The 43,488-nt window shown below is 71.3% G+C and carries 43 protein-coding genes and 1 riboswitch (1 of these 44 cut by a window edge); of the genes, 14 read left to right on the top strand and 29 right to left on the bottom strand.

Going from position 1 to position 43,488, the window contains the following annotated elements; genetic code table 11:
* On the bottom strand, nucleotides 1-872 hold an 872-nt coding region (locus ACZ6QQ_RS06215), incomplete at its 3' end, for an ornithine cyclodeaminase family protein (RefSeq protein ID WP_465874766.1).
* Between the two features lie 98 nt (nucleotides 873-970).
* Nucleotides 971-1,039: riboswitch (guanidine-III (ykkC-III) riboswitch) on the top strand.
* 7 nt (nucleotides 1,040-1,046) lie between these two features.
* Between ACZ6QQ_RS06215 and ACZ6QQ_RS06210 the strand changes: the two genes are divergently transcribed.
* A complete protein-coding gene (locus tag ACZ6QQ_RS06210; RefSeq protein ID WP_465874765.1) occupies nucleotides 1,047-1,316 on the top strand; it encodes a CBU_0592 family membrane protein in 270 nt (89 codons plus the stop codon).
* A 91-nt stretch (nucleotides 1,317-1,407) separates the two neighbouring features.
* On the opposite strand, the gene ACZ6QQ_RS06205 is transcribed toward ACZ6QQ_RS06210, so the two are convergent.
* Entirely contained in the window at nucleotides 1,408-3,909 is a 2,502-nt protein-coding gene (locus ACZ6QQ_RS06205) for an FtsK/SpoIIIE family DNA translocase (protein WP_465874764.1), read from the bottom strand.
* Between the two features lie 195 nt (nucleotides 3,910-4,104).
* On the opposite strand from ACZ6QQ_RS06205, the gene ACZ6QQ_RS06200 reads away from it, so the two are divergent.
* The 3 genes from ACZ6QQ_RS06200 (at nucleotide 4,105) to ACZ6QQ_RS06190 (ending at nucleotide 8,323) form a co-directional block, all read left to right on the top strand.
* Nucleotides 4,105-4,602, top strand: a complete 498-nt coding sequence (locus ACZ6QQ_RS06200; protein ID WP_465874763.1) for a type III secretion system chaperone family protein — start codon at nucleotides 4,105-4,107, stop codon at nucleotides 4,600-4,602.
* Between the two features lie 15 nt (nucleotides 4,603-4,617).
* Complete coding sequence (locus ACZ6QQ_RS06195; RefSeq protein ID WP_465874762.1) at nucleotides 4,618-6,477, top strand: HSP90 family protein; 1,860 nt, start codon at nucleotides 4,618-4,620, stop codon at nucleotides 6,475-6,477.
* A gap of 271 nt (nucleotides 6,478-6,748) precedes the next feature.
* A complete protein-coding gene (locus tag ACZ6QQ_RS06190; RefSeq protein ID WP_465874761.1) occupies nucleotides 6,749-8,323 on the top strand; it encodes a type III secretion system chaperone family protein in 1,575 nt (524 codons plus the stop codon).
* Between the two features lie 68 nt (nucleotides 8,324-8,391).
* Here ACZ6QQ_RS06190 and ACZ6QQ_RS06185 read toward each other — a convergent pair whose 3' ends face one another.
* The 4 genes from ACZ6QQ_RS06185 to ACZ6QQ_RS06170 form a co-directional block, all read right to left on the bottom strand.
* Nucleotides 8,392-8,772, bottom strand: a complete 381-nt coding sequence (locus tag ACZ6QQ_RS06185) for a DUF2784 domain-containing protein (RefSeq protein ID WP_465874760.1) — start codon at nucleotides 8,770-8,772, stop codon at nucleotides 8,392-8,394.
* Nucleotides 8,773-8,845: 73 nt separating this feature from the next.
* Entirely contained in the window at nucleotides 8,846-9,577 is a 732-nt protein-coding gene (locus ACZ6QQ_RS06180) for a TetR/AcrR family transcriptional regulator (protein ID WP_465874759.1), read from the bottom strand.
* A 12-nt stretch (nucleotides 9,578-9,589) separates the two neighbouring features.
* Nucleotides 9,590-10,987 (bottom strand): FAD-dependent oxidoreductase, encoded by a 1,398-nt coding sequence (locus tag ACZ6QQ_RS06175; protein ID WP_465874758.1) that lies wholly within the window; start codon nucleotides 10,985-10,987, stop codon nucleotides 9,590-9,592.
* 107 nt (nucleotides 10,988-11,094) lie between these two features.
* The gene (locus ACZ6QQ_RS06170) at nucleotides 11,095-11,736 is read right to left on the bottom strand and encodes a hypothetical protein (protein ID WP_465874757.1); all 642 of its coding nucleotides are present in this window, start codon (nucleotides 11,734-11,736) and stop codon (nucleotides 11,095-11,097) included.
* Between the two features lie 120 nt (nucleotides 11,737-11,856).
* On the opposite strand from ACZ6QQ_RS06170, the gene ACZ6QQ_RS06165 reads away from it, so the two are divergent.
* Entirely contained in the window at nucleotides 11,857-12,750 is an 894-nt protein-coding gene (locus ACZ6QQ_RS06165) for an aminoglycoside phosphotransferase family protein (protein ID WP_465874756.1), read from the top strand.
* A gap of 4 nt (nucleotides 12,751-12,754) precedes the next feature.
* Here the strand turns inward: ACZ6QQ_RS06165 and ACZ6QQ_RS06160 are convergent, their stop codons facing one another.
* The 3 genes from ACZ6QQ_RS06160 to ACZ6QQ_RS06150 all read right to left on the bottom strand — a co-directional run bounded on the left by ACZ6QQ_RS06160 (nucleotide 12,755) and on the right by ACZ6QQ_RS06150 (nucleotide 14,513).
* Nucleotides 12,755-13,582, bottom strand: coding sequence for a DUF72 domain-containing protein (locus ACZ6QQ_RS06160; RefSeq protein ID WP_465874755.1), 828 nt, complete (start codon nucleotides 13,580-13,582; stop codon nucleotides 12,755-12,757).
* A gap of 219 nt (nucleotides 13,583-13,801) precedes the next feature.
* Nucleotides 13,802-13,969: a hypothetical protein gene (locus ACZ6QQ_RS06155; RefSeq protein WP_465874754.1), complete on the bottom strand. Its 168-nt coding sequence runs from the start codon at nucleotides 13,967-13,969 to the stop codon at nucleotides 13,802-13,804.
* Between the two features lie 280 nt (nucleotides 13,970-14,249).
* Nucleotides 14,250-14,513 (bottom strand): hypothetical protein, encoded by a 264-nt coding sequence (locus ACZ6QQ_RS06150; RefSeq protein ID WP_465874753.1) that lies wholly within the window; start codon nucleotides 14,511-14,513, stop codon nucleotides 14,250-14,252.
* 279 nt (nucleotides 14,514-14,792) lie between these two features.
* Here ACZ6QQ_RS06150 and ACZ6QQ_RS06145 point away from each other — a divergent pair, with 279 nt between their 5' ends.
* The 5 genes from ACZ6QQ_RS06145 (at nucleotide 14,793) to ACZ6QQ_RS06125 (ending at nucleotide 17,840) form a co-directional block, all read left to right on the top strand.
* Entirely contained in the window at nucleotides 14,793-15,473 is a 681-nt protein-coding gene (locus ACZ6QQ_RS06145; RefSeq protein ID WP_465874752.1) for a hypothetical protein, read from the top strand.
* 103 nt (nucleotides 15,474-15,576) lie between these two features.
* On the top strand, nucleotides 15,577-16,146 hold the full coding sequence (locus ACZ6QQ_RS06140; protein ID WP_465874751.1) for an RNA polymerase sigma factor: 570 nt from the start codon (nucleotides 15,577-15,579) through the stop codon (nucleotides 16,144-16,146).
* A gap of 10 nt (nucleotides 16,147-16,156) precedes the next feature.
* The gene (locus ACZ6QQ_RS06135; RefSeq protein WP_465874750.1) at nucleotides 16,157-17,119 is read left to right on the top strand and encodes a CU044_5270 family protein; all 963 of its coding nucleotides are present in this window, start codon (nucleotides 16,157-16,159) and stop codon (nucleotides 17,117-17,119) included.
* Between the two features lie 140 nt (nucleotides 17,120-17,259).
* Nucleotides 17,260-17,586 (top strand): putative quinol monooxygenase, encoded by a 327-nt coding sequence (locus ACZ6QQ_RS06130; RefSeq protein WP_465874749.1) that lies wholly within the window; start codon nucleotides 17,260-17,262, stop codon nucleotides 17,584-17,586.
* A 131-nt stretch (nucleotides 17,587-17,717) separates the two neighbouring features.
* A complete protein-coding gene (locus tag ACZ6QQ_RS06125; RefSeq protein WP_465874748.1) occupies nucleotides 17,718-17,840 on the top strand; it encodes a hypothetical protein in 123 nt (40 codons plus the stop codon).
* 13 nt (nucleotides 17,841-17,853) lie between these two features.
* On the opposite strand, the gene ACZ6QQ_RS06120 is transcribed toward ACZ6QQ_RS06125, so the two are convergent.
* Nucleotides 17,854-18,261, bottom strand: a complete 408-nt coding sequence (locus ACZ6QQ_RS06120) for a cupin domain-containing protein (protein WP_465874747.1) — start codon at nucleotides 18,259-18,261, stop codon at nucleotides 17,854-17,856.
* Between the two features lie 59 nt (nucleotides 18,262-18,320).
* On the opposite strand from ACZ6QQ_RS06120, the gene ACZ6QQ_RS06115 reads away from it, so the two are divergent.
* Nucleotides 18,321-18,791 carry a MarR family winged helix-turn-helix transcriptional regulator gene (locus ACZ6QQ_RS06115; RefSeq protein ID WP_465874746.1) on the top strand — a complete coding sequence of 157 codons (471 nt, stop codon included), beginning with the start codon at nucleotides 18,321-18,323 and terminating at the stop codon, nucleotides 18,789-18,791.
* A 130-nt stretch (nucleotides 18,792-18,921) separates the two neighbouring features.
* Here the strand turns inward: ACZ6QQ_RS06115 and ACZ6QQ_RS06110 are convergent, their stop codons facing one another.
* The 5 genes from ACZ6QQ_RS06110 to ACZ6QQ_RS06090 all read right to left on the bottom strand — a co-directional run bounded on the left by ACZ6QQ_RS06110 (nucleotide 18,922) and on the right by ACZ6QQ_RS06090 (nucleotide 24,305).
* Nucleotides 18,922-20,613, bottom strand: coding sequence for a ribonuclease J (locus ACZ6QQ_RS06110; RefSeq protein ID WP_465874745.1), 1,692 nt, complete (start codon nucleotides 20,611-20,613; stop codon nucleotides 18,922-18,924).
* 82 nt (nucleotides 20,614-20,695) lie between these two features.
* On the bottom strand, nucleotides 20,696-21,622 hold the full coding sequence (gene dapA, locus ACZ6QQ_RS06105; protein WP_465874744.1) for a 4-hydroxy-tetrahydrodipicolinate synthase: 927 nt from the start codon (nucleotides 21,620-21,622) through the stop codon (nucleotides 20,696-20,698).
* Between the two features lie 46 nt (nucleotides 21,623-21,668).
* A complete protein-coding gene (gene thyX, locus ACZ6QQ_RS06100; RefSeq protein WP_465874743.1) occupies nucleotides 21,669-22,421 on the bottom strand; it encodes an FAD-dependent thymidylate synthase in 753 nt (250 codons plus the stop codon).
* A gap of 53 nt (nucleotides 22,422-22,474) precedes the next feature.
* Nucleotides 22,475-23,044 (bottom strand): DUF2752 domain-containing protein, encoded by a 570-nt coding sequence (locus tag ACZ6QQ_RS06095; protein WP_465874742.1) that lies wholly within the window; start codon nucleotides 23,042-23,044, stop codon nucleotides 22,475-22,477.
* A gap of 31 nt (nucleotides 23,045-23,075) precedes the next feature.
* Nucleotides 23,076-24,305 carry a winged helix-turn-helix domain-containing protein gene (locus ACZ6QQ_RS06090; protein WP_465874741.1) on the bottom strand — a complete coding sequence of 410 codons (1,230 nt, stop codon included), beginning with the start codon at nucleotides 24,303-24,305 and terminating at the stop codon, nucleotides 23,076-23,078.
* Nucleotides 24,306-24,411: 106 nt separating this feature from the next.
* On the opposite strand from ACZ6QQ_RS06090, the gene ACZ6QQ_RS06085 reads away from it, so the two are divergent.
* Nucleotides 24,412-24,966, top strand: a complete 555-nt coding sequence (locus ACZ6QQ_RS06085; protein WP_465874740.1) for a GNAT family N-acetyltransferase — start codon at nucleotides 24,412-24,414, stop codon at nucleotides 24,964-24,966.
* On the opposite strand, the gene ACZ6QQ_RS06080 is transcribed toward ACZ6QQ_RS06085, so the two are convergent.
* Nucleotides 24,892-26,238 carry a glycosyltransferase 87 family protein gene (locus tag ACZ6QQ_RS06080; RefSeq protein WP_465874739.1) on the bottom strand — a complete coding sequence of 449 codons (1,347 nt, stop codon included), beginning with the start codon at nucleotides 26,236-26,238 and terminating at the stop codon, nucleotides 24,892-24,894. The two genes, ACZ6QQ_RS06085 and ACZ6QQ_RS06080, sit on opposite strands and share 75 nt — an antisense overlap.
* Before the next feature lie 34 nt (nucleotides 26,239-26,272).
* Between ACZ6QQ_RS06080 and ACZ6QQ_RS06075 the strand changes: the two genes are divergently transcribed.
* Complete coding sequence (locus tag ACZ6QQ_RS06075) at nucleotides 26,273-26,875, top strand: GNAT family N-acetyltransferase (protein ID WP_465874738.1); 603 nt, start codon at nucleotides 26,273-26,275, stop codon at nucleotides 26,873-26,875.
* A 41-nt stretch (nucleotides 26,876-26,916) separates the two neighbouring features.
* Here the strand turns inward: ACZ6QQ_RS06075 and ACZ6QQ_RS06070 are convergent, their stop codons facing one another.
* The 4 genes from ACZ6QQ_RS06070 to ACZ6QQ_RS06055 form a co-directional block, all read right to left on the bottom strand.
* Complete coding sequence (locus ACZ6QQ_RS06070; RefSeq protein ID WP_465874737.1) at nucleotides 26,917-27,858, bottom strand: carbohydrate ABC transporter permease; 942 nt, start codon at nucleotides 27,856-27,858, stop codon at nucleotides 26,917-26,919.
* Nucleotide 27,859: 1 nt separating this feature from the next.
* On the bottom strand, nucleotides 27,860-28,951 hold the full coding sequence (locus ACZ6QQ_RS06065; protein WP_465874736.1) for a carbohydrate ABC transporter permease: 1,092 nt from the start codon (nucleotides 28,949-28,951) through the stop codon (nucleotides 27,860-27,862).
* An 80-nt stretch (nucleotides 28,952-29,031) separates the two neighbouring features.
* Nucleotides 29,032-30,279 (bottom strand): sugar ABC transporter substrate-binding protein, encoded by a 1,248-nt coding sequence (locus ACZ6QQ_RS06060; RefSeq protein WP_465874735.1) that lies wholly within the window; start codon nucleotides 30,277-30,279, stop codon nucleotides 29,032-29,034.
* Nucleotides 30,280-30,365: 86 nt separating this feature from the next.
* Nucleotides 30,366-31,379 carry a LacI family DNA-binding transcriptional regulator gene (locus ACZ6QQ_RS06055; protein ID WP_465874734.1) on the bottom strand — a complete coding sequence of 338 codons (1,014 nt, stop codon included), beginning with the start codon at nucleotides 31,377-31,379 and terminating at the stop codon, nucleotides 30,366-30,368.
* A gap of 146 nt (nucleotides 31,380-31,525) precedes the next feature.
* Here ACZ6QQ_RS06055 and ACZ6QQ_RS06050 point away from each other — a divergent pair, with 146 nt between their 5' ends.
* Nucleotides 31,526-33,700: an amylo-alpha-1,6-glucosidase gene (locus ACZ6QQ_RS06050; protein WP_465874733.1), complete on the top strand. Its 2,175-nt coding sequence runs from the start codon at nucleotides 31,526-31,528 to the stop codon at nucleotides 33,698-33,700.
* A gap of 181 nt (nucleotides 33,701-33,881) precedes the next feature.
* On the opposite strand, the gene dapB is transcribed toward ACZ6QQ_RS06050, so the two are convergent.
* The 9 genes from dapB to ACZ6QQ_RS06005 all read right to left on the bottom strand — a co-directional run.
* Nucleotides 33,882-34,643, bottom strand: a complete 762-nt coding sequence (gene dapB, locus ACZ6QQ_RS06045; RefSeq protein WP_465875028.1) for a 4-hydroxy-tetrahydrodipicolinate reductase — start codon at nucleotides 34,641-34,643, stop codon at nucleotides 33,882-33,884.
* Between the two features lie 100 nt (nucleotides 34,644-34,743).
* Complete coding sequence (locus ACZ6QQ_RS06040) at nucleotides 34,744-36,108, bottom strand: M16 family metallopeptidase (protein WP_465875027.1); 1,365 nt, start codon at nucleotides 36,106-36,108, stop codon at nucleotides 34,744-34,746.
* Between the two features lie 121 nt (nucleotides 36,109-36,229).
* Complete coding sequence (locus ACZ6QQ_RS06035; protein ID WP_465874732.1) at nucleotides 36,230-38,584, bottom strand: polyribonucleotide nucleotidyltransferase; 2,355 nt, start codon at nucleotides 38,582-38,584, stop codon at nucleotides 36,230-36,232.
* Between the two features lie 280 nt (nucleotides 38,585-38,864).
* On the bottom strand, nucleotides 38,865-39,134 hold the full coding sequence (gene rpsO, locus ACZ6QQ_RS06030; RefSeq protein ID WP_121159027.1) for a 30S ribosomal protein S15: 270 nt from the start codon (nucleotides 39,132-39,134) through the stop codon (nucleotides 38,865-38,867).
* Between the two features lie 146 nt (nucleotides 39,135-39,280).
* Complete coding sequence (locus ACZ6QQ_RS06025; protein ID WP_465874731.1) at nucleotides 39,281-40,225, bottom strand: bifunctional riboflavin kinase/FAD synthetase; 945 nt, start codon at nucleotides 40,223-40,225, stop codon at nucleotides 39,281-39,283.
* 65 nt (nucleotides 40,226-40,290) lie between these two features.
* Nucleotides 40,291-41,178: a tRNA pseudouridine(55) synthase TruB gene (gene truB, locus ACZ6QQ_RS06020; RefSeq protein ID WP_465874730.1), complete on the bottom strand. Its 888-nt coding sequence runs from the start codon at nucleotides 41,176-41,178 to the stop codon at nucleotides 40,291-40,293.
* Nucleotides 41,179-41,244: 66 nt separating this feature from the next.
* Nucleotides 41,245-42,576 carry an MATE family efflux transporter gene (locus ACZ6QQ_RS06015; protein ID WP_465874729.1) on the bottom strand — a complete coding sequence of 444 codons (1,332 nt, stop codon included), beginning with the start codon at nucleotides 42,574-42,576 and terminating at the stop codon, nucleotides 41,245-41,247.
* A 488-nt stretch (nucleotides 42,577-43,064) separates the two neighbouring features.
* Nucleotides 43,065-43,283 carry a DUF6186 family protein gene (locus tag ACZ6QQ_RS06010; protein ID WP_465874728.1) on the bottom strand — a complete coding sequence of 73 codons (219 nt, stop codon included), beginning with the start codon at nucleotides 43,281-43,283 and terminating at the stop codon, nucleotides 43,065-43,067.
* Nucleotides 43,280-43,488: the 3' portion of a hypothetical protein gene (locus tag ACZ6QQ_RS06005; protein WP_465874727.1), read on the bottom strand. 199 nt of this gene lie beyond the right edge of the window; only the last 209 of its 408 coding nucleotides appear in the window; the start codon falls outside the window, past its right edge — the gene reads right to left on this strand; its stop codon occupies nucleotides 43,280-43,282. Before ACZ6QQ_RS06005 ends, ACZ6QQ_RS06010 begins: the two co-directional genes overlap by 4 nt.

The raw sequence follows: 43,488 nt of genomic DNA, 5'->3' as shown, positions 1-43,488 counted from the left end.
GCACCGGCTACCCCTCCTGAGTGGGACCGGGCTCCGTGGTCGGCTTCCCCCCGCTCCCCCCCCCCCCCCCCCCCCCCCCCGCCGAGGTGGCGCAGCCGGTCGACGTACGGCGCGACGGCGGCGAGCATCGGCGGCCGGTAGTCCATCGCCTGCTCCACCGAGTCGGTGACCAGCACCTCCGCCAGGTCCAGCAGCTCCGGCCCGAACTCCGCCCGGCCCTGCTGCTTGAAGCCGACCACGTTCACGTGGGTGCCGGGGGCCAGCTCGGCCGGGTCGACCACCGGGGTCGGGCTGTCGGTGGCGAGCACCACCACGTCACGGTCCCGTACGGCCGCACCGGGGTTGCCCACCGCGTGCGCGGGTATGCCCAGTTCGGCCCGGACCCGGGCGGCGAACGCGTCCCGGACGGCCGGCGTACGGCAGTGGACGGTCACCTCGCGCAGCGGGCGTACCGCCGCGATCGCCCAGATCTGGGCCCAGGCCTGCCGGCCGGCACCGAGCACTCCCAGGGTGGCGGCGTCGGGGCGGGCGAGGGTGTCGACCGCCACCGCCCCGAGTGCCCCACTGGCCCGCGAGCCGATCTCCTCGCCGACCGCGATCGCCCGGATCCGGCCGGAGCCGGACTCGTGCAGCACGACGACCTGCTCGGCGCCCGCGTGGCCGAAGGTGTCGTAGGAGCGGAACCCGTACCACTCGTCGGCCAACTGCCCGGCGGCCGTGACCAGGCGTCCTCCGCGCAGGGCGGCGGACGCGCGCGGCGGCGCGACCAACCGCCCGGTGTACGCGGCCAGCAGCGCGGCGCGCATCGCGGCGACGGCGGTCGGACCGTCGAGCCGTTCGGCGACCTCGTCGTCGGTCAGTAGCAGGGTCATGGGGAAATCCTGATAGTTGAACCGGACTTGAGGTCAAGTCGACCGAGTGAGGTTTCCCACACACCGGTTCGGGGTCGGCCGCTGGCTAGACTGTGCCGCAGGTGGACGCTGTCGCGTACGCCCCGGACGAGCGCGTGCCGTACCCGGCCAGGCAAAGACGGCGCGCAGACGGTGATGACCACACTTGACCTGATCGAGGTCCTCGGTGCCCTGCTGATCCTGGCCGCGTTCGCCGCCAACCAGCTGCGCCGGATGGACCCGCACTCCGTCCGCTATCTCCTGCTCAACGTCGTCGGCGCCGGCATCCTCGCGGTGCTCGCCGCGACCCACCGCTCCTGGGGCTTCCTCCTGCTGGAGGGCACCTGGACCGTCGTCTCCCTCATCTCCCTCACCCAAACCCTCCGCCACCGCCCCACCCCCCGCCCCCACCCCGACCAATCCTGACCCCTCTTGTAGAGAAAGAGGCGCTATCCGACGCGCGATAGCCCCTCTTTCTCTACAACTGCGCGCGCCTGGGTGGGGGCGGGGCGGGGGGTTAGTTGGGGTCTTCGCCTTGGAGGGTGGAGAGGACGTCTTCGAGTTCGTCGGGTTTGATGAGGACGTCGCGGGCCTTGGAGCCCTCGGAGGGGCCGACCACGCCTCGGGTTTCCATCAGGTCCATCAGGCGGCCGGCCTTGGCGAAGCCGACCCGCAGCTTGCGCTGGAGCATCGAGGTGGAGCCGAACTGCGAGGTGACCACCAGCTCGATCGCCTGCACGAGGATGTCCAGGTCGTCGCCGATGTCCTCGTCGACCTTCTTCTTCGTGTCCTTCGCCGGGGCGAGCACGTCCGGCCGGAACTCCGGCTCCCGCTGGTCCTTGCAGAACTTCACGATGTCGCTGATCTCGGACTCGTTGACCCAGGCGCCCTGGATCCGGACCGGCTTGGAGGCGCCCATCGGCAGGAACAGCCCGTCGCCCCGGCCGATCAGCTTCTCCGCGCCGGGCTGGTCCAGGATGACCCGCGAGTCGGCCAGCGAGGAGGTGGCGAACGCCAACCGGGACGGCACGTTGGCCTTGATCAGGCCGGTGACCACGTCGACCGAGGGGCGCTGGGTGGCGAGCACCAGGTGGATGCCGGCGGCGCGGGCGAGCTGGGTGATCCGGACCACCGAGTCCTCGACGTCGCGCGGGGCGACCATCATCAGGTCGGCCAACTCGTCCACGATCACCAGCAGGTACGGGTACGGCCGGATCTCCCGCTCGCTGCCCGGTGGCGGCTTGATCTGACCGGCCCGGACCTTGCGGTTGTAGTCGTCGATGTGGCGTACCCCGGCGGCGGCGAGGTCGTCGTAGCGCATGTCCATCTCGCGGACCACCCAGTCCAGCGAGTCGGCCGCCTTCTTCGGGTTCGTCACGATCGGCGTGACCAGGTGCGGGATCCCCTCGTAGCTGGTCATCTCGACCCGCTTCGGGTCGATCAGCAGCAGCCGTACCTCGTCCGGGGTGGCCCGGCTCAGGATCGAGACCAGCAGCGAGTTCAGGCAGGACGACTTGCCCGCGCCGGTCGCCCCGGCGATCAGGATGTGCGGCATCTTGGCCAGGTTGGCCACCACGTAGCCGCCCTCGATGTCCTTGCCGAGCGCCACCAGCATCGGGTGGTGGTCGCTGCCGGCCGCCCGGGAGCGCAGGACGTCGCCGAGCGCCACGTCCTCCCGGTCACTGTTCGGGATCTCCACCCCGACCGCGCTCTTGCCCGGGATCGGGCTCAGGATCCGTACGTCGGGGGACTTCACCGCGTACGCGATGTTGCGGGAGAGCTGGGTGATCCGTTCCACCTTCACCCCGTGGCCGAGTTCCACCTCGTAGCGGGTGACGGTCGGGCCACGGGTGAAGCCGGTCACCGCGGCGTCCACGTCGAACTGGTCGAAAACGCCGGTGAGGGCGGCGATCACCTCGTCGTTGGCCTTGCTCCGGGTCTTCGGCGCGGTGCCGCTGCGCAGCAGGTTGGCCGGTGGCAGGACGTAGTCGCCGCCGAGGCCGGTGATGGCGAGCTGTTCGGCCCGGGTCGGCGGTGGCGAGTGCTCGGGCGGCTCGGCGGCCTTGCGGGTGGCGGGGACCTTCGCCGGTGGCCGGCGGGGCACCGGGACCGGCTCGTCGGGGAACTCCTCGGCGTCGTACCCGTCGGGGTCGCCGGTGGAGCCGACCCGGCTGCCGCCGCGTCGCCGGGTCGACCGGCGGCGGGCCGGCGGTTCCTCGTCGGGGTCGGCGTCGTCGATCTCGTCGGCGTCGTCGTCGGTACGGGTGCCGCCGCCCCGGCCGGTGATCGCCTCGGCGAACAGTCCCAACCGCTGCGGGACCTTGTTGATCGGTGTCGCGGTGACCACCAGCAGCCCGAACAGGACCAGCAGCACCAACAGCGGTACGGCCACCCAGGGCGTGAACGCGTCCTCCAGCAGCCGGCCGATGCCGGCGCCGATCAGCCCACCGGCGTAGTCCCGTTCCTGGTTGTTCACCGGCTGGTGGCCGATGTGCAGCAGCCCGCCGGTGCCCAGGAACAGCGCCGACCAACCGACCAGTCCCCGGCCCCGGTGCTCCGGATCGGTCGGCACCCGCATCAGCCGGATCGCGCCGATCAGCAGCAGCAGCGGCAGGACCACGGAGATCGCGCCGAGGAAGAGCCGGACGGTGTCGGCCAGCCGGGCGCCGAGCGGGCCGGCGGAGGAGAACCAGACCGCGACCGCGGTCAGGATGGACAGTCCGAGCATGAGCAGCCCGGCGCCGTCGCGGCGGTGCTCCGGGTCGAGGTCGCGGGCGGTGGCGGCCTGCCGGCCGGCGGCGCGGAACGCCCAGCCGACGCCGTGCGCCAGCCCCATCCACATCGTGTTGACCGCGCGACCGACGAAGACCGCCGGTGGGGTGCGGGCCGGTTTGCGGGCCGCCGCGCGGGTGCGGGCAGACTGCTGGGCACGCGTGGGTTGCCGGGTACGTGAAGCGGCGGCGCCGCGCGTGGACGACCCGCTTCGGCGCCGGTTCGCCTGAGGGGTACGGCCCGCCATAAGGTCACACGTTAGCCCTGCCGTCGCGGATATCCGCGCTTTTACCGGTCGTGTCCGCGCCCGGTCGTCTGTGATGACGCCGACGGTGCGGTCGAACGTGCCAGACGGTCCGGTGCGAACTATGCCGGGTCGCGTGATCCGCCTAACATCACGGGCAGACCAACCAGCCCATCTTGCCGTAATGGGGGACGTCGCATGTCATCGCCGGGTTTCCCGCACTCCCCGGATGAGCCGGGTTTCCCGCACTCCCCGGATGAGCCCGTCGGGGCCGGGCAGTTGCAGACGCTGCAACCGCTGACCAACGACCTCATCGCGGCGGTGTTGAGCGCCCGGGGCTTCTCCTTCTACACGGATGGCGACGGTGACCTGGTCGGCCGGTGGGACGACAACCTGATCTACTTCTTCCGGCTCGGCCCGGATGGCGAGCTGCTCCAGGTACGCACGATGGCGGCGACGACGTTCCCGATCGAGCGGGTGCCCGAGCTGTACGCGTTCTGCAACTCGTGGAACCACGACCGGTTGTGGCCCAAGGCGTTCGTGCACGTCAACGACGACGGCAGTGCCCGGGTCTGCGGCGAGGTGACGGCCGACCTGGCCCAGGGGGTGACGCTGCACCAGCTCGACCAGCTGATCAACTGCGGCATCTCGACCGGTTGCCAGCTCGCCGAGTCCGCCGCCGAACTGCGGCCCTGAGCGCGGGGATCCACCATGGAGCAACGGTTCCGGGTCGACCTGCGCGGTGTCGTCGACCTGCTCAGCCAGCACCTCTACAGCAGCCCCCGGGTCTACGCCCGCGAGCTGTTGCAGAACGCCGCCGACGCGATCACCGCCCGGCGGGCGCTCGGCCCGGACGCCGATCCGGCACCCGAACCGGGGCGGGTCGTGTTCGAGATCGACCCGGACGGCACGCTCCGGGTCCACGACAACGGTGTCGGGCTGACCGAGCCCGAGGTGCACACCTTCCTGGCCAGCGTCGGGCGTACCTCGAAACGCGACGAGCTGGGTTTCGCCCGGCAGGACTTCCTCGGCCAGTTCGGCATCGGTCTGCTCTCCTGCTTCATGGTCGCCGACACCATCGAGGTGGTCTCCCGATCGGTGACCGGCACCCCGGCGGTGCACTGGACCGGCCACGCCGACGGGCGGTACACCGTCGAGGTCGACGACGCGGCCCGACCGGCGGTTGGCACCACCGTGACCCTGCGGCCCCGACCCGGCGGCGCGCACTGGTTCGCGCCGGATCAGGTCGCGGACCTGGTCCGGGCGTACGGGCACCTGCTCGACGTCGAGGTGGTCCGGCACGCCCCGGACACCGCCGAGCTGCGGCTGACCGAACCGCAGGCGCCGTGGGAGGTCGGCCACGACGACCCGGAGGTACGCCGGAGCGCGCTGCTCGACTACGGGGCGGAACTACTCGGCAGCCGCCCGATGGACGTACTCGACCTGCGGGTGCCGGAGGCCGGCCTGGTCGGCATCGGCTTCGTCCTGCCGACCGCCGGTGCGGTCCAGCCGGGCGGGCACCGGGTCTACCTGAAACGGATGCTGCTCAGCGAGAACGCGGTCGGGTTGGTGCCGGAGTGGGCGTTCTTCGTCCGCTGCGTGGTGGACACCTCGGTGCTGCGGCCCACCGCCAGCCGGGAGGGGCTCTACGACGACGACCTGCTGTCGCGGGTGCAGGAGTCGCTCGGCGGGCAGATCCGGGACTGGCTGCTGGATCTGGCCGTGCACCACCCGGACCGGCTGGCCGCCTTCCTGCGGGTGCACCACCTGGGCGTGAAGGCGCTCGCCGTACGCGACGACGAGATGCTGCGCCTGGTCGACGCCGGGCTGCCGTTCGAGACCAGCCGGGGCACGATGACGCTGCGCGCGTTCCGGCGCGGCGGCGCCCCGGTGCTGCGGTACGCCGAGACGGTGGACGAGTTCCGCGCGCTGGCCGCGATCGCCAGCGCCGCCGGCACTCCCCTGATCAACGCCGGGTACGCGTACGACACCGAGATCCTGGAGCGGCTGCACCGGATCGACCGGTCGGTGACCGTACGGCGGTTGGATCCCGGTGAGCTGGCCGCCCGGTTGGAGCCGTTGCCGACCGAGCAGGAGGCGGGGCTGGCGACGTTCCTCGGGGTCGCCCGGGGCGTGCTGGCCGAGTTCGGGTGTGTGCCGCTGATCCGGCAGTTCGACCCGGTGACCGTACCGGCGTTGTACGTGGTCAGCCGGCGGGCGCACGAGCAGGAGTCGGTGACCCGGAACCTGGCCGAGGCCGACGAACTCTGGTCCGACGTGCTCTCCGCCTTCGCCGACGTGAAGATCGAGCACCGCCCGGAGCTCGTGTTCAACTGGCGGCACCCGCTGATCCGGCGGATCACCGCGGGCCCGCCCGGCGCCACCCTCCGGCACGGCATCGAGGCGCTGTACGGACAGGCGCTGCTCGCCGGCCACCACCCGCTGCGCGCGGTCGACACCGCCGCCCTGAACCGCTCCTTTCTCGCCCTGCTCGACCGCGCCTTCGCCGGCCCGCCGGCCGGCACCGGCGCGCTGCCCGCCGCGGATCCGCCCCCCGAGGAGATGTCATGACCGCCCGCCTCTCGTGCCGCGAGGACGCCGCATGAGCGAACGAAGTGAGCGAATCAGCAGGCTCAGTGCCAGGACGGCTCACGCTGCCGGTGAGCGAAGCGAGGCGGCGGCATGAGCGAACGAAGTGAGCGAATCAGCAGGCTCAGTGCCAGGACCGCTCATGCTGCCGGTGAGCGAAGCGAGGCGGCGGCATGAGCGAACGAAGTGAGCGAATCAGCAGGCTCAGTGCCAGGACCGCTCATGCTGCCGGTGAGCGAAGCGAGGCGGCGGCATGAGCGACCAGGATGAGTTGATCGAGGCGTTGGAGGACGCCCGGGACCTGCCGGACGGCGACGGGAAGATCGCCGAGTTGGAACGGATCGTCGCCCACGCCGACGCCGCCGGCAACGTACGGCTCGGTTTCGACGCCCGGTTCGCCGTGATCGACGCGTACAACAACCACACCGAGCGGTGGCGGATGCTACCTCCGTTCAGTTGGTGCCTGGCCGCCTTCGACCGTGACCCGTCGCTCTTCGACGACTGGGACGCGGAGATGCTGCGCTGGTACCACAAGTGGGCGATCGCGGCGCTGCGCAGCACCCCGAGGGTGGGGCTGGCGCAGACCCAGGCTGCCCTGGACGATCTCGAACGGCGTTTCCGGGCCGGCGGGCGCAGCCTCCAGGCGGTCTACAACCTGCGCTGCCGGGTCGCGGACCACCTGGGCGACGAGGCCGGGGCGCGGGAGTGGCTGGGCAGGTGGCGCTCGGCCCGCCGGGACGAGAACAGCGACTGCGCCGGGTGTGACCCGTCCCGCCAGGCCGAGCTGCTGGCCGGCTGGGGTGAGTGGGAGGAGGCGGTGAACACCGTCGAGCCGGTCCTCTCCGGGGCCCTCGGTTGCGCCGAACAGCCGGAGAAGGCGCTGGTCACGGTGCTGATCGCGTACCTGCGGCTGGGGCGCTACGACGAGGCGGCCCAGGCGCACGTGCGGGCGTACCGCCGGCACCGGCACGAGCGGGACGCGTTCCCGTTCCTCGCCGAGCACCTGCGGTTCTGCGCCCTGACCGGTCAGCACGAGCGCGGGCTGGAGATCCTCGGCACCCACCTGGGCTGGCTGGACCGGCCCTACGACGACTCGTCGGCGATGGAGTTCTCCGCGGCGGGCGCGCTGGTCTGCCGGCTCGCGGCGGAGGCCGGCGTCGACCGCAAGATCCAACGCCCGGCGTACGGCGAACGCGCCGCCGCCGACATGTCGCTGGCGGCGCTCGGTGCCGACCTGCTGGCGACCGCCCAGGATCTCGCCGGGCGGTTCGACGCCCGCAACGGCTCCAGTCACCAGTCTGGCCGGATGGCCGCCTGGCTGGCCGAACGGCCGGTGGACGCGGAGGTGGTGCTGCCGCCGGACGAACCGCCGGGCGACTGGGCGATGCCGGCCGCGTTGCCGCCGGAGGGGCGGCAGGACGTGGTGGCGCCGCTGCGGATCGAGGCGATCGTCGCGGTGTTGCAGGAGCGGGGCGACCACTACCTGGTGGACGAGGACGGCACGGTCGGTGGACGCTGGGGCTCGGCCGTGATCCAGTTCCAGCAGATCGGCGAGCGGCAGGAGATCCTGCACGCGCGGGTGATCGCCGACCGCCGGTTGGCGGCCGACCGGCTGGCCGAGGCGTACGAGTTCTGCAACTCCTGGAACCACGACCAGTTGCTGCCGAAGGCGTACGTGCACGACACCGGCGAGGGTGAGCTGATCATCGCCGGTGACGTCACCACCGACCTGGAGCACGGCGTCAGCGGGCCGCAGTTGGCCGCCCTGGTCAACGCCACGGTGGCGACCGGCGCCGCCTTCGGCGACGCGGTGGCCGACCTGCCCTGACGGCCCGATCGACGCCGACAAACGGCAGTCCCCTTCGTCGGGACTGCCGTTTGTCGGGCCGGTGACGGTCAGGCGCGCAGCGAGGGGCGCGGGACGCGTCGGCCGCGCAGGACGAACCCGGTCCAGGAGACGATCACGGTGATCGCGAGCAGGGCCTGGGCGAGGGCGGTGAGGCGTTCGGGGAAGAGCACGCCCTCGACGTACCGGTCGATGAAACCCTGGGTGGTGGCCGGGCCGACCTCGCCGGCCCGGCGTCTCGACCAGTGCTCGGCGTAGGTGAGCGGGCAGACCAGCTTGCCCACGACGACCGTCACCCCCCAGCCGGCGGCGACCAGGTGCGACCAGATCGTCCGCCGCCACCGCCAGGCGACGAACCCACCGAGCAGCAGGTAGGCCAGAAAGCCGAAGTGCACCACCAGGATCACCATGGTCAGCAACCGATAGCCCATGTACGCCTCCGCAGGCCAGGCTACGCAGCTACCGCCCCGCGGACCCTGGGTACGCGCACTCAACCCGGCGGATTTATCCGGTGCCGGCCCGGACGGAGAGCCCGACGAGTTGGTTGACCAGTCCCTCCCGCAGGTTGCTCGGGAACACCACGTCGGCGGCGGGGAAGCCCATCTCGCGGGTCACCGTGATGATCGCCTCGGTCGGCGCGACGTAGGGCCAGAGTCCGGTGACGATGACGAACACGGCACCGGCGAAGTGGGCGGTGTCCGCCGCGCTCAGGTGCGGCAGCCGCGCCCGGACCAGTCCGGCGAGCCGGTCCGTGTTCAGCGTGGCGCGGCGCCTGAACCTGCGGGCGTAGTCGACCGAGATGTTCCGTTCGAGGGTGCCGGCCATGTTGCTGATCAGTTCGCAGAGCAGGCGCTCGCCGGCCAGCGAGTCGGCGATGACGGTGGCGACCAGGATCTCCCGTGCGTACGGGCCCGGATCCGCCGCCGGTTCCGGGGTCTCCCGCAGCCCGGCGTTCTCCCGCAGCCCGGCGTTCTCCCGCAGTTCGATCTCGATGCGGTCCAGCCAGGCGGTCCAGGTGGCGTCCAGCACCTCCAGGAAGATCGCTTCGCGGCTGTCGAAGTAGCGCAGCACGTTCGACTTCGCCAGTCCCACCCGCTCGCTGAGTTCACGCAGGCTGATCTCCGCCACCGGCCGTTCGGCGAGCATCGACAGCGCGGTGTCGAGGATCCTGGTCCGGCGCAGTTCCACCTGCTCAGGACGCCTGGCGCGCTGAAATTCGGCGATCCCGTCCGTCATCTGCCGAGGGTATCAGCCCTGCGGTCTGTTGTTTACGGACCAGTGGTCCGCCGCCGTGCTGTCGCTGGGGCGGTTCGCGGTCGCGCCCCGGAAGACGCCACGCAGCACCCGGAGCATGATGCCCGGCGCGAGCAGGCTGGTCGGCGGGTCGATCAGGTTCAGCACGCGGATGAACGCGGCCCCGAGTACGGGATCGGCCGTGGCCGCCCGGTGCAGCCGGTGGATGTACGCGTTGACGAACCGGACCTTGGCCGTCCGGCGTCCCACCACCTCGGGAAAGCGCAGGTCGGTGCCGACCGCGATCGACCACGGCGCGTCGATCAGCCGGGCGGCTCCCCGGAAGAACCGGGGGGCCAGGTCCTCCGTGCCGCCGGCGAGCAGCTGCCGCAGCAGCAGCGCCTCCAGGCTCGCCACGGTCATACCCTGGCCGTAGATCGGGTTGAAGCTGCACAGCGCGTCGGCCACCACCAGGTAGCCGTCGGGGAACCGACGCAGACGCTCGTACCGCCGCCGGATGCTCGCCGGGAAGCGCATCTTCGCCGGTTGGCTGGTCGGGACGGCGCTGCGCAGGACCTCGGCGTACTCGGACCCGACGAGCGATTTCGCGAACTCGGCCATACCCTCGTCGTCGGTGGGCGGTTCCTCGCCGAGCACGCCGGCGAAGGCGACCGCGAACTGGTCATCCTCACGGACCGCGATGATCGCCGCCCGTGGCCGGCCCGGTACGGCGTTCGTCAGCACGCCCAGCAGGCCACCGATGTGCTGCGGCTCCCGCCGGTAGGTGCGGGTCACGTAGGTGACGTCGACGCGTACCAGTTCCTCGACCGGGCGCGGATAGCCGAGTTGGTCCAGCCAGAGCGGCGTACGGGAGGCCCGGCCGCCGGCGTCCACGATCAGGTCGGCGTCGATCGTGTACGCCTCTTCCGCGTCCGCCCCGTTCGGCAGCACCCGGACGCCGGTGACCCGGCTCCCGTCCGGTGTGCTGGTGAGCCCCAGCACCTCGGTCATGCTGAGGAACTCGACGCCGGGCAGCGCCGCGACCCGTGCCCGTACGGCGTGTTCGAGCAGTGGTCGGCTGATCCCGACCGCGAACAGCGACGACGGGGCCTGCCGCATCAGGTAGCCGTCGTTGTACCAGTGCACCCGCCCGTGCAGGTCCACCAGCGACGCACCACGCGACTTCAGCTCCTGGGTCAGGCCGGGGAACAACTCGTCGAACGCCTCCCGGCCACGCGCCAGCAGGACGTGCAACTGCCGGCCCTGCGGCACGCCGCGCCGGCTCGCCGCCTGGACCGGTAACCGGTCCCGGTCGATGACCACGACCCGGGCGTACGTGTCACTGAGCGCGCGGGCCGCGAGCAGCCCGCCCATGCTCCCGCCGACCACCACGGCACTGCCAGTGGATGCCATGCGCAGCACTCTATGTGCTGCAACGGTTGCGTTCCGTCTTCGAACGTGCGCACTCGGACCACCGGCCCGCCCTCTGTCTTCCGAGCACGCGGTTCCCGTCGCGACGTTCAGCCCATAAGTCGCTGGGCCCAGTAGAGCTGCCCGTCCGGGCCCATGTGGACCAGTGCGACGAGCACATCGGAGATGGCCACCGGTGCGCTCGCCATCGGCACGTTCGACCGCGCGCGATCTTCCCGGTCCGGGAAGATCGCGACGAACGTCACCGGCGCCGCATCGGGCTCCGATACGGAGAGTGCGTTGCCGGTCGTCCACCACCTACCGTCGACCTCCTGTCCGCCCACACCCCGCAACCAGGGATAGCGGTCGACCGCCTTTTGCAGGTACCCGTGGGATCCGATGCCCACCTCGCCCTGTCGTGGTGAGACGAACCCGAGAATTCCGGGCATGGACCGGCTGCGCTTGTCGAGCACGACGATCCAGAGCATGGCGTCGCGTTGAGGTTCGGCCGGGATCTGCCACGTGACCCGGCCGAGCAGCAGTTGGTCACCGGCGTCCGCCCAGGGCACGTTCTTTTCACCCAGCGCCTCGCTGGCGTCCTCGTTGCCGACGAACTTCAGCGTCGCGGCGGCGGCGAGCACCTCGGGGCCGTACGGCGGTCGGTTGTGCCACCAACGCCACCCCGCGTACCCGGAGAGCCCGACGACCAGCACGAGTGCCACAAGTCCCGCCTGTACCCGCCGCCCGGTCACCCGAGGAGTACAACACGCGAACGCTCCGTTCGTACACGGACAGTTCGAGCGGCTGCACAGCCCGCACGGGTTGTCCAAAAGGTGGTGCGGCCCGGTGGTGCGGCGGTGGATGCTCAGCCGATGCTGATGCATCCCGACCACCTCGTCGTGCCGGTCGACATCGCGCGGGCGCTGGTGGCCGAACAGTTCCCCGCCTGGGCGGAGCTACCGATCCGGGCCGTGACCTCGTACGGGACGGTCAACACGCTGTTCCGCATCGGGGACCGGCTGGCGGCCCGGTTCCCGCTCGAACCGGGGCCGGTCGAGGCGAAGCGGCGGTGGCTCGAAACCGAGGCGGCGGCGGCACGGGAACTGTACGGGCGGACCCGGTTTCCCACTCCCGAGCCGATCGCCCTCGGGCGGCCCGGCCACGGCTACCCGCTGCCGTGGTCGGTGCAGTCCTGGGTGCCCGGCACTGTTGCCAGCGAGGCGGACCCGGCCGGTTCGGAGGACTTCGCCCGCGACCTCGCCGAGTTCGTCGCCGACCTGCGGGCCCTCGACACCCGGGGCCGGAGGTTCGCCGGTTCGGGGCGGGGAGGCGAGCTGACCTCCCACGACGGCTGGATGGAGACCTGTTTCGCACACAGTGAGGGGCTGCTGGACGTACGGCGGCTGCGGCGGATGTGGGCGGAGCTGCGTACGACACCCCGGCTCGACCGGCCGGACGTGATGAGCCACGGCGACCTGATGCCGGGCAACGTGCTCGTCACGGCCGGGCGGCTGGCCGGGGTGATCGACGTCGGCGGTTTCGGACCGGCCGATCCCGCACTGGACCTCGTCGGCGCGTGGCACCTGCTCGACGCCGGCCCGAGGCGGGTGTTCCGCGAAAGACTGGGAAGCGACGACCCGGAGTGGGAACGGGGCCGGGGTTGGGCGTTCGTCCAGTCGATGGGGCTGGTCTGGTACTACGCCGAGAGCAACCCGACCATGGCCGCCATCGGGCGCCGTACGCTGGACCGGCTGATCACCGGGTGACCCGTCAGAAGAGGGTCAGGGGTTCGGCCGGGATCGGCTCGGGCAGCGGTGCGAGTTCGGGCACGCGGGCGCGTACGTCGTCGTGGAAGCGTCGGGCGAGCACCGGGGCATCGGCGTTGTCCGGGGTATGGATGAACACGGTCGGCGAGCGGCCCTCGCGCAGCCAGCCCGTGACGACGTCGATCCAGTGCTGCCAGCCCTCGACCGTCCGCGCGGTGTCGTCGCGGCCGAGGTACCGGACGATCGGCCGGTCGGTCAGCGCGCGGGACCGCAGTGGCACACGCGGCTTCTTCATCCACGCGTCCCGTTCCGCGTCACTGGTCGGCGGGCTCCGGAAGAACGCGGTGGTGTCGAACGGAACCCACTCGGCACCGGCGGCGGTCAGCACGCTCTCCAGCAGCGCCGTCGCCCGCGGGTCGTCGAAGAACGTGGGATGGCGAACCTCCACCGCGTACCGGTGCGACACGGGAGCCTGACGCAGGAACCGGGCGAGTACCGGCACGTCGGCCGGCGCGAACGATCCCGGCAACTGCACCCAGAGCGCATGCGTACGCGGCCCGAGCGGCTCCATCGCGTCCAGGAACACCCGCAGCGCGTCGTCGACGTCGGTGAGCCTGCGTTCGTGCGTGATCGGCTTCGGCAGCTTGATCACGAACCGGAAATCGGGGTCGGTCTGCTGCGCCCACGAGACCACGGTGTCCCTGGCCGGGGTGGCGTAGAACGTCGTGTTCCCCTCGACCGCGTCACACCAGCTGGCGTAGTGCCGCAGCCGCTCGTGCGCCGGCAGCGGATGCGCGAGCAACCGCCCCTGCCACGACTTGTGAGTCCACATGGCGCATCCCACGTGCAGACGCATCGACCGGATCCCTCCCACAGTGAAACGCGCCAGGCGGCTCGACCGGGTTCACCCTATTCGGGGCGGGCAGGGCCGCTCACGTCAGTCGTCGAACTCGAACCCGTTCGCCTTCGCCGTGGTGACCGACTGTCAGCCATGGGCGCCCGGCGGCACAACGGGGTCAGCGCAGCACCGGGCGGCAGCCGGGGTCGGAGGTCAGGGCCGGCCGTTGGTCGCGGGCGAGCCGGTCCAGCAGGGACTGGTCCAGGGCACGGTGAGCAGGCGGAGGTCGTAGCGCTGCGGTTCGACCCGAAGGCAGGTGAGCTGCGAGCGGATCTGCTCGTTGCTCAGCATCTCGATCCCGCCCTGCCCGGGCAGGACCATCGTGTACCGCTCGTCGACCCCCAGGATGTGTCCACCGACGAGGCGTTCCTACGCGTCCTGACCAGGCTGGGCGACGGCGACCACGCTCAGCGGCACCCTCTGGCGAACGGATCTCACGCAGCCCGTAGAAGACGGTGAGGCCGAGCAGGAGCAGCGCCAGCAGGGCGCCGATCGCATTGCGGCTGACCTTCGCCGATCGTCGCGGGGCGCTTTCCACCATCCGCACAGTGCGTCACCGAGCGCAACCAGAACGCCTCCAACTCGACGGGCGCGGCCGGTGTCAGCTCTCCGGCGGTGGCGTCACACCCCCGCACGGGCTCTTGGTGAAGACCAGGTATCCGGACTGGGTGCCGAGCCGGAGTACCACCGCGTCGCAGTTGATGCTGTAGCTGCCCTTCCAGATCGTGTGGGCGGCGTCGGCGTACCAGGTGTGCAGGCACATGTTGCCGGCCGGGCAGGGGTAGAGGGCCTGGGCCGGTGCGCTGGGAATGAGTGCGGTGATGCCGATGGCGAGCACCACGGCGACGAAGACACGACGCAGCATGTTCACTCTCCCTGTGTGAGCCATGTCCGCATCGCGCGGGTCCGCAAGCGACCCGTGCGCGCGGCAACTGGCTGGATTTTTCATCGCCGATCGACGCCTGACAATCAATTCGCCTCGCCATTCGGAGAGTTCTCGTGATTGCCCAGATCACCTCGCGCCGCAGCAGACCCGACAAATGAGATCCAAGATCGGACGGCAACCTCCTTGACCTCAACATTGGTTGGGGTCCTACCGTCGGCCGCTACCAGCACCACGTGACCCACCCCGAGGAGCCGACCCGTGCGTGTCACCGAACAACTTCCCGACCTCACCCGTACGGATGTGGGGGTCGCCCTGTCGAGCGAGTGGGTGCTCGGCACCCCCGAGCGACAACGTGCCGCCGCCGAGGCGACAGTCGCCGCCTGGCAGGACGCCGACTGGCCGACGGGGCTGCTGTCGTACGCCATCTACCTCGACACCGACGGCGACCTGATCCGGAACTACTCACAGTGGACGGACGACGTGGCGGTCGATGCCTTCATGCGGACCGGTCGCGGTCCCCGGGTGGAGCGGATCGACGCCGCCGTGCCCGGCATCGAGCGGCGCGACCTGGCCCGGTACCGCATCCACCGGGGGACCAGGGCCGACGACGGCCGGATTCCGGGCGTGGTCGTGGCGGTCCGGGTCGACACCGACGGCCCCGAACGCTCGCGGGTCTGGATCGACGCGGTATTCGACGCGCTCGGGGCCGACGAGGGACTGCCCGCCGGGGGCATCGGCGGCTTCTTCCACATCAGCGACGACGGCATCCACGTGTTGAACTACGCCGAGTGGACAACTCCGGAAGCACACATCGAGGCCCTGGCGGCGAACAACAACGCGATCTCGCAGGGTCCGCTCTGGGACCGGGTCCAGACCATGGAGGGCGTACGGCTGCTGAGCGTCAGGCGCTACCGCCTGCACCGGAACCTGACGGGCTGACCGGCACCCGACGGACAACCGCACGATCCGGTCGCCGCAGATGTAACGCCACGGGTGCACCGAGCCAAGGAAGGGGTGAAACGGCTACCAGGAGGACGGACTTGTGAACGACTCCGGCACGCAGGAGGGCGACCTTGCCACGATCGGGCACGACCCGGCGGCGTTCGAGATCTTCTACCGGGCGCACGTCGACATCGTCGGCCGGTTCGTGGCCCGGCGGGTGGACGACCCGCACACCGCCGCCGACCTGACGGCGGAGGTCTTCCTCGCGGTAATCCACTCGGCGGCGGGCTACCGCGCCGACCGGGGCAGCCCGCTCGGCTGGCTCTTCGGGGTGGCGCGCAACGTCATCGCCGCCGAACGGCGACGGTCGGTGCGCCAGCACCGGGCGAGCGGACGGGTTGCCGGGCGGCGCCTGCTCGACCCCGACGACATCGCGCGGATCGAGGAGCGCATCGACGCCGAGGCGGTGGCCCGCCGGACGTACCAGGCACTGGGCGAGCTACCGGAACAGACCAGAGCGCTGCTCGAACTCGTCGCCGTCGACGGTCTCTCCGTCGCCGAGGCCGCCCAGGCGTTGGAAATCTCCCCGATCGCCGCCCGAGTCCGGCTGCACCGCGCACGCCGAACCGTACGCCTCCGGCTCGCCCACCCCGACCCCGCGTTCTCGTGAGGAGACGACCATGACATCGACCAGATCCGACCGGTCCGATCGGTCCGGTTTCGAGGAGCGACTGCTCGTCGAGTTGAAGAACGAGATCACGGCTCGGAATCTCGATCGGTCCATCGGGCACGCGCTGTCCCCGGCGGACGCCGTCGGCCGGGCGGTTCGGCGCTCGCCCGTACGACCGTGGCGGGTCGCCGTCGCGGCGGGGGTTGCCACGGTACTCACCGCCGGTGTGCTGGTGGTCCAGACGATCGGGGCCCCGGACCGACCGGCCGAGGCGAGCGCCGCGCAGGTCCTGCTCGACGCCGCCCTGGCCGCACGCCGGCAACCCGCGCTCACCGCCCGACCCGACCAGTACGTCTTCACGGAGTTCCTGATGACGTACCGGGAGGAGCCGATGAGCGGGCCCTACCACACCTACCGGTTCCAGCGCTGGGTGACGGCCGGCGACGGCGCCCAGTGGCAGCAGCGTATGCGGCCGGAGTCCGAACCAAACGCGTGGCGCGACAACCCGATTCAGGACGACAGGCCACGGCCCGCCGGTTACCTGACCGGACTGCCGACCGAACCCGAGGGGATGCTGCGGTACCTGCGGGAGAACCCACCGGATCTCGATCTGCCCGCCGGTGCGGACGAGGCGGCCATCGCCGCCGACCCGACCACGGCGTTCAGCACGGCGACGTGGCTGCTTGAGGGCTACCTGCCACCGGAGTCGATGGGCGCGGTGTTCGAGGCGATGGCAGGCGTTCCCGGAACCGTGGTGGTTCCGGGCGGCGTGACCGACGCGGCGGGGCGGCGCGGGGTGGCGCTGCGTACGCCGGGAGTCATCGGTGGGACCCTTGATGTCATCTTCGACGCGGAAACGTACGCCTACCTCGGCGACCGCGACATGCTGGGACAGGACGGCCAAGAGTCGCTGTTCATGAGCACCGCCAGACTCCGGACCGCGATCGTCGACCACCCCGGCCAACTCCCCTAACCCCAACCACCGGGGCACCGCCCCCCGCCCTCGCCCCGCCCTCCTGCCGTTGATCATGAAGTTAGCGCGCCGTCGAGACCGAATTTATGCGCTAACTTCATGGTCAACAATGCCGGTGACAGCGTGGGATGGGGTGCGTCGTGTTTGCACTTGTGGTCCGGTTTGATCTTCGCGACGAGGCGGCCGGTGCGGAGTTCGACCGGTTGACCTCGGAAACTCTGCCGCTCATCGAGAGCCACGAGCCCGGCACGCTCGTCTACGCGACCCACCGGGTCGAGCACGAACCGCTCGCCCGAGTCTTCTACGAGGTCTACCGCGACCGGGAGGCATTCGACTCACACGAGCGTCAACCCCACGTCGTACGCTTCCACGCCGAAAAGGAACCGTACCTGGCGGGCGCCCGAGTCGAGTTCCTGGAGCCCTCGGGCATGAGGGGCATCCCCCGCACCCCCACCAACCACCGTTGATCATGAAGTTGGCGCGGTTATCCGGCCGGATCGCTGCGCCAACTTCATGGTCAACGACCGACGTGCCGGGTGGCCGGCAGGCTGGATGTGGTCGCTCTACCCGTAAGGACCGGGAGCGGCTGGCGGCGTTCATGCGGCACTTCCGGGACCGGGCAACGGCCGACCTGGACGACCTGACGGCCGAGCAGGCCGACGCACGGTTCGTCGGCTGGATCCACGATCCACCGGTACGCCGACGCCTGCGCCCGGTCTGACCCGTCCGCTGCCTCAGACCACCCAGGCCGGTACGAGCTTGTCCCCGTCCGGTACGGCACAGTGCGCCGCCACCAGCGCACTGTCGAGCCGGTACGCCCGCATCCCGACCGGTGCGACCACGACGGCGGCGAACCCGTCCGGGCCGGCGGTGATCCGGCGCGGGGCGTCGGCCGGGATGACGAGCGTGTCGCCCGGCTCGATGATGTGCACCTCGTCGGCGAGTTCGACGGTGGCCGCCCCGGCCAGGACGGTCCAGACCTGCTCGGTGTCGATGCCGTGCAGGGGTCCGGCCTGGTCGGCGCCCATGTCGACCCGCCAGACGAGTTGGCCGGCGCCACCCTGGGTGGGTGAGGCGAGGGTGGTCATCGTCGCGTTCGTGGTCTCGGTACGGCGGCTCTCGGCGTGGCGGATGACAGGCATGGTCGGATCCCCTAAGTTAGACAACGTGGTTGTCGAAATAGTTAACCAGGTTGTCGAACATGTCAAGTGAGATGCCCGGCTGGGAGCTGCCGCTCCGGCTGTTCCAGGGCTTCCGCCTCATGATCGACGAACTGCACGCGGAACTCGCCCGGCAGGGGCACCCCGACCTGCGGCCGATGCACGGCTTCGTCTTCCAGGCGATCGGCCCCGACGGCACCACCGCGGTCGAACTCGGCCGCCGGCTCGGCGTCTCCAAACAGGCCGCCGGCAAGACCCTCGACGGGCTGGAGCGCCTCGGCTACGTCGTACGCGAATCCGACCCGCTCGACGCCCGCCGCAAGGTCGTACGCCTCACCGAACGCGGGGTCGACTCACTCGTCCGGTCGGCGCGCATCTTCGAGCAGATCCGCGCCCGCTGGGCCACCGCACTCGGCCCCGACCGCCTCCGCGCCTTCGAAACCGACCTGCGCACGCTCACCCCGTCCGACACGTTCCCCCTGGACGTACCCGCCTGGTTCACCGCCGACTGAGCACGGAAAACTCGATGATCCGGGAGAGTTCGGCTCGCTCCGGCCGGCCGAACCTTCCACGATCACGGGACCAAGGAAACGGGGTGACGCGGCAGTTGCCGCGTCACCCCGGATGTCAGTACGGGGTGGGTCAGACCTCGACGACGTTCGGCACGATCATCGGCCGGCGGCGGTACGCGTCGTTCACCCAGCGCCCGACCGTACGGCGGACGATCTGCTGGAGCTGGTGTGGATCGGTGATGCCCTCCGTCGCCGCCCGGCTCAGCGCCTCGGTGATCAGCGGGATCACCGGGTTGAACGCGTCCGGGTCGTCGGAGAAGCCCTTCGCGGAGACGGTCGGACCGCCGACGACCTTGCCGGTCACCGAGTCGACCACCACGGTCGCGGCGATGAAACCACCGTCGCCGAGCATCCGCCGCTCGGTGAGCAACGACTCACCCACGTCGCCGACGGCGAGACCGTCGACGTAGACGTACCGGCTCTGCACGTGACCGACCAGGGTGGCCCGACCCTCGACCAGGTCCACCACGTCGCCGTCCTCGGCGATCACCACCCGGTCGGGGGCCACGCCGGACTCGATGCCCAGCCGGGCGTGCGCCCGCAGGTGCCGCCACTCGCCGTGCACCGGCAGCAGGTTGCTCGGGCGTACGACGTTGAGCAGGTAGAGCAGCTCACCGGCGGGGGCGTGCCCGGAGACGTGCACCTTCGCCACGTCCTTGTGGATGACGGTCGCACCGGCGCGGGACAGCCGGTTGATCACCCGGTAGACCGAGGTCTCGTTCCCCGGCACCAGCGAACTTGCCAGCACGACGGTGTCACCGGACGCCACCGTGATGTGCCGGTGGTCGCCGGTGGCCATCCGGCCGAGCGCGCTCATCGGCTCGCCCTGCGAACCGGTCGACATGAACACGATCTGGTTCGGCGGCAACGTGGTCGCCTCGTCCAGCCCGACCACCAGACCCGGCGGGATCTGGAGCAGCCCGAGGTCGCGGGCGATGCCCATGTTGCGCACCATCGAGCGGCCGATCAGGGCCACCTTGCGGTTGTACTCCGTCGCCGCGTCGAGCACCTGCTGCACCCGGTGCACGTGCGAGGCGAACGACGCCACGATGATCCGGCCGCGCGCCTTGCCGAAGATCGAGCCGAGGATCGGGCCGATCTCCCGCTCCGGCGTCACGAAACCGGGGATCTCCGCGTTGGTCGAGTCGGAGAGGAGCAGGTCGACGCCTTCGGCGCCGAGCCGGGCGAACCCGGCCAGGTCGGTCAGCCGACCGTCGAGCGGAAGTTGGTCCATCTTGAAGTCACCGGTGTGCAGCACCAGCCCGGCCGGGGTACGGATGGCCACCGCGAGCGCGTCCGGAATCGAGTGGTTCACCGCGAAGAACTCGACCTCGAACGGGCCCAGCCGCTCGCGCGCGCCCTCGCGCACCGTCAGCGTGTACGGCTCGATCCGCCGCTCGGCGAGCTTCGCCTCGACCAGCGCGAGCGTGAACTGCGAACCCACCAGCGGAATGTCGGGTTTGTGAGCGAGCAGGTACGGCACCGCCCCGATGTGGTCCTCGTGCCCGTGTGTCAACACGATCGCCTGCACGTCCTCCAGCCGATCGAGGATCGGTGCGAAGTCGGGCAGGATCAGGTCGACACCGGGCTGTTCGACGTCGGGGAAGAGCACCCCGCAGTCGACCACCAGCAGCTTGCCGTCGTACTCGAACACGGTCATGTTGCGCCCGATGGCGCCCAGTCCGCCGAGCGGTATCACCCGCAGCCCACCCACGGGCAACGGTGGGGGAAGTTCCAACTCCCGCGCCTGCGGCTGGCTCATGCCACCGCCTCGCCACGTGCGGTCACTACCGTCGTCTCACTGTTCAGCTTGCCCATGCCGCCGACCTTACTGATTGACCCACTCATGCCGGCAACTCCAGACCCGCATCCGCGCAGTCGGCGCGCAACTGGGCGAGTTCCGCCTCGGTCGCGTCGACCAGCGGCGGCCGGACCGGACCGGCCGGTAGACCCGACGCGGCCAGGCCCGCCTTCACCAGGATCGTGCCCTGGGTACGGAAGATTCCGGTGAACAGCGGCAGCAGTCGCCGGTGCAGCAGCAGTGCGGTGTCGTGCTCGCCGCGCTCGTACGCCTCGATCAACTGCTTGGTGAGCGCACCGGTGAAGTGGGTGGAGGTGCCGACCAGGCCGACCCCGCCGATCGACAGGAACGGCAGCGTCAGCGCGTCCTCGCCGGAGTAGAACGCCAGATCGGTACGGCTGGTCACCCACGAGGTGGCGAACAGGTCGCCCTTGGCGTCCTTCACCCCGACGATCCGCTCGTGCTCGGCCAGCCGCACCAGCGTCTCGGAGTCGATCGGCACCCCGGCGCGGTGCGGGATGTCGTAGAGCATGATCGGAACGTTGGACGCGTCGGCGACCGCGGTGAAGTGCCGCAGCAGCCCCGCCTGCGGCGGCTTGTTGTAGTACGGCGTCACCACCAGCAGCCCGTGCGCGCCGGCCTTCTCCGCGGCGGCGGCCAGCTCGATCGTGTGGCGGGTGTCGTTGGTGCCGACCCCGGCGACCACCAGGGCCCGGTCACCGACCGCCTCCACCACCGCCCGGAGCAGGCGTTCCTTTTCCGCGTCGGTGGTCGTGGGCGACTCGCCGGTGGTGCCGCTGATCACGAGTGCGTCGTTGGCCTGCTCGTCCACCAGGTAGGTGGCGAGGCGGGCCGCGCCGTCGAGATCCAGCGAGCCGTCCGCGGTGAACGGCGTGACCATGGCCGTGAGCAGTCGCCCGAAGGGACGGGGCACCGCCCGGTCGGCGGCGGCAGGGTGGTCGTGCGTCATACCGCTAACCTATCGGACGCCCAGCACCCGGCCGCCGGGGAAGTGCTCAGGACTGCTCGGCGTACGGGCTGGCGGCCACCTCGGTGCCGTCCGGCAGGGTGCTGATCACGAAGTCGGCGAAGACGTTCGGCGCCACCCGCTGGAGCTGACGCAGGCACTCCACGGCCAGCTCGCGAATCTCGACATCGGCGTGCTCGGTGGCCCGCATCGACACGAAGTGCCGCCAGGCCCGGTAGTTGCCGCTGACCACGATCCGGGTCTCGGTGGCGTTCGGCAGCACCGCGCGGGCCGCCTGCCGGGCCTGCTTGCGCCGCAGCGTCGGGTTCGTCACGTCGGCGAACCGCTGCTCCAGCCCCTCCAGCAACTCGGTGTACGCCCGTACGCTGGCCTCGGTCGCCTCGACGAACCGCTTGTGCAGCTCGGCGTCCTCGGCGATCACCGACGGCTCCACGAAGGCGGCGTCGCGCTCCGGCACGTACCGCTGCGACAGCTGCGAGTACGAGAAGTGCCGGTGCCGGATCAGCTCGTGGGTGAACGACCGGGAGACCCCGGTGAAGTAGAACGTCACACTGCCGTGCTCCAGCACGGAGAGGTGGCCGACCTCAAGGATGTGCGCGAGGTAACCGGCGTTGGTCGCGGTGGCCGGGTTCGGCTTCTTCCAGGACTGGTAGCAGGCCCGGCCGGCAAACTCGGCGAGCGCCTGGCCCCCGTCGGCGTCGGTCGACCAGGGCACCTCCTCGGGCGCCTCGAACTGGGTCCACGCGATGAGCTTGACCTGCGGTGACACGATTTCCGGCATTCCTGGGACTCTAGTGGCTGCCGGTGCGGGCGCTCACCAAGGGGCCGCGGGTGTTACACGTAGAACCAGGTGAACGGGGTCCACGGGAGGTTGCGCAGCACCGAGAAGGCCAGCCAGGCGGCGAGGAAGACACCGAGGGTGACCGGGCCCACCGAGAGTTGCGGGAGTCGCCAGCCGAAGAGCCGTTTACCGGCCCAGGCGACATAGAGGTAGACCAGGAACGGGACGACGAAGACGAAGACGATGTGGTGCCGGGCGGCGGCCGGCAGGTCCCCGTGGAGCAGGTACCAGAACGCGCGGGTGCCGCCGCAACCGGGACAGTCCAGCCCGGTGGTCAGCTTCAGCAGGCAGGTCGGGGCGGCGTCGGGGGCGCTGCGGGTCGGGTCGGCGTAGAGCGTGTAACCGACCGCGCCGCCCAGGCAGGCCAGGATCGCCAGCGGCCCCAGCCAGCGCGGGGACCGGGTGGCGAGCCGGTCGAAGAAGCGGGTGATCCGGTCCGGCTCGGCGGCCACCGGATACCACTGCCGGGCGTCTTCCGGATCGGGCGACCAGTGCGGCCCGACCGCCGACGCCTCGGCAGGACTCGCCTCGGGCGGTGTTGTCGGTCCACCCGCGCTGGTCATCGCCACCCCACTCGTCGCACCGGCCGCGCTCTCACCGTACACCGGTGGTGGAAGCCAACGCGGCGGTGAGCGGGCCGGCGAGATCGCCCGCGACGGGCGGCGCGACCGCGCTCAGGCCGAGCCAGCCGGCGAGCCGGCGCAGCTCGGCGGCGAGCGCCAACGCGGTGTCCGCCGGGTCCGCGCCCGGCTCCGACCAGGCCGCCGGGACCAGCAGTACGCCGGCCTTCCGGTCGGCCTTCAGGTCGACCCGGGCGGTGAACCGCTCCCCCTGGAGGAACGGCAGCACGTAGTAGCCGTAGATCCGCTGCGGGGCCGGGACGTAGATCTCGATCCGGTAGCTGAAGTCGAACAGCCGCTCGGTCCGGGCCCGCTCCCAGACCACCGGGTCGAACGGGCTGACCAGGGTGTTCGCCCGGATCCAGCGGGGCAGCCGGGCCTCGCTGTGCAGGTACGCCGGCAGCCGCCAGCCCTGCACCGTCACCGGCCGCAACTCCCCCGCCTCGACCAGCTCCGCCACCGCCACCCGCGCCGCCGCCACCGGCAACCGGAAGTAGTCGCGCAGCTCCGGCTCGGCGGCCACCCCCAGGCACCGGGCGGCGATCGCCACCAACCCCCGGTACGCGTCCGCCGGTGCCGGCGTCGGGGTGTCCAGGACCCGCGCCGGCAGCACCCGTTCGGGCAGGTCGTAGCGGCGGGCGAAGGAGTTCGTCCGGCTGGCGGCGGCAACCTCGCCGGCCCAGAACAGGAACTCCAGCGCCCGTTTCACGTCCGACCAGTTCCAGCCCCAGTTACCGGTCTGCCGGGGCGCGTCGTGCTCGATCTCGGCGGCGGTCAGCGGGCCACGGGCGGCGACCTCGTCGCGCACCCAGGAGACGAGCTGCGGCTGCTCCTGGGCGATCCGCCGCATCCCGCCCCAGGCGGCATCCCGCGCCGCCGCCATCCGCCAGCGCAGCAGCGGGTGCAGGTCGACCGGGACCAGCGACGCCTCGTGCCCCCAGTATTCGAACACCTCGCGCGGCGGCCGGTAGGCGGCCCGGTCGAGCAACTCGGTCGGGTAGGGGCCGAGCCGGCTGTAGAGCGGCAGGTAGTGGGCCCGCTGCAACACGTTGACCGAGTCCATCTGGAGCAGCCCGGTGCGGCCGAGCACCCGGCGCAGGTGGCGGGCGGTGGGCACGGCGGTCGGCACCGGGTCGGCGAAACCCTGCGCGGCGAGCGCCACCCGCCGGGCCTGGGCCAGCGACAAAGATTCGGGTACGGTCATCGGCTCGCACCCTAACCGAAGCCCCCGACACCCGACCGCGCTGTCCGGGGGCGGGGCTCGACCGGATGGGCTGGACTCGCCGCCCGGCACGGGCTACAACAAGGACGTGCTGACCATCCGAGCGGAGGAACCCGCCGACGCCGAGGCGGTCGCCAGTGTGCACGTACGCACCTGGCAGGCCGGGTACGCGGGGATCATGCCGGACGAGGTGCTGGGCCGGCTGAACGTACAGGCGTGGGCGCAGCGGCGGCGGGACGTCGGCACCGCCGACCCGGAGCACCCGTTCGTCACCCTGCTGGCGGAGCGCGACGAGACCGTCGTCGGCTTCACCACCTTCGGGCCGTACCGCAACAACCAGGACCGGGACGACCTCGACCACAGCTGCGGCGAGATCCTCACCATGTACGTCGACCCGGACCACTGGGGCACCGGCGTCGGCCGGGAGCTGATGCTGGCCGGGCTGACCGGGCTGAGCGAGCGCGGCTGGCGCGACCTGCGGCTCTGGGTGCTGGCCGACAACCTGCGGGCCCGCCGCTTCTACGAACGCGCCGGACTGGTCACCGACGGCGAGCAGTCGACGTACGAGCTACACCCCTCCGGCGGGCGGCCGCCGGTCGGGTTGGTCGAGCTGCGGTACGCCGCCCGGCTCGGCGACGCGTGAGGAGCCCTCGGGCAGCCGGGTCCGGTCGTTGCCGACCGGCAGGCCGACCAGCAGGGCGATGCTGATCCAGACGTAACCGTTGCTGCCGAGGAAGCCGCCGACGCCGGTGAAGTCGTGCTCCCAGTGCCAGACCAGCCGGCTGCACAGCACCAGGTACGCGACGATCGCGAAGGCCAGCAGCCAGCGTCGACGGAGGCTGCGGGCGGGTGCCGCGTACGCGTGGTCGACCAGCAGCACCAGCGCCGGGATCAGCCACACCAGGTGGTGCACCCAGGTCACCGGGCTGACCAGCGCGCCGAGCACCCCGGTCAGCGCCAGCCCGGTCACCTCGTCGCCGGCCCGCACCGCGGCGCGTACCCGCCAGGCCCAGATGACCAGCGCGGCGGCGACCAGGATCGCCCAGGCCAGTTTGCTCGGCTGGGCCGGGTCGAGCCGGGCGACGAGCCCCTGCAACGACTGGTTCGAGATGAACGCCAGTTCGCCGACCCGGTCGGTGTCCCAGAGGGCGGTGGTCCAGAACTCCCGCGAGGCGTCCGGGGCGATCGCGGCGGCGACCAGGGTGGCCACGGCGGCGGTGCCGCTGGCCGTGAGCGCCGCCCGCCAGCGCCCGGTGACCAGCAGGTAGACGATGAAGATGCCGGGCGTGAGCTTGATCGCGGTGGCCAGCCCGATGCCCACCCCGGCCCAGCGCTTGTAGCGGGCCGGGTTGCGTCGGCCGCCGGCCGGCGACCACCAGGGCAGGAAACTGCCGGGTACGACCCGTCCCGGCGCGGCGTAACCGGGGCGGACCAGCCACAGCAGGTCGGCCGCGACCAGTACCAGCAGCAGCATGTTGACCTGGCCGAAGTCGACCGTCTCGCGCATCGGCTCGAACGCCGCCGCCAGCAGGGCCGCGACCGCCAGGGCGAACCAGCGGGTCCAGCCAACCCGGCGGGCGATCGGGTCGACCAGCCACCAGAGCAGCAGCAGGCTCACCACGACGGTGGCGGCGACGCTGAGCACCATCGACAGCGTGAACGGCAGGTACGCCAGCGGCAGCATCAGCAGGGCGGCGAACGGAGGGTAGGTGAAGCCGTACTTGCTGTTCGGTTTGAGCCAGTCGTAGATCTCGCCGCCCTCGCGGGCCCAGTAGTGCAGGGCGCCGGAGTAGACCTTCAGGTCGAAGAACCCGTGCCCGACGGCGGCGTACGACAGGAAGACGGCGACCAGTCCGGCCAGAACGATCACGAAGAGCACCTGGTACCGGGTCTGCCGGAGGGCACCCTGCGCCACCGTCGCCTCCTTAGCGTCCGTACGCTCACCGTTCATGGCTCTCGGGTACGTCCGCCCGGCGCGTCCTGCCGACGCCGCCGAGATCGCACGCATACAGCTCGCGACCTGGCGGGTCGCCTATCGCCGGTTGCTGCCCAGGCACGTGCTCGAACGGCTGGACGAGGGGTGGCTCGGCAAGCGGTGGTCCGCCGCGATCGAGGCACCGCCGTCCCCCCGGCACCGGGTGCTGGTGGCGATCGAGCAGGCCGAACAATCTTATCTGGTGGGTTTTGCCGCATCCGGACCGGCAGACGAGCAGTCACTTGCCCCGGACGAGCCGGCCGAAACGCTGGTGCCGGACCTGATCGGGGTGACCGACCTGCTGGTCGAGCCGCGCTGGGGCCGTCGTGGGCACGGCAGTCGGCTGCTGGCGGCAAGCGTCGACCTGTGGCGGGAGGACGGCGCCCGTACGGCCCTCGCCTGGGTCTTCGACGGCGACGAGGCGAGCCGGGCGTTCCTGGCCAGCACGGGCTGGGAGCCGGACGGGGCGACCCGGGCGTTGGACGTGGACGACATGCTGGTCCCCCAGCTGCGCCTGCACGTGGCCCTGGACGCCGAGCCGCCGGCCGACGGCGAGGAGCCCGCCGACGCTTCGTGAGCGTCGACGGGCCCGTCCGGTGCGGCCGAGGGCGGGCGCGGTCAGCCCTTGTCGGCGCCCTGGTTGGCGTCGCGCACGAAGTACCGCTGGAAGATCACGAAGATGATCGCCACCGGGATGGTGGCCAGCAGCGCGGCGCCGAGCTTGAGCGGGTACTGGGTGCCCGACCCGAATGAGCCGCTGACCAGGTCGGCGAGCCCGCGTGGCAGGGTGAACAGGTCCGGGTCCTGGACCGCGACCAGGCTGTGCGGGAACTCGTTCCAGGAGCCCTGGAACGACAGGATGGTCAGCGTGATCAGGGCCGGTCGGGCGGTCGGCAGCACCACCGACCAGAACGTACGGAACACGCCCGCGCCGTCGATCCGGGCCGCCTCCTCGACGCTGGCCGGCACCGACTCGAAGAACTGTTTCATGATGAAGACCCCGGCGGCGTCCACCAGCAGCGGCAGGATCAGCGCGGTGTACGTGTTGTAGATGCCGAGTTGGTTGAGGACCAGGAACTTCGGGATCAGCAGCACCACACCGGGGACCGCCATCACCGCCACCACGGCGGCGAAGATCGCCCCTCGGCCCCGGAAGCGCAACCGGGCCAGGGCGTAGCCGGCGAGCGAGTCCAGGAACACCCGGCCGAGCGTGACCACGATCGTGACCAGCAGCGAGTTGCCGAGCCAGAGCGGGAAGTTCGTCCCCTCGAAGATCCGCTGGAAGCTGTCCAGGTCGACCGGGTTCGGCACCGGGGAGAGCGGGTTCGCCGCCGCGTCCGGCTCGGTCTTGAACGAGCTGGCGATCTGGATCACGAACGGGTAGAGGAAGACCAGCGCGAAGAAGATCAGGATGGCGTACCCGACGAAGCTGGTCACCAGGCCGCGCGGCTCCCGCCGACGGCCCGGCGTGGCGGCGGACGCTGGTGCCCGGCCCGCCGGTGGCGGCGGACTGCCGGCCGGGGCGTGCCCCCTGGTCGGTGGGTCGGTCACGATCGACATCTCACGACCTCCGCTCGGACCGGCGCCACCAGCGCGACGTGCGGCCGGTGTCCCGGTCGCGCATCAGCCGCCGCTGCACCAGGGTCAGCACGATAATGATCAGGAACAGGACGAACGAGATCGCCGCGCCGCTGCCGTAGTCGAAGTCCCGGAACGCGGTCCGGTAGGACAGGTACGCCGGGGTGAGCGTGGTCTTCGCCGGGTTGCCCTGGCTCATCACGTAGATCTGGTCGAAGACCTGCCACGATCCGATCAGGCCGAGGGTCAGCACCAGGAACAGGGTTGGCCTGATCATCGGCAGGGTCAGGTAACGCAGCCGCTGCCACCGGGTGGTCCCGTCGAGCACGCTGGCCTCCTCCAGCGTCACCGGCACGTTCTGGAGCGCGGCGAGGAACATCAGCATGAAGGTGCCCGAGGTGGTCCAGATGACCAGCGCGATGATCGCGGTCATCGCCACGCTCGGCCCGGACAGCCAGTCCCACCAGGTCAGCCCGAGCGGCCCGCCGCTGCTCAACGCGGCCGGCGGCTGGTCCACCCCGAACAGGCCGAAGAACAGGTGCAGGGTGCCGCGCGAGTCGGCGAACCACTGCGGCCCGTCGATCCCGAACATCCCCAGCAGCCCGTTGATCGCCCCGGAGTTGGCGAACATGAACAGGAAGACCACGCTGATCGCCACCGAGCTGGTGACCGACGGGAAGTAGAACGCGGTCCGGAAGAACGACTTGCCCTTGAGCATCCGGTGGTTGACCACCAGGGCGAGGAAGAGGGCGAGCGCGGTCTGCACCGGTACGACGATCGCCACGTAGTAGATGTTGTTCCGGATCGAGGTCATGAAGTCGCGGCGGGCCAACCCGTCCTCGGTGAACAGGTGGGTGTAGTTGTCCGCCCCGACGAACGGGACCTTGCCGGTGAACGGGCTGCCCTGACCGTTCCAGGAGGTGAGGCTCACCCAGAGCGCCATCAGGATCGGCAGCAGCATGAAGACGCCGAGGATCACCACGACCGGGGCGACGAAGACCCAGCCGGCGATCCGCTCGTTGCCGCGGATCCCACCACGTAGGCGGCGGGGAACGGCCGGGACTCCGGAAGCCATGCTTCCTCTTTTCGAGGGGGAACTTTCGAGGGGGGAAGGGGTGTTCGCAGGGGCCCCGACCGGGGCCCCTGCGCAGGGCGTCAGCCGCCGAGGGCGGCGGTGGTGTTCTTCTGGAGGCTCTGCAGGATCGTCTTCGGGTCAGTGCTGGCCAGCGCGGAGAGCTGGGCGTCGAAGTCGACCAGGACGCTGTCCATCTTCGGGGCGTTCACCGGGCCCTGGGCGTACTCGGCGCCGTCGATGAACGGCTTGTCCGCCGGGAACGCCTGGGTGTACTGGTCCCGGGCGGACTCGCGCGACGGCATCACACCGAACGCCTTCGCGAAGGTCATCTGCGCATCGACGCTGGTCATCGCCTCGACGAACTTGATCGCCTGCTCCTTGTGCTGACTCTTGGCCGCGATCCCCCAGCAGTTGGTGAAGGAGAGCGTGCCCTTGCCCTTCGGGCCGGCCGGCAGCGGGTGCACGGTGTACTTGACGTCCGGGAAGTCGTTCTGCATACCGCCCTTGATCCAGTTGCCCTCGATGGTCATCGCGACCTTGCCCTTGCCGAAGGCCTCACCGGCCCAGCCGGCGTCGAGCTGCTTCGGGTACTGGGCCAGACCACCGGCGAGCAGGGTCTTGACGTACTCCAGGGCCTGGAGGTTGGCCGGGCTGTCGGCGGTGGCCTGCTTGCCGTCCGGGCTGGTGACCCAGCCGCCGGCCTGGGCGAGGAAGGCGCCGACCCGGTCGCGGGTGTCGCCGATCGCGAGCGGGGTGATGCCCTTGGCCTTGATCTTCTGGGCGGTCGCGGTCAGCTGCTCCCAGGTGGTCGGGATGTCCGCGTCGGTCAGCCCGGCCTTGGCCCACAGGTCGGTGTTGATCTCCAGGGCGAGGGTGGAGAAGTCCTTCGGCGCGCAGTAGAACTTGCCGTCGTAGGTGAACGTCTTGCGCAGACTCTCGTAGAAGTCACCGCCGTCGGCGAGCTTGTCGCCGTACGGCTCCAACGCGCCGACGCTGGCGTAGTCGGCGAAGCGCCCGGCGTCGACGTAGAAGACGTCCGGCGGGGTGCCGCCGGCGAGGGCCTGGCCGAGTTGCTGGGTGAGGTCCTGTGCCGGGGTGACGGTGGCGGTGTTGCCGGAGCTGCTGGCCCAGGCGCTCGCCGCGTCCTGCACCGCCTTGGTCTCGGCCGCGCCGGACGAGCCGATCAGGATCTGGATGCTGGCCGGGCCGCTGCTCTGGGCGCTGTCGGACTGGTCGTCGTCGAAGCCGCCGCCACAGGCGGCGGAACCGAACAGCGCCGCTACGGCGATGCCCGCCACGGCGGAGCGCCGGATGAAACGTCGTGCCATGTCAATCTCCTGATGGGGGGTGGGGTTACCGGTGGTGCGGTGGTACGGGATATGGGGTCCTCGGGCGGTGGCGGCCGGTCGGCGTCTCAGCCGGACTGGCGCACCACCAGTGACGGCGTCAACAGCACCTGGGCCGGTACGCCGCCCCCGGCACCGTCCGAGACGCCGTCGCCGTCGAGTACGCCGGCCAGCAGGTCCACGCAGCTCGCCGCCGCCTGGGCCAGCGGCTGACTGACGCTGGTCAGCCCGATCGCCTGGGCGACCGGGGTGTCGTCGAAGCCGGTGACCGCGACGTTCACGCTACGGGCCCGGACCGCTTGCAGGGCCCCGAGCGCCAGCGAGTCACTGGCGCAGACCAACGCGGTCGGCGGTGCGGCCAGGTCGAACAGTTCATGCGCCACCGTCTCACCCTGGGTAATGCCGTCCGGGGTTTCCCGGTCGAGTTCGGTCGGGTCGGCGCCGGTTGCCCGGACGGTCGATGCCCAGCCGGCACGGCGGTTGTCGCCCACCCCGGAACCAGCCGGCCAGCCAACGAAGGCTATCCGCCGATGACCCTGAGTGACCAGATGAGAGGTGGCCGAGGCGGTCCCGGCGGCACCGTCGACGTCCACCCAGGGGTAGCGCTCGGGCGCGTCCCAGGACCGACCGAAGGTGACGAACGGCACCTTCCGTTCGGCCAGCCAGGCGGTCCGGATGTCACCGTGGTCGGTGCCGGTGAGCACGAACGCGTCCAGGTCGTACGCACCGAGCAGGTCGTCGTAGGTGGCGATCTCGGTGGCCGGGTTCTCGGCGGTGTAGAGCATCACCCGGTAGCCGGCCTCGCCCGCCGCCTCGGTCAGCCCGTGCAGGAAGCGGTCCAGCACAGAGCCGTTGATCCCGTCGCGGGTGGGCTCGATCCGTACAGCGATCAACTGCGACCGCCCGGTACGCATCTGCCGGGCCGCCTGGCTGGCCCGGTAGCCGAGGGCGGAGATGGCCTCCCGGACCCGTTCGCGGGTCTCCTCGCGGACGATCTCCGGGCTGTGGATCACGTTCGAGACGGTCTGGCGACTGACCCCGGCGCGGCGGGCGACTGTCGCGATGGTCACTTTCTGTGCCATGAATCCCTCCTCCCGTCTTGAACGTTCAAACTTCGATGGGGCATCATTGGATCGTTCAAGTTTCTGGAATGTTTCGCATGTTGCACCGCCCGCAACAACTTTGTCAAGGGTGCGTCAACACCCCGCCCCCCGCTCAGGAGCTCCCCGTGACCAACCGCCACCTGCAACCGTTGCTGCACGATCTCGTCGGTGTCGTACTCGCTCCGACCAGCACACTGAGCGGCCGGGACGGGCAGATCCGGCCGGCCGGCGTACAGGGCGTGTTCCACGCCGACGCCCGGGTGCTGGCCCGCGCCGAACTCCTCGTCGACGGCCGCGAACCGGAGTCGATCACCCACGGGACCGACGGCCCGCACGGGGCCAGGTTCGTCTCGCTGGCCCGCTGGCTGGGCGACGAAACCCCCGACCCGACCGTACGGATCGACCGGATCCGCCGGATGACCCCGCGCGGGCTCACCGAGGAGATCCACGTCTTCTCCACCGCCACCGCACCCGTCCGGGCCGAGATCACCCTCGACCTCGGCTGCGACCTGGCCCCGATCGAGGTGGTCAAGTCCGGCGGAGCCACCGTCGACCTGGAAGCCAAGAGCGGCGAACCCGGCCAGCTCACCTGGGCCGGCGACGGGATCACCGTCGTCGTCACCGGCGAACCGGCCCTCGCCGGCACGACGATCGGCGCGCCCACGGCAGCCGGCGCGACGGTCGACCCCGCAGCGTCCGGCGCGACGACCAGCGCGGCCGGCGCGACGACCACCACCGGCACGGTGAGCGCCGTCGCCGGGGACGGCACCGCCCGGCTGGTCTGGCCGGTCGAGCTGGCCCCGCGCACCTCGGCCATCCTGCGCTGGCGGCTGCTGGTCGACGACCCGCGCGCCGTGGTCGTCGCCCCGCCCGCCGAACCCGCCTGGTCCCGCCCCGAGGTACGGGCCGACGACCGGCGACTGACCCGGCTGCTCGACCGCTCCCTGGACGACCTGCGCGGCCTGCGGCTCGCCGAGGCCGGCAACCCGCAGGACGTCTTCCTCGGCGCCGGGGTGCCCTGGTTCCTCACCCTGTTCGGCCGGGACAGCCTCTGGGCGGCCAAAATGATGCTGCCGCTCGGCACCGACCTGGCCGCCAGCACGCTGCGGGTGCTCGCCCGCCGGCAGGGCACCAAGGTCGACGCCAACTCCGGCGAGGCCCCCGGCAAGATCATGCACGAGCTGCGCCGGGACGAGTTCACCGTCGCCGGCAACGGCCTGCACCTGCCCGCCGCCTACTACGGCACCGTCGACGCCACCATGCTCTGGGTCAACCTGCTGCACGACGCCTGGCGCTGGGGCCTGCCCGACAACGAGGTCGCCGACCTGCTCCCCGCCCTGGAATCGGCGCTGAGCTGGCTCGCCGACCACGCCGACGCCGACGGGGACGGCTTCGTCGAGTACGTCGACACCAGCGGCCGGGGCCTGGCCAACCAGGGCTGGAAGGACTCCTTCGACTCCGTACGATTCCGCGACGGCTCGCTCGCCCACGCCCCGATCGCCCTGGCCGAGGTGCAGGGATACGCGTACCAGGCGGCGGTGCAGGGCGCGGCGCTGCTCGACGCGTTCGGCCGGCCCGGCGCGCAACGCTGGCTCGACTACGCCGGGGCGCTCGCGGCACGGTTCCGCGCCCGGTTCTGGGTCGACGGCCACGACGGGGCGTACCCGGCCCTGGCCCTGGACCGGGACAAGCGCCCGGTCGACGCGCTGACCAGCAACATCGGCCACCTGCTCGGCACCGGCCTGCTGACGGCGGACGAGTCCGCGCGGGTCGCCGCCGCCCTCGCCACCCCCGGCCTGTCCGGCGGGTACGGGCTGCGGACCATGTCCGCCACCGACGGCGGCTTCAGCCCGCTGTCGTACCACTGTGGCTCGATCTGGGCGCACGACACCGCGATCGTCATCGCCGGGCTGGCCCGCGAGGGCTTCACCGCCCCGGCCGCGCACCTCGCCGAAGGGCTGCTCAGTGCCGCCGAGGCGTTCGACTACCGGCTGCCCGAACTGATCAGCGGCGACGACCGGAGCACGCTCGGTCGGCCGGCACCGTACCCGGCGGCCTGCCAGCCACAGGCCTGGTCCGCCGCCGCCGCCGTGGTGCTGCTCCAGGCGGCGGTCGGCCTCTACCCGGACGTGCCGGCCGGCGTCGTACGACTCCGTCCGCTGCACGGCGCCCCGCTCGGCGCGGTCAGCGCCCAGCGGCTGCGGGTGGCCGGCGCCCCGGTCGACGTCTCGGTGGACCGGGCCGGAGTCGCCACCGTCACCGGGCTACCGGCCGGACTCACCGTGCTCGACGAGCGGTAACACCTCTGCCGGACGCCAAAGGTCCCGCCGCGCGACGGGCGGTAACGCCTCCATCGAACGGCAAACGTCCCGGCACCGGATCGACCGGTGCCGGGACGGCGACGTATTCAGGAATGCCCAGTGTCCGGGCGCCCCCAGCATGTGGGACGCCGGACGATCGGCTGCCCGGAGTTTGCCCTGCTCAGTCCAGCAATGCGTCGAGACCGAGGGTCAGACCCGGCCGACGCGACACCGACCGGATGGCGAGCAGTACGCCGGGCATGAACGACGCCCGGTCGTACGAGTCGTGCCGGATGGTGAGCGTCTCGCCGCTCGTACCGAACAGGACCTCCTGGTGCGCGACCAGGCCGGTGGCCCGGACCGAGTGCACCCGTACCCCGTTGATCTCGGCCCCGCGCGCACCCGGCACCTCGTCCTTGGTGGCGTCCGGTGCGGCGCCCAGGCCGGCCTCGGCCCGCGCCGCCGCGATCAGCCGGGCGGTGTGCGTCGCGGTGCCGCTGGGGGCGTCGACCTTGCCCGGGTGGTGCTGCTCGATCACCTCGACCGACTCGAAGAACCGCGCGGCCCGGGCGGCGAACTGCATCATCAGCACCGCGCCGATGCCGAAGTTGGGGGCGATCACCACACCGACACCCGGCTTGCGCGACAGCCAGTTGCGCACCCGGTCGAGCCGCTGATCGGTGAACCCGCTGGTACCGACCACCACACTGATGCCCTGGTCGACACACCAGTGCAGGTTGTCCATCACCACGTCGGGGGTGGTGAAGTCGACGACGACCTCGGCACCCGCGTCCGAGGCGTTGAACAACCAGTCCCCCTGGTCGATCATCGCCACCAGTTCGAGGTCGTCGGCGGCGTCCACCGCCCGGCACACCTCGATCCCCATCCGACCCCGGGCGCCGAGCACCCCGACCCGGAGCGGCTCCGCCGAGGTCTCCGCCAGTGCTTCAAGTCCGTCACTCACGGGGCACAACCTATCCCACCCGGACCGATCACACCCGAGGACGTCCCACCGGACGGCAGCGGTGCGATGATCGACACCGTCAGCTCGGGGCCGCGAAGTCGTCCGCGCCGAACGGGCCCACCACCGCGAGCGACATCGGGCGGGCCAGCAGGTCGGCGGCGAGCGCGTTGACCTCCTCGGCCGTCACCGCGTCCACCCGGGCCAGCAACTGGTCCACCGAGAGCAGATCACCGAAGAGCAGCTCGCCCTTTGCCAGCCGGCTCATCCGCGACCCCGTGTCCTCCAGGCCCAGCACGTACGAGCCCTTCGCCATGCCCTTGCCCCGGGCCAGTTCGGCGGCGCTGACACCGTTCGCGGCGACCTCGGCCAACTCGGCCCGGACCAGGCCCAGAACCTCCTCGACCTTGCCCGGCGCGCAACCGGCGTAGACGGCGAACACCCCACTGTCGGCGTACTGGCTGGCGTAGGAGTAGACCGAGTACGCCAACCCGCGCTGCTCCCGGACCTCCTGGAACAGCCGGCTGGACATACCCCCGCCGAGCACGTTGTTCAGTACGCCGAGCGCGAACCGCCGCTCGTCGACCCGCCCGATCCCGGCACAGCCCAGGATCACGTGCGCCTGCTCGGTCTCCTTGTGCTCCACCGCCGTACGCCCGGTCCTGGTCTTCACCGCCGGGGCGGCCGCACGCGGCGGTGCCGGCTCGGCCGCCGGGGTGTCCAGCGGGGTCCCGCGCAGCGCCTGGCGGACCAGCTTGACCACGGTCGCGTGGTCGAGGTTGCCGGCGGCGGAGATCACGATGTTCGGCGCGGTGTAGCGCTTCTTGTAGAACGTCTGGATCTGCCGGCGGGTCATCGGGGAGATGGTCTCCTCGGTACCCGAGATCAGCCGGCCGAGCGGGTGGTCGCCGTAGATCGCCGTGGCGAACAGGTCGTGCACCTCGTCGCCGGGCTCGTCGTCGTGCATGGCGATCTCTTCGAGGATCACCCCGCGCTCGGTCTCCACGTCGGCCGGGTCGAGCACCGAGTCGGCGACCAGGTCGCACATCACGTCGATGGCCAGCGGCAGGTCCTGGTCGAGCACCCGCGCGTAGTAGCAGGTGTACTCCTTGGTGGTGAAGGCGTTCGTCTCGCCGCCCACCGCCTCAATCTCGGCCGAGATCTCCAGCGCGGTCCGCTTGTTGGTGCCCTTGAACAGCAGGTGTTCGAGGAAGTGCGAGACACCGGCCGACGACCCGGTCTCGTCCCGCGAGCCGACCGACACCCAGACGCCGAACGACACGCTGCGTACGGTCGGGATCGCCTCGGTGAGGATGCGCAGCCCGCTGGGGAGCACGGTACGGCGCACGGTGCCGCCGAGCGGATCGGCGCTGAGCGTACGGGTCACGGCCCGAGCGGCCGGCGCCCGGTGCGCGCCGCCGGTTCGGCCCGGTCCCGACCGAGTCAGGAGAGAGGGTGGTTGCGTATCCCGCTTCAAGGAACCAGGACTCCTAGCTCGGTGGAAATGGACGGGCCGTGTCCCATCGACATGATCGACAGGACACGGCCCGGTGGGTCACACCCGTTGATCAGCTACGACGGTCCCGACGACGACGCTCGCCGCCGCCCTCACCGCCACCCTCGCCGTCACCACGGCTCGGGCCCCGGTCGCCACGGTCCCGGTCGCCACGGTCACGCGGACCCCGGTCGCCACCACGGCCGGCCGGACGGTCGGCGCCGTCCGCGTCGGCCGGTGCCTCCTCGCCCTCGGGCCGCACCTTGTCCAGGTAGATCTTGCCCCGGGCGTCGATGTCGGCGATCGACACCTCGACCCGGTCGCCGACGTTGAGGAAGTCCTCGACCCGCTCGACCCGCTTGCCGTCGCCGACCTTGGAGATGTGCAGCAGACCGTCGCGGCCGGGCAGCAGCGAGACGAAGGCGCCGAACGGGGCGGTCTTCACCACGGTGCCGAGGAACTTGTCCCCGACCTTCGGCAGCGTCGGGTTGGCGATCGCGTTGATCCGCTCCACCGCGGCCTCGGCCGACGGGCCGTTGGTCGCGCCGACGTAGATCGTGCCGTCGTCCTCGATCGAGATCTCGGCGCCGGTCTCGTCCTGGATGGCGTTGATGGTCTGGCCCTTCGGCCCGATCACCATGCCGATCTTGTCGACCGGGATCCGCACCGTGGTCACCCGCGGCGCGTAGTCCGACATCGTGGCCGGGCCCTCGATCGCCTGCTGCATCACGCCGAGGATCGTGGTCCGGGCCTCGTGCGCCTGCTGCAACGCGGCGGCCAGCACGTCCGACGGGATGCCGTCGAGCTTGGTGTCGAGCTGGAGCGCGGTGACGAACTCCGGCGTACCGGCGACCTTGAAGTCCATGTCACCGAACGCGTCCTCGGCACCGAGGATGTCGGTCAGCGTCACGTACTGGGTCTTGCCGTCGACCTCGTCCGAGATCAGACCCATGGCGATGCCGGCGACCGGCGCCTTGAGCGGCACACCGGCACTGAGCAGCGCCAGGGTGGACGCGCAGACCGAACCCATGCTGGTCGAGCCGTTCGAGCCGAGCGCCTCGGAGACCTGCCGGATGGCGTACGGGAACTCCTCCCGCGCCGGCAGCACCGGGATGAGGGCCCGCTCGGCGAGCGCCCCGTGGCCGATCTCGCGGCGCTTGGGGGCACCGACCCGACCGGTCTCACCGGTGGAGTACGGCGGGAAGTTGTAGTTGTGCATGTAGCGCTTGGACTTCTCCGGGGAGAGGGTGTCCAGCGCCTGCTCCATCCGGAGCATGTTCAGCGTGGTGACGCCGAGGATCTGCGTCTCGCCGCGCTCGAACAGCGCCGAACCGTGCACCCGGGGCAGCACCTGGATCTCGGCGGTCAGCGGCCGGATGTCACGCGGGCCCCGGCCGTCGATCCGGACCTGCTCGCGCAGCACCCGGTTGCGTACCTCGGACTTGGTCAGCGACCGGAAGGCGGCGCCGACCTCGCGCTCGCGGCCCTCGTAGTCGGCGGCGAGCTGCTCGCGCACCCGCTCCTTGATCCGGTCCAGGGCGTCCTCGCGCTCGGCCTTGCCGGCGATCTTGAGCGCCTCGGCGACGTCGCCACGGGCCGCCGTGGCGACCGCCTCGAAGACGTCGTCCTGGTAGTCCAGGAAGATCGGGAACTCGGCCACCGGCTTCGCCGCGACGTCGGCCAGCTCGCTCTGCGCCCGGCACAGCTCGCGGATGGCCGGCTTGGCGGCCTCCAGACCGCTCGCCACGACCTCCTCGGTCGGGGCGGTCGCGCCGCCCGCGACCAGGGCCACGGTGTGCTCGGTCGCCTCGGCCTCGACCATCATGATCGCGACGTCGCCGTCCGGCAGCGTCCGACCGGCCACGACCATGTCGAAGGTGGCCCGGCCCAGCTCCTCGTGGGTCGGGAAGGCCACCCACTGGCCGTCCACGTGCGCCATCCGGGTCGCCCCGATCGGGCCGGAGAACGGCAGGCCGGAGAGCTTGGTGGACATCGACGCGGCGTTGATCGCGACGACGTCGTACGGGTGCTGCGGGTCGAGCGCGAGCACGGTCTCGACGACCTGGACCTCGTTGCGCAGGCCCTTGACGAAGGACGGGCGCAGCGGCCGGTCGATCAGGCGGCAGGTGAGGATCGCGTCCTCGCTCGGGCGCCCCTCGCGGCGGAAGAACGAGCCGGGGATCCGGCCCGCGGCGTACATCCGCTCCTCGACGTCGACGGTGAGCGGGAAGAAGTCGAACTGCTCCTTGGGCTGCTTGCCCGCGGTGGTCGTGGAGAGGACCACCGTCTCGCCGAGCTGGGCGATGACGGAGCCGGCGGCCTGGCGGGCCAGGCGGCCGGTGGAGAAGGTGATCTCGCGGGTGCCGAACGCACCGTTGTCGATCACTGCCTTGCTGTGCTCGGTGCCGAGATTGTTCTGCTCGGTCATGAGTGTGTTGCACTCCTTCGGTCGTGGGGCTCACGACCGCCCTGCGCGCCGGTAGGTTCCGGTGCGCGCCCGGTTGGCACTGGGGGAACTGTTCGAACGGCCGGTCTTCGATCGAAGCGCCCGGGGTGCCGGCTCGTGCCGGGCGCCCGGGGGCCACTACCGAGGACCGGTGCCGACCCGCTCCCGTTGGGTGGTCGCGCTGGCCCCTGTTATTCGTTGGCGACGGGCCGGGGGAGCGCCGTCGTCGGGCCGAACCCGACGTCGTCACTCCCCCGCTGCGTCACCTCCGCAGGCCGAGACGCTCGATGAGCGTCCGGTAGCGGCTGATGTCCTTCTTCTGCATGTAGTTGAGCAGCCGGCGGCGACGGCCGACCAGCAGCAGCAGACCACGACGGCTGTGGTGGTCGTGCTTGTGCACCTTCAGGTGCTCGGTGAGGTCGGCGATCCGCTTGGTGAGGACCGCGACCTGGACCTCCGGCGAACCGGTGTCGCCCTCGACGGTCGCGTACTCCTGCCGGATCTTGCTCTTTGCTTCCTGGTCGAGCGCCATTTTCTCCCTGTTTCTGGTGGGTTTCAGTGAATACCTCGCACCCGCGGCGTCGTGCAGGCGCGCGAGGACCCTCGTCGGTGACCCGACGTCCCCGTCACATTACCAGCCCGTGGTACGTCAACCCCCCGAAGGGCCGGCCGCGCCGCTCAACCGAGCAGCTCCCGGACCTGCGCCACGTCCTCGTTGATCTGCGCCACCAGCGGTTCGATGCCGTCGTAGTGGCGGGTCTCGCGCAGCCGGGCGACGAAGTCCAGCGCCAACCGCTCCCCGTAGAGATCACCGGCGAAGTCGAGCACGTACGCCTCGATCCGGCGCTCCCGGCCGTTGAAGGTCGGGTTCGTGCCGATCGACACCGCCGCCGGCAGCACCTCCGGAACCTGACCGGGCCGCCCGCCGTGCCGGACCAGCCGGGCGGCGTAGATCCCGTCCGCCGGGACCGCCGCATAGCGGTGGCAGAGCAGGTTGGCGGTCGGGAAACCGATCTCCCGCCCCCGCTGGTCACCCCGGACCACCACACCGTCGAGCCGGTGCGGGCGGCCGAGCGCCGCCGACGCGGCGGTCACGTCCCCCGCCGCCACACAGGCCCGGATGTACGTCGAGGAGAAGACCGTGTCGTCCCGGGCGACCAGCGGCGCCCCCTCCACCGCGAAGCCGAAGGTACGGCCGAGCCGCTCCAGCAGCACCACGTCACCGGCGGCCCGGTGCCCGAACCGGAAGTTCTCCCCGACCACGACCAGCGCCGCGTGCAGGTTCTCCACCAGCACGTTGTGCACGAACCCCTCGGCGGTCAGCCGGGAGAACTCGGGCGTGAACGGCACCACCCAGAGCACGTCGACGCCGAGCGACTCGATCAGCTCCGCCCGCCGGTTCGGCTCGGTCAGCACCGCCGGGTGGGTACCCGGCCGGACCACCTCGGACGGGTGCGGGTCGAAGGTGACCACCACCGACTGCACGCCGAGTTCGCGGGCCCGCTTCGCGGCGTACCCGATGATCGCCTGATGCCCCTGGTGCACCCCGTCGAAGACGCCGATGGTCACCACCGACCGGCCCCAGCCACCCGGCACCCCGTCGTACCCCCGCCAGCGCTGCATCCGCTCCCCCTTCCGCTCGTTCCCCGCCAGCTTGCTCGTGCCCGTCGGCCCAGTCCGCCGGCCGGTCAGGCCGGGGAGAGCACGATCTCCGCGCGGGCCCGGCCGCCCCGCTCGCTGACGATAGCGATCAGGCCGCCGTCGGGATCGAACACGGCGTACGGCCCGTCGATCCCGGCCGGCTCCAGCGGACCGCCGTGCGAGAGCACCTTCGCCTCGGCGGCATCGGCCTGCCGGGTGGCGAAGAACCTCCGGGCCGCCGCCTCGACCGGCAGGTTGACCACGTCCGACGGCTCCCGCTGGGCCAACTCGTCCAGGGTCACCGCCTCGGCCAGGTCGAAGCCGCCCACGGCGGTACGCCGCAGCGCGGTCAGGTGCCCGCCGACCCCGAGCGCGGCACCGAGGTCACGGGCGATCGCCCGGATGTACGTCCCGGAGGAGCAGGTCACGTCGACGTCGAGATCCACCAGGTCCGGTGTCGGGCGCCGCACCGCCAGCAGGTCCAGCCGGGAGACGGTCACCCGGCGGGCGGCCAGCGTCACCGCCTCGCCGTCGCGCACCCGCTTGTACGCCCGCTGCCCGTCCACCTTGATCGCGCTCACCGCGCTGGGCACCTGGTCGATCTCGCCGGTCAGCGGCAGCAGGCCGGCACGGACCAGCTCGTCGGTGACGCCGCTGGCGGAGACCTCGGTGACCACGTCGCCCTCGGCGTCGTCGGTGATCGTCGACTGGCCGAGCCGGATCGTGGCGGTGTACCGCTTACCTGCGCCGATCACGTACGTGAGCAGCCGGGTCGCCCGGTTGACGCCGATCACCAGCACCCCGGTCGCCATCGGGTCCAGGGTGCCGCCGTGCCCGACCCTGCGGGTCTTGGCGAACCGGCGGATCCGCGCCACCACGTCGTGCGACGTCATGCCGCTGGGCTTGTCCACCACGATCAGACCGTCGACGCTCACGACCGCCAAGCCTGCCAGACGCCGACCGGGCCGCCACGCCGGCCCGCCCGCCCCGACCCGGTGTCGTCAGCGGGTCGCGCCGGCGACCGCCCAGGCGCCGCTGCGCAGCCGCAGCAGCAGGCCGACCAGGCGTACGACCAGGAACAGTGCCAGTCCGGCCCAGATCCCGCCGAGCCCCAGATCGAGGGCGTACGCGGCCCAGATCGCCGGTAGGAAGGCACCGAGCGCGGCGACGATGGTGAGGTCGCGCATGTAACGCAGGTCACCCGCGCCGATCAGCACCCCGTCCAGGGCGAACACGACCCCGGCCACCGGCTGCATCCCGACGAACCACGGCCAGGCGACCAGCGCCTGTTCGCGTACCTGCGGGTCGGCGCTGAACCAGGACGGCACGACCGGGGCCCCGGCGGCGACGAGCAGCGCGAAGGCGATCCCGCAGCCGCCGCCGATCAGGGCGAGCCGGCGGGCCAGCGCCCGCGCGCCGGCCACGTCACCGGCGCCGAGCGCCGCCCCGATCAGCGCCTGCGCGGCGATCGCGAGGGCGTCCAGGACCAGCGCGGTGAAGAACCAGAGTTGCAGGGCGATCTGGTGGGCGGCGACGGAGGCGGCCCCGAACCGGGCGGCGACGGCGGTGGCGGACAGGAAGCTGGCCTGGAAGGCCGCTCCGCGTACCAGCAGGTCCCGGCTGAGGACGAGCTGTCCGACGATCGCCGACGGGCGGGGACGCAGCGGGACCCGTTCGGCGACCAGGGCGCCGACGAAGAGGAGACCGCCGAGGGTCTGCGCGGTCGCGTTGGCGACCGCGCTGCCGACCAGGCCGAGCCCGGCCGGGTAGACCAGCAGCGGGCAGAGCACGGCGGAGAGCAGGTTGGGGCCGAGCACGAAGAACAGTGGGCGCCGGGTGTCCTGCACGCCGCGCAGCCAGCCGTTGCCGGCGGCCGCGAGCAGCAGTCCGGGGGCGCCGAGGACGGCGATCCGGAGCCAGTCGGCGGCGGCACCGGCCACCGCCGGGTCGTCCCCGGCCAGCGTCCGCGCCAACGGCCCGGCCGCGACCTGGGCCACGACCACGATCAGTACGCCGGCCGCCAGCGCCAGCCAGGACGCCTGTACGCCCTCGGCCACGGCGGCGGCCCGGTCACCGGCACCGAACCGGCGGGCCGAGCGGCCGGTGGTGCCGTACGCGGCGACCGTGCCGAGCCAGACGACCAGGGTCATCACCGTGCCGGCGACCGCCAGCGCGGCCAGCGGCACCCGGCCCAGGTGGCCCACCACGGCGGTGTCGACCAGCACGTACAGCGGCTCGGCGGCGAGCACGACCAGGGCGGGCAGGGCCAGCCGGGCGATCCCGCGCGAGGTGACCGGTGGCGGGTGCGGACCGGCGACGGTGGCTTTGCTCATCGCGCCCGATCGTGGCACGCCTCCAGTAAGGAGAGCAAGCCGGCGCGGGACTTACCGAACGGAGCGAGGTGGAACGGATGGGCGGCCGACGGTCGAGCGGATCGGGCCCGCCGTCAGCCGCGCACCGGGTCGGTCACTGGCGGGTGTCCATCGACGTCTGCAAGGCGCGACGGGCCTGCTCGCGGGCCTCGTCAGTGGTCTCGGGCTTGGTTTTGGTCGCCATCGGGAAGGCTCCTGTCCAGGGTGCGTCGGCGCACCGAGAGGCGCGGCCGGACGCGTACGGGTTCTGCTGATCGCCGCGGACCCGCCCTCCGGGATCGCCGGACGGGATCGGTCAGAGCAGCGTGAGCCCGGGTCGGTTGACCCTGGTGGCGCGCGGTGCCGGGTTGGGGCACCGTCGTACGCCCACAAACCAAGCTATCGTTCAGGTCCACATTCTGTGCCGGATTCCCGCGATACGGAACGGTACGATTCCGTGACCTGCGGTGTCAGCGGGCGAAGAAGTGCCAGCCCAGCCACCACCAGAAGCCGAACAGGCCGATCCGGCCCACCGGCACCGGGCCCACCTCGTACCGCATCACCTGGGCACAGAGGTCACCGAGAGTAGGGATCCGCGAGCCCTCCCGCCGGGCCGCCCACTCGACGACCGCGAACAGGACGAAGGCCAGCGCGAACCCGCCGATCGCCAGCAACCGCGTCGCGCTCATCGGCGCACCAGCGCCCAGAACGCCGCCAGCCAGCCGAAGTACGCGACCGACCGGGTCAGCTCGTCGGTCAGCAGCGGATCGGCGAGGCGGGACAGGGTCGGGAAATCGTCACCGGAACCGAGCGCGAAGGTCGCCCCCTCGAACACCCCCAGCACGGCTACCGGCAGCACCCACCAGATCGTGCCCTGTCGGGGCCGGGAGGACT

The sequence above is a fragment of the Micromonospora sp. NPDC049529 genome (genome assembly GCF_055586685.1).
This window is presented reverse-complemented; position numbering and strand designations above follow the sequence as displayed.

Excerpts from the sequence above, each read along its gene's own strand:
- ACZ6QQ_RS06210 (WP_465874765.1), top strand. The coding sequence starts at position 1,047 with ATGACCACACTTGACCTGATCGAGGTCCTCGGTGCCCTGCTGATCCTG.
- ACZ6QQ_RS06205 (WP_465874764.1), bottom strand. The coding sequence starts at position 3,909 with ATGGCGGGCCGTACCCCTCAGGCGAACCGGCGCCGAAGCGGGTCGTCC.
- ACZ6QQ_RS06200 (WP_465874763.1), top strand. The coding sequence starts at position 4,105 with ATGTCATCGCCGGGTTTCCCGCACTCCCCGGATGAGCCGGGTTTCCCG.
- ACZ6QQ_RS06195 (WP_465874762.1), top strand. The coding sequence starts at position 4,618 with ATGGAGCAACGGTTCCGGGTCGACCTGCGCGGTGTCGTCGACCTGCTC.
- ACZ6QQ_RS06190 (WP_465874761.1), top strand. The coding sequence starts at position 6,749 with ATGAGCGACCAGGATGAGTTGATCGAGGCGTTGGAGGACGCCCGGGAC.
- ACZ6QQ_RS06185 (WP_465874760.1), bottom strand. The coding sequence starts at position 8,772 with ATGGGCTATCGGTTGCTGACCATGGTGATCCTGGTGGTGCACTTCGGC.
- ACZ6QQ_RS06180 (WP_465874759.1), bottom strand. The coding sequence starts at position 9,577 with ATGACGGACGGGATCGCCGAATTTCAGCGCGCCAGGCGTCCTGAGCAG.
- ACZ6QQ_RS06175 (WP_465874758.1), bottom strand. The coding sequence starts at position 10,987 with ATGGCATCCACTGGCAGTGCCGTGGTGGTCGGCGGGAGCATGGGCGGG.
- ACZ6QQ_RS06165 (WP_465874756.1), top strand. The coding sequence starts at position 11,857 with ATGCTGATGCATCCCGACCACCTCGTCGTGCCGGTCGACATCGCGCGG.
- ACZ6QQ_RS06160 (WP_465874755.1), bottom strand. The coding sequence starts at position 13,582 with ATGTGGACTCACAAGTCGTGGCAGGGGCGGTTGCTCGCGCATCCGCTG.
- ACZ6QQ_RS06155 (WP_465874754.1), bottom strand. The coding sequence starts at position 13,969 with ATGGTCCTGCCCGGGCAGGGCGGGATCGAGATGCTGAGCAACGAGCAG.
- ACZ6QQ_RS06150 (WP_465874753.1), bottom strand. The coding sequence starts at position 14,513 with ATGCTGCGTCGTGTCTTCGTCGCCGTGGTGCTCGCCATCGGCATCACC.
- ACZ6QQ_RS06135 (WP_465874750.1), top strand. The coding sequence starts at position 16,157 with ATGACATCGACCAGATCCGACCGGTCCGATCGGTCCGGTTTCGAGGAG.
- ACZ6QQ_RS06125 (WP_465874748.1), top strand. The coding sequence starts at position 17,718 with ATGCGGCACTTCCGGGACCGGGCAACGGCCGACCTGGACGACCTGACG.
- ACZ6QQ_RS06120 (WP_465874747.1), bottom strand. The coding sequence starts at position 18,261 with ATGCCTGTCATCCGCCACGCCGAGAGCCGCCGTACCGAGACCACGAAC.
- ACZ6QQ_RS06115 (WP_465874746.1), top strand. The coding sequence starts at position 18,321 with ATGTCAAGTGAGATGCCCGGCTGGGAGCTGCCGCTCCGGCTGTTCCAG.
- ACZ6QQ_RS06110 (WP_465874745.1), bottom strand. The coding sequence starts at position 20,613 with ATGAGCCAGCCGCAGGCGCGGGAGTTGGAACTTCCCCCACCGTTGCCC.
- dapA (WP_465874744.1), bottom strand. The coding sequence starts at position 21,622 with ATGACGCACGACCACCCTGCCGCCGCCGACCGGGCGGTGCCCCGTCCC.
- thyX (WP_465874743.1), bottom strand. The coding sequence starts at position 22,421 with ATGCCGGAAATCGTGTCACCGCAGGTCAAGCTCATCGCGTGGACCCAG.
- ACZ6QQ_RS06095 (WP_465874742.1), bottom strand. The coding sequence starts at position 23,044 with ATGACCAGCGCGGGTGGACCGACAACACCGCCCGAGGCGAGTCCTGCC.
- ACZ6QQ_RS06090 (WP_465874741.1), bottom strand. The coding sequence starts at position 24,305 with ATGACCGTACCCGAATCTTTGTCGCTGGCCCAGGCCCGGCGGGTGGCG.
- ACZ6QQ_RS06075 (WP_465874738.1), top strand. The coding sequence starts at position 26,273 with ATGGCTCTCGGGTACGTCCGCCCGGCGCGTCCTGCCGACGCCGCCGAG.
- ACZ6QQ_RS06070 (WP_465874737.1), bottom strand. The coding sequence starts at position 27,858 with ATGTCGATCGTGACCGACCCACCGACCAGGGGGCACGCCCCGGCCGGC.
- ACZ6QQ_RS06065 (WP_465874736.1), bottom strand. The coding sequence starts at position 28,951 with ATGGCTTCCGGAGTCCCGGCCGTTCCCCGCCGCCTACGTGGTGGGATC.
- ACZ6QQ_RS06060 (WP_465874735.1), bottom strand. The coding sequence starts at position 30,279 with ATGGCACGACGTTTCATCCGGCGCTCCGCCGTGGCGGGCATCGCCGTA.
- ACZ6QQ_RS06055 (WP_465874734.1), bottom strand. The coding sequence starts at position 31,379 with ATGGCACAGAAAGTGACCATCGCGACAGTCGCCCGCCGCGCCGGGGTC.
- ACZ6QQ_RS06035 (WP_465874732.1), bottom strand. The coding sequence starts at position 38,584 with ATGACCGAGCAGAACAATCTCGGCACCGAGCACAGCAAGGCAGTGATC.
- rpsO (WP_121159027.1), bottom strand. The coding sequence starts at position 39,134 with ATGGCGCTCGACCAGGAAGCAAAGAGCAAGATCCGGCAGGAGTACGCG.
- ACZ6QQ_RS06025 (WP_465874731.1), bottom strand. The coding sequence starts at position 40,225 with ATGCAGCGCTGGCGGGGGTACGACGGGGTGCCGGGTGGCTGGGGCCGG.
- ACZ6QQ_RS06015 (WP_465874729.1), bottom strand. The coding sequence starts at position 42,576 with ATGAGCAAAGCCACCGTCGCCGGTCCGCACCCGCCACCGGTCACCTCG.
- ACZ6QQ_RS06010 (WP_465874728.1), bottom strand. The coding sequence starts at position 43,283 with ATGAGCGCGACGCGGTTGCTGGCGATCGGCGGGTTCGCGCTGGCCTTC.